This window comes from Geomonas anaerohicana, from assembly GCF_016458305.1.
In the GTDB taxonomy this organism is placed as follows: Bacteria; Desulfobacterota; Desulfuromonadia; order Geobacterales; family Geobacteraceae; genus Geomonas; species Geomonas anaerohicana.
Window position 1 is genome coordinate 1 of the sequence record NZ_JAEMHL010000007.1, and the last position, 56189, is coordinate 56189.

At 58.8% G+C, this 56189-nt stretch carries 59 protein-coding genes, 2 pseudogenes, 2 riboswitches and 1 other annotated feature (1 of these 64 running past the window's edge); of the genes and pseudogenes, 39 read left to right on the plus strand and 22 right to left on the minus strand.

Going from position 1 to position 56189, the window contains the following annotated elements:
* Positions 1-133: 133 nt before the first annotated feature.
* The 6 genes and pseudogenes from JFN91_RS13505 to JFN91_RS13530 all read right to left on the minus strand — a co-directional run bounded on the left by JFN91_RS13505 (position 134) and on the right by JFN91_RS13530 (position 6303).
* The gene (locus JFN91_RS13505; RefSeq protein ID WP_199389721.1) at positions 134-511 is read right to left on the minus strand and encodes a response regulator; all 378 of its coding nucleotides are present in this window, start codon (positions 509-511) and stop codon (positions 134-136) included.
* 970 nt (positions 512-1481) lie between these two features.
* Positions 1482-3134: a sensor histidine kinase gene (locus JFN91_RS13510; RefSeq protein ID WP_199389722.1), complete on the minus strand. Its 1653-nt coding sequence runs from the start codon at positions 3132-3134 to the stop codon at positions 1482-1484.
* On the minus strand, positions 3124-4596 hold the full coding sequence (locus tag JFN91_RS13515) for an ATPase domain-containing protein (protein WP_199389723.1): 1473 nt from the start codon (positions 4594-4596) through the stop codon (positions 3124-3126). The genes JFN91_RS13510 and JFN91_RS13515 overlap by 11 nt, the downstream gene beginning before the upstream one ends.
* Before the next feature lie 490 nt (positions 4597-5086).
* The gene (locus JFN91_RS13520; RefSeq protein ID WP_199389724.1) at positions 5087-5461 is read right to left on the minus strand and encodes a response regulator; all 375 of its coding nucleotides are present in this window, start codon (positions 5459-5461) and stop codon (positions 5087-5089) included.
* A gap of 171 nt (positions 5462-5632) precedes the next feature.
* A pseudogene (locus tag JFN91_RS13525) lies at positions 5633-5824 on the minus strand (sensor histidine kinase); the annotation flags it as partial.
* Positions 5825-6003: 179 nt separating this feature from the next.
* A complete protein-coding gene (locus tag JFN91_RS13530; protein ID WP_199389726.1) occupies positions 6004-6303 on the minus strand; it encodes a hypothetical protein in 300 nt (99 codons plus the stop codon).
* Between the two features lie 255 nt (positions 6304-6558).
* On the opposite strand from JFN91_RS13530, the gene JFN91_RS13535 reads away from it, so the two are divergent.
* Positions 6559-6852, plus strand: a complete 294-nt coding sequence (locus tag JFN91_RS13535; RefSeq protein ID WP_328747033.1) for a hypothetical protein — start codon at positions 6559-6561, stop codon at positions 6850-6852.
* Here JFN91_RS13535 and JFN91_RS13540 read toward each other — a convergent pair.
* On the minus strand, positions 6840-7238 hold the full coding sequence (locus JFN91_RS13540; RefSeq protein WP_199389727.1) for a response regulator: 399 nt from the start codon (positions 7236-7238) through the stop codon (positions 6840-6842). The two genes, JFN91_RS13535 and JFN91_RS13540, sit on opposite strands and share 13 nt — an antisense overlap.
* Before the next feature lie 590 nt (positions 7239-7828).
* Positions 7829-8008: pseudogene (locus JFN91_RS22495) on the minus strand (integrase core domain-containing protein); the annotation flags it as partial.
* 195 nt (positions 8009-8203) lie between these two features.
* On the opposite strand from JFN91_RS22495, the gene JFN91_RS13550 reads away from it, so the two are divergent.
* Positions 8204-8902, plus strand: coding sequence for a carbonic anhydrase (locus tag JFN91_RS13550; RefSeq protein ID WP_236015145.1), 699 nt, complete (start codon positions 8204-8206; stop codon positions 8900-8902).
* An 84-nt stretch (positions 8903-8986) separates the two neighbouring features.
* Here the strand turns inward: JFN91_RS13550 and JFN91_RS13555 are convergent, their stop codons facing one another.
* The 7 genes from JFN91_RS13555 to JFN91_RS13585 form a co-directional block, all read right to left on the minus strand.
* A complete protein-coding gene (locus JFN91_RS13555) occupies positions 8987-9187 on the minus strand; it encodes a hypothetical protein (RefSeq protein ID WP_199389728.1) in 201 nt (66 codons plus the stop codon).
* A 133-nt stretch (positions 9188-9320) separates the two neighbouring features.
* Positions 9321-9782, minus strand: coding sequence for a hypothetical protein (locus JFN91_RS13560; protein WP_199389729.1), 462 nt, complete (start codon positions 9780-9782; stop codon positions 9321-9323).
* A 189-nt stretch (positions 9783-9971) separates the two neighbouring features.
* Positions 9972-10340: a hypothetical protein gene (locus JFN91_RS13565; protein WP_199389730.1), complete on the minus strand. Its 369-nt coding sequence runs from the start codon at positions 10338-10340 to the stop codon at positions 9972-9974.
* A gap of 279 nt (positions 10341-10619) precedes the next feature.
* Positions 10620-11285: a lipid-binding SYLF domain-containing protein gene (locus JFN91_RS13570; RefSeq protein WP_199389731.1), complete on the minus strand. Its 666-nt coding sequence runs from the start codon at positions 11283-11285 to the stop codon at positions 10620-10622.
* 195 nt (positions 11286-11480) lie between these two features.
* Positions 11481-11557: riboswitch (cyclic di-GMP riboswitch) on the minus strand.
* A gap of 8 nt (positions 11558-11565) precedes the next feature.
* Positions 11566-11967, minus strand: a complete 402-nt coding sequence (locus JFN91_RS13575; RefSeq protein WP_199389732.1) for a bacteriohemerythrin — start codon at positions 11965-11967, stop codon at positions 11566-11568.
* Between the two features lie 82 nt (positions 11968-12049).
* Positions 12050-12991 (minus strand): DUF4382 domain-containing protein, encoded by a 942-nt coding sequence (locus tag JFN91_RS13580; RefSeq protein ID WP_328747038.1) that lies wholly within the window; start codon positions 12989-12991, stop codon positions 12050-12052.
* 33 nt (positions 12992-13024) lie between these two features.
* Complete coding sequence (locus JFN91_RS13585) at positions 13025-13309, minus strand: hypothetical protein (protein ID WP_236015146.1); 285 nt, start codon at positions 13307-13309, stop codon at positions 13025-13027.
* 111 nt (positions 13310-13420) lie between these two features.
* Positions 13421-13497: riboswitch (cyclic di-GMP riboswitch) on the minus strand.
* Positions 13498-13714: 217 nt separating this feature from the next.
* Between JFN91_RS13585 and JFN91_RS13590 the strand changes: the two genes are divergently transcribed.
* Entirely contained in the window at positions 13715-14083 is a 369-nt protein-coding gene (locus JFN91_RS13590) for a hypothetical protein (RefSeq protein WP_199389733.1), read from the plus strand.
* Between the two features lie 22 nt (positions 14084-14105).
* Here JFN91_RS13590 and JFN91_RS13595 read toward each other — a convergent pair whose 3' ends face one another.
* Positions 14106-14519 carry a PilZ domain-containing protein gene (locus JFN91_RS13595; protein WP_199389734.1) on the minus strand — a complete coding sequence of 138 codons (414 nt, stop codon included), beginning with the start codon at positions 14517-14519 and terminating at the stop codon, positions 14106-14108.
* 325 nt (positions 14520-14844) lie between these two features.
* On the opposite strand from JFN91_RS13595, the gene JFN91_RS13600 reads away from it, so the two are divergent.
* The 9 genes from JFN91_RS13600 (at position 14845) to JFN91_RS13640 (ending at position 21098) form a co-directional block, all read left to right on the plus strand.
* Positions 14845-15795, plus strand: coding sequence for a ribose-phosphate pyrophosphokinase (locus JFN91_RS13600; RefSeq protein ID WP_199389735.1), 951 nt, complete (start codon positions 14845-14847; stop codon positions 15793-15795).
* A 57-nt stretch (positions 15796-15852) separates the two neighbouring features.
* Entirely contained in the window at positions 15853-16440 is a 588-nt protein-coding gene (locus JFN91_RS13605; RefSeq protein WP_199389736.1) for a 50S ribosomal protein L25, read from the plus strand.
* 12 nt (positions 16441-16452) lie between these two features.
* Complete coding sequence (gene pth / locus JFN91_RS13610; protein ID WP_199389737.1) at positions 16453-17019, plus strand: aminoacyl-tRNA hydrolase; 567 nt, start codon at positions 16453-16455, stop codon at positions 17017-17019.
* 151 nt (positions 17020-17170) lie between these two features.
* Positions 17171-18265 (plus strand): redox-regulated ATPase YchF, encoded by a 1095-nt coding sequence (gene ychF, locus JFN91_RS13615; protein ID WP_199389738.1) that lies wholly within the window; start codon positions 17171-17173, stop codon positions 18263-18265.
* Between the two features lie 235 nt (positions 18266-18500).
* The gene (gene rpsF / locus JFN91_RS13620) at positions 18501-18902 is read left to right on the plus strand and encodes a 30S ribosomal protein S6 (protein WP_183350615.1); all 402 of its coding nucleotides are present in this window, start codon (positions 18501-18503) and stop codon (positions 18900-18902) included.
* A 3-nt stretch (positions 18903-18905) separates the two neighbouring features.
* Positions 18906-19184 carry a 30S ribosomal protein S18 gene (rpsR, locus tag JFN91_RS13625; protein ID WP_183350613.1) on the plus strand — a complete coding sequence of 93 codons (279 nt, stop codon included), beginning with the start codon at positions 18906-18908 and terminating at the stop codon, positions 19182-19184.
* A 12-nt stretch (positions 19185-19196) separates the two neighbouring features.
* The gene (locus tag JFN91_RS13630) at positions 19197-20138 is read left to right on the plus strand and encodes a YybS family protein (protein WP_328747045.1); all 942 of its coding nucleotides are present in this window, start codon (positions 19197-19199) and stop codon (positions 20136-20138) included.
* Positions 20139-20161: 23 nt separating this feature from the next.
* On the plus strand, positions 20162-20605 hold the full coding sequence (gene rplI, locus JFN91_RS13635; protein WP_183350610.1) for a 50S ribosomal protein L9: 444 nt from the start codon (positions 20162-20164) through the stop codon (positions 20603-20605).
* Between the two features lie 103 nt (positions 20606-20708).
* Positions 20709-21098 (plus strand): hypothetical protein, encoded by a 390-nt coding sequence (locus tag JFN91_RS13640; protein WP_199389740.1) that lies wholly within the window; start codon positions 20709-20711, stop codon positions 21096-21098.
* Between the two features lie 172 nt (positions 21099-21270).
* Here the strand turns inward: JFN91_RS13640 and JFN91_RS13645 are convergent, their stop codons facing one another.
* Positions 21271-22056 (minus strand): DNA-binding protein, encoded by a 786-nt coding sequence (locus tag JFN91_RS13645; protein WP_199389741.1) that lies wholly within the window; start codon positions 22054-22056, stop codon positions 21271-21273.
* Positions 22057-22465: 409 nt separating this feature from the next.
* Here JFN91_RS13645 and JFN91_RS13650 point away from each other — a divergent pair, with 409 nt between their 5' ends.
* Entirely contained in the window at positions 22466-23338 is an 873-nt protein-coding gene (locus tag JFN91_RS13650; RefSeq protein WP_199389742.1) for a hypothetical protein, read from the plus strand.
* 193 nt (positions 23339-23531) lie between these two features.
* On the opposite strand, the gene ilvC is transcribed toward JFN91_RS13650, so the two are convergent.
* On the minus strand, positions 23532-25004 hold the full coding sequence (gene ilvC / locus JFN91_RS13655) for a ketol-acid reductoisomerase (RefSeq protein ID WP_199389743.1): 1473 nt from the start codon (positions 25002-25004) through the stop codon (positions 23532-23534).
* A 192-nt stretch (positions 25005-25196) separates the two neighbouring features.
* Between ilvC and ilvY the strand changes: the two genes are divergently transcribed.
* The 18 genes from ilvY (at position 25197) to JFN91_RS13745 (ending at position 44734) form a co-directional block, all read left to right on the plus strand.
* A complete protein-coding gene (gene ilvY, locus JFN91_RS13660) occupies positions 25197-26087 on the plus strand; it encodes an HTH-type transcriptional activator IlvY (protein ID WP_199389744.1) in 891 nt (296 codons plus the stop codon).
* A gap of 341 nt (positions 26088-26428) precedes the next feature.
* Positions 26429-27196 (plus strand): 30S ribosomal protein S2, encoded by a 768-nt coding sequence (rpsB, locus tag JFN91_RS13665; protein ID WP_199389745.1) that lies wholly within the window; start codon positions 26429-26431, stop codon positions 27194-27196.
* A 92-nt stretch (positions 27197-27288) separates the two neighbouring features.
* Positions 27289-27939, plus strand: a complete 651-nt coding sequence (gene tsf / locus JFN91_RS13670) for a translation elongation factor Ts (RefSeq protein ID WP_199389746.1) — start codon at positions 27289-27291, stop codon at positions 27937-27939.
* A gap of 176 nt (positions 27940-28115) precedes the next feature.
* The gene (pyrH, locus tag JFN91_RS13675; protein ID WP_199389747.1) at positions 28116-28838 is read left to right on the plus strand and encodes a UMP kinase; all 723 of its coding nucleotides are present in this window, start codon (positions 28116-28118) and stop codon (positions 28836-28838) included.
* Position 28839: 1 nt separating this feature from the next.
* Entirely contained in the window at positions 28840-29397 is a 558-nt protein-coding gene (gene frr / locus JFN91_RS13680; RefSeq protein WP_199389748.1) for a ribosome recycling factor, read from the plus strand.
* A gap of 117 nt (positions 29398-29514) precedes the next feature.
* A complete protein-coding gene (locus JFN91_RS13685; protein ID WP_199389749.1) occupies positions 29515-30261 on the plus strand; it encodes an isoprenyl transferase in 747 nt (248 codons plus the stop codon).
* 34 nt (positions 30262-30295) lie between these two features.
* Positions 30296-31084: a phosphatidate cytidylyltransferase gene (locus JFN91_RS13690; RefSeq protein WP_199389943.1), complete on the plus strand. Its 789-nt coding sequence runs from the start codon at positions 30296-30298 to the stop codon at positions 31082-31084.
* A 111-nt stretch (positions 31085-31195) separates the two neighbouring features.
* Positions 31196-32353, plus strand: a complete 1158-nt coding sequence (locus tag JFN91_RS13695) for a 1-deoxy-D-xylulose-5-phosphate reductoisomerase (protein ID WP_199389750.1) — start codon at positions 31196-31198, stop codon at positions 32351-32353.
* A gap of 81 nt (positions 32354-32434) precedes the next feature.
* A complete protein-coding gene (gene rseP, locus JFN91_RS13700; RefSeq protein ID WP_199389751.1) occupies positions 32435-33508 on the plus strand; it encodes an RIP metalloprotease RseP in 1074 nt (357 codons plus the stop codon).
* Positions 33509-33512: 4 nt separating this feature from the next.
* A complete protein-coding gene (tsaB, locus tag JFN91_RS13705) occupies positions 33513-34205 on the plus strand; it encodes a tRNA (adenosine(37)-N6)-threonylcarbamoyltransferase complex dimerization subunit type 1 TsaB (RefSeq protein ID WP_199389752.1) in 693 nt (230 codons plus the stop codon).
* Between the two features lie 154 nt (positions 34206-34359).
* Positions 34360-36021 (plus strand): dihydroxy-acid dehydratase, encoded by a 1662-nt coding sequence (ilvD, locus tag JFN91_RS13710; RefSeq protein ID WP_199389753.1) that lies wholly within the window; start codon positions 34360-34362, stop codon positions 36019-36021.
* Between the two features lie 156 nt (positions 36022-36177).
* Positions 36178-37878 (plus strand): biosynthetic-type acetolactate synthase large subunit, encoded by a 1701-nt coding sequence (gene ilvB / locus JFN91_RS13715; RefSeq protein ID WP_199389754.1) that lies wholly within the window; start codon positions 36178-36180, stop codon positions 37876-37878.
* A 27-nt stretch (positions 37879-37905) separates the two neighbouring features.
* On the plus strand, positions 37906-38397 hold the full coding sequence (ilvN, locus tag JFN91_RS13720) for an acetolactate synthase small subunit (RefSeq protein ID WP_199389755.1): 492 nt from the start codon (positions 37906-37908) through the stop codon (positions 38395-38397).
* A 140-nt stretch (positions 38398-38537) separates the two neighbouring features.
* Entirely contained in the window at positions 38538-39197 is a 660-nt protein-coding gene (locus JFN91_RS13725; protein WP_199389756.1) for a phosphatidylserine decarboxylase family protein, read from the plus strand.
* Positions 39198-39229: 32 nt separating this feature from the next.
* Positions 39230-39979, plus strand: a complete 750-nt coding sequence (gene pssA / locus JFN91_RS13730; protein ID WP_199389944.1) for a CDP-diacylglycerol--serine O-phosphatidyltransferase — start codon at positions 39230-39232, stop codon at positions 39977-39979.
* 194 nt (positions 39980-40173) lie between these two features.
* Positions 40174-40423 (plus strand) — a binding site (T-box leader).
* 118 nt (positions 40424-40541) lie between these two features.
* Positions 40542-42089, plus strand: a complete 1548-nt coding sequence (locus JFN91_RS13735) for a 2-isopropylmalate synthase (RefSeq protein ID WP_199389757.1) — start codon at positions 40542-40544, stop codon at positions 42087-42089.
* A gap of 300 nt (positions 42090-42389) precedes the next feature.
* Positions 42390-42902 (plus strand): hypothetical protein, encoded by a 513-nt coding sequence (locus tag JFN91_RS13740; RefSeq protein WP_199389758.1) that lies wholly within the window; start codon positions 42390-42392, stop codon positions 42900-42902.
* Positions 42902-44734: an MXAN_6640 family putative metalloprotease gene (locus tag JFN91_RS13745; RefSeq protein WP_199389759.1), complete on the plus strand. Its 1833-nt coding sequence runs from the start codon at positions 42902-42904 to the stop codon at positions 44732-44734. The genes JFN91_RS13740 and JFN91_RS13745 overlap by 1 nt, the downstream gene beginning before the upstream one ends.
* Positions 44735-44992: 258 nt before the next feature.
* Here JFN91_RS13745 and JFN91_RS13750 read toward each other — a convergent pair whose 3' ends face one another.
* On the minus strand, positions 44993-45196 hold the full coding sequence (locus tag JFN91_RS13750) for a cold-shock protein (protein ID WP_183350568.1): 204 nt from the start codon (positions 45194-45196) through the stop codon (positions 44993-44995).
* Positions 45197-45417: 221 nt separating this feature from the next.
* Positions 45418-46446: an LOG family protein gene (locus JFN91_RS13755; RefSeq protein WP_199389760.1), complete on the minus strand. Its 1029-nt coding sequence runs from the start codon at positions 46444-46446 to the stop codon at positions 45418-45420.
* A gap of 161 nt (positions 46447-46607) precedes the next feature.
* Here JFN91_RS13755 and JFN91_RS13760 point away from each other — a divergent pair, with 161 nt between their 5' ends.
* The 8 genes from JFN91_RS13760 (at position 46608) to JFN91_RS13795 (ending at position 55300) form a co-directional block, all read left to right on the plus strand.
* Positions 46608-47891 (plus strand): 3-isopropylmalate dehydratase large subunit, encoded by a 1284-nt coding sequence (locus JFN91_RS13760; RefSeq protein WP_199389761.1) that lies wholly within the window; start codon positions 46608-46610, stop codon positions 47889-47891.
* A gap of 116 nt (positions 47892-48007) precedes the next feature.
* Positions 48008-48535: a 3-isopropylmalate dehydratase small subunit gene (locus JFN91_RS13765; protein ID WP_199389762.1), complete on the plus strand. Its 528-nt coding sequence runs from the start codon at positions 48008-48010 to the stop codon at positions 48533-48535.
* Between the two features lie 276 nt (positions 48536-48811).
* The gene (locus JFN91_RS13770) at positions 48812-50383 is read left to right on the plus strand and encodes a hypothetical protein (protein WP_236015148.1); all 1572 of its coding nucleotides are present in this window, start codon (positions 48812-48814) and stop codon (positions 50381-50383) included.
* Positions 50380-51156, plus strand: a complete 777-nt coding sequence (locus tag JFN91_RS13775) for an MlaE family ABC transporter permease (RefSeq protein ID WP_199389763.1) — start codon at positions 50380-50382, stop codon at positions 51154-51156. The genes JFN91_RS13770 and JFN91_RS13775 overlap by 4 nt, the downstream gene beginning before the upstream one ends.
* Before the next feature lie 36 nt (positions 51157-51192).
* On the plus strand, positions 51193-52263 hold the full coding sequence (locus tag JFN91_RS13780) for an MlaD family protein (protein ID WP_199389764.1): 1071 nt from the start codon (positions 51193-51195) through the stop codon (positions 52261-52263).
* Positions 52264-52353: 90 nt separating this feature from the next.
* The gene (locus JFN91_RS13785; RefSeq protein WP_199389765.1) at positions 52354-53235 is read left to right on the plus strand and encodes a carotenoid biosynthesis protein; all 882 of its coding nucleotides are present in this window, start codon (positions 52354-52356) and stop codon (positions 53233-53235) included.
* A 117-nt stretch (positions 53236-53352) separates the two neighbouring features.
* Positions 53353-53823, plus strand: coding sequence for a cytochrome P460 family protein (locus JFN91_RS13790; RefSeq protein WP_199389766.1), 471 nt, complete (start codon positions 53353-53355; stop codon positions 53821-53823).
* Between the two features lie 202 nt (positions 53824-54025).
* The gene (locus JFN91_RS13795) at positions 54026-55300 is read left to right on the plus strand and encodes a M16 family metallopeptidase (RefSeq protein ID WP_199389767.1); all 1275 of its coding nucleotides are present in this window, start codon (positions 54026-54028) and stop codon (positions 55298-55300) included.
* A 241-nt stretch (positions 55301-55541) separates the two neighbouring features.
* Here the strand turns inward: JFN91_RS13795 and JFN91_RS13800 are convergent, their stop codons facing one another.
* A complete protein-coding gene (locus tag JFN91_RS13800; RefSeq protein ID WP_199389768.1) occupies positions 55542-55751 on the minus strand; it encodes a hypothetical protein in 210 nt (69 codons plus the stop codon).
* Between the two features lie 22 nt (positions 55752-55773).
* Positions 55774-56189 carry the end of a phospholipase D-like domain-containing protein gene (locus JFN91_RS13805; RefSeq protein ID WP_199389769.1) on the minus strand. It continues 1114 nt past the right edge of the window, so only the last 416 of its 1530 coding nucleotides appear in the window; the start codon falls outside the window, past its right edge; its stop codon occupies positions 55774-55776.

The following is a 56189-nucleotide window of genomic DNA, read 5'->3' on the forward strand; positions in this document are numbered from 1 at the left end:
GGGGTACATGACACCACTGGAGTATGAACAGAAAACAGCCTAAACTTAGTTGTGTCTATTTTATCGGGGGAAGATTCTTGTGAGGAGGACGTGTATAAGACTAGGACGGGGAGGGCGGGAGGGAGACCTGAAATTATTGATCCGCAGGCTCAGTGCCCAGAACCGATCTGACCAGTTGCAGCAGTTGTAGCGGGTGGAAAGGCTTCCGGAGTGCGTGGACAGCCGGTGGGATTCTTTCATGGAACCCGGTCATGTAGATGACCTTGATGCCGGGTTTGAACTTCTTCATTTCGTGGTAGCTTGATATGCCGTCTCTTTCGGGCATTACGATGTCTGTCACCAACAACTCGATGGCATCTGTATTTTCGATGAACTTTACCAAGGCATCCTGACCATTGCTTGCTGTAATCACTTCGTAGCCGTTGCTGATCAGGAGGTCTCGAAGCACCTCCCTTATTTCCGGTTCATCATCGGCAAGCAGAATGGTCTCACGCGTTTCACTACATCTCATGCAGGCCTCATAGTTCGTTAAAAAATAATTACCACAGCCACCTTTATACTAGCAGATGGTCAATGAGTGTCTATGGACGATAAACCTCATCCGTTGCAATGAGTTGTTCGCAACGCCGACCTTCATGGCAGTTTTTAAGCTTAACCCGCCGGCGGAATAGGTCCTTTAATCGCCGACTGTTGTCTGTCCCCATCCCGGTCCTGTCGACACCTATGGCGGGGCGCACTTCTTCATTTCTTACCGGTGACAAGGCAAAGCATTACCTCACTCGCGAAATCCACCCTTTCATAAGGTGCTTCTGTGCAAGTATCAGTTGCAGCTAAATAGAGCCTGCACTTGGTGGACCTGTCGTTGCAGAAATGGCCAAGCATGAAGTCAATCACTTCAGGCGACTCACTTCGCTTTTCTTCAGAGATTGGGCATGAGCTAAAAAGTGTGCACCGGGCCATGTAGAGACCTCCACGTAAGTAGGTGCCATTATAGTTAGTGAATTGGGTTTGTAAATATACTTTGATGTGACAGTTTTTAAGAAGCCGACCAGGGTGACCTGGCTGGAATGTGAGGAGGAATTGTAGAATCCCAGGAAGGGGAGGGTGGGAGACTTAAAACCATTGATTGTCCAAAACCGTCCTGATCATGTGGAGCAACTGTATCGGATGGAAGGGTTTCAGAATGATATTGGCATAAGTTGGTAAGTTTTGTGGGAAGCCGGACATGAAAATTGCCTTGAGGGCTGGGTTGAAACACATACTGGGCCTCATGCTTGGTCTGATGCTTAAATTACCGCCGCCTGTATACCCGTAAATTAGTCAAAAAGCTATGGACGATTGACCTCCAACCGCCGCGAGGAGTTTTGATATAGCTATATAGGCGCTGCGATTGCGAGGCGTGGGGGGGCGGAATGCTTGTTCTGGTGCCCGACTAGCGGGGGGGAAGGGTGAGGTACAGAATTGGCGGAGAGATGGCCCAGTCACACCTCGATCCTGAATTCGGCACCGCCTCCGACGTTGCGGACGGAGAGGCGCCCGCCCATGTGTTTCTCGATGATGGCTTTGGCCATGTAAAGGCCGATGCCCGTCCCTTTGTCGGGCCCCTTGGTGGTGAAGTACGGGTCGAAGATCCTCTCCATCAGGTCCTCGGGAATGCCGCCTGCATTGTCGGTTATGGTTGTCACGGCCTTGCCGTTTTCCCTGAAGATGCGGATGGCGATCGCCGGCTCTCTCACGTTTCGCTCCAAGAGAGCGTCCTTGGCATTCATGAGGAGGTTGAGCAGCACCTGGGAAAACTCGTTGGGGAAACCTTCGACAGCGGTATCATCCTGCGGGATGACCGATACGGCCACATTGGCGTGCCGGAAACTCGCGTCGACAAGCTTGATGGTTTTGGCAAGTATGTCCTGTACCGAGAAGGGGACCTTTTGCTTGTCGGGCTTGAAGAAGCTGGTGAAGTCGTCGATGGTGTGCGACATCTGCCTGATCACCCGCATCGCCTGCGCAGTGCTGGTGTTGAAGACCTCGTCGTGGAGCTGGCCCATTTTGTAGAGCGTGTAGGTTTCCTGAACGATCAGAGCCAGCGCATTCAATGGCTGCCGCCATTGGTGCGCGATGTAGCCGATCATCTCGCCCATGGCCGCCATCCGGCTTTGCTGCATGAGCTGCTGCTCCTTGGCGCGCAGCTCTTCGGCACCGCGCAAACGCTCCTCGGTTTCGCTGCGCAGGCTCTGCAGCGCCCGAGTCAGCTCCTCCGTCCTTTCCTGGACCCGCACCTCGAGTTCGTCCTTCGCTTGGCGTAGTTCCGATTCGGTACGTTTCCGATCGGTTATGTCGTTGCAAAGGATGGCAACCTGCCGGTTTTCCGGCGGGCCGAAACGAAAGGCGTACACATCGAACCAGCGGTCCTGCTTTTGGGCCGGTCGCTCGAAACGCAGGGGCTCGCCGGTCTCGATTATGCGTCCGTATATTTCGAACCAGTACTCTTCCTGCCCTGGGGCCAACTCCCGGATGGTTTTGCCTTCGACATGCCTGAGCCCGGTCTGCTTTTCGAAGGAGGGACTGGTTTCCAGGAAACGGTAGTCGAGCGGTTTGCCGGTTTCATCATAGAGCATTTCGATGATGCAGAACCCCTCGTCGATGGAGACGAACAGCGTGTGGTAGCGCGTCTTTGCTTCCTCCAGAGCCTGCAACTGGTCCCGCACCAGGTACTGCCGCCGACGGCTGCGCAGTGCGGAACGGATGATTGCCACCAGGGTGTTCACCCGCACCGGCCGTTCTACGAGGGTCACGTCGCCTGGCAGCAGCAGCGCATCACGGGCCGTCTGGGTTTCGGGGCCCGGGCGCAAGAGCACGATGATCGGCAGCTCAGACCAGGCCGGGGGTGCTCCCCCGCTCAGGGCGCCTACCAGGCACTGCTTCGTGGCGGAGGAGAGGGCTTCCTCCTCGATCAGCAGCGCTCCGGCCCCCTTGCCGATTTCCGCGCAGAGCTCTGCCTGGGTCGCGCACATCTTGTAGGCCACATTTATCCGCTCCAGCACCCGGGGCATCGACCAGGCATCCCGTCCCTCCGGCAGGAGCATGAGCACCCGCTCTTCCAGGAGGCCGTGTGTCCCTTCCTCGCTAGACGGCAAGGATGGGGACCCCCGTCAGCACCCCCTGCATCTCCACCAGCGGCTCACCAATGGAAAGCCCTTTGCCACTGATGCTGAGTTCCCGTATGGTTTTCTCGTGGTCGTATCCCCTCTTCTTGACCACCGAGATGGCTCGCCTGACCTCTCCCCGGTGCTCGAAGAAGCGCAGCAGCAAGATGGTATCGGCGAGATAGCTGACACCCTTCAACTCGGGCGGCTCCTTGCCGAAGAACCCCTCCTGTTCCACGATCAGTAGCGTAGTGACTCCCATGTGCGACAGGTAGGTCAATAGCTCGTGAAGATGGATCGCCAGGTATCCCTGGTCGGGCATGGAGTTGGCGTAGCCGCTCAGCGTGTCAATCACCAGAATGCGGGCATCCCGCTCCTCTACCTCCTGGCGCAGTTTCGCGGAGAACTCCCCAATGGAGAATTCGGCAATGTCGACATGGCTGAGCGCAATGACACCTTTGTCGACCAGTTCCCCCACGGCAAGCTCATTTTCATCGGCCCGTTCCCGATACGACTCCGCCGTCTCGTCGAAGAGGTACACTGCAACGTGCTCGGAGTTTTTCGCGGCGGCAACTACATACTGGCTTGCCACAGTCGTTTTCCCTGTGCCGGAAGACCCTATGATGGCAACGACGCTCCCCCTGTTCACCCCTCCGCCGAAGAGGAGGTCCAGCTGTGCGTTGCCGCTGGAAATGAGTCCTTGTTGCGGAGGCCTTCTGTGCTCGCCGGCGATCAGGGTGGGGAAAACGCGGATCCCACCTGTCACGATCCGGAAGTCGTGCCAGCCGCTGCGGTAGGCTCTGCCCCGTATTTTCAGCACGAGAAGCCTGCGGCGTGTAGGGCCGAATCCCAGCACCAACTGTTCGAGGTAGATGACCCCGTGGCAGATGGTCTCCAGGTGCATATCGACGTCTGTCCGCTCCACAGTGACGTTGTAGGTAAGAAGGACGGTGGAACCACCCCCCTCCAATTCCTGCCGCAGGGACAGGACCAGCCGGCGGTACATGATGTAGTCTTCGGTGAGAAGGCGCAGGTCCGACAGCGAATCGATTACCAGTCGCTTTGGCTTCACGCGCTGGATTTCGGTCACTAAATCCTTCAGCACTGCTGCCGGCTCCGTTTCGGCCGAATGGAAAATCCTCTGCTCCGGACCCTGGAGGATATCCTCCGTTATTTTTGCGGCATACATGGCGAAAAATGCCGGATCGAGATTTATGTCCCCCACCTTCGCCAAGGCGACCAGTTCCTCTCCGGCGCCTCCGACCGTGATATAGAGGCACTGTTCCCCCCTCCTGATACCTTCGGCAATGAATTGGAGAGAGAAGGTGGTCTTCCCGGTGCCGGGAGCACCAGAAAGGAGGTGCATCTTGCCGGCGGTTAGCCCCCCGTGCAGAATATCGTCGAAGCCCGCGACGCCGGTTGAGACCACCTCAGAGGAGGTTTTTTCTTCCATGCTGTGCTCCTCGTGCTGCACCCGATAAAGTTCGAAGGACAAAGCCAGGTGTCACTGCGGCATGCCAGTGAATCCAACGCAGGTCACAGTCGGTTGTCATTATAAAAAATTAAATTAAATTGGCAACTCCCCTCGTGGCGCACTCTCCGGCGGCGATCTCATTTTTGGGTACAGTTGCGCTGAAGGAAGTAACCCTAAAGCGGACAGATTTCGCGCTCTACAACACCGCTACTTTGCGAGCGGGAACCATTCGAGCGGATCAGGCAGGCGTCGCGTATGGTCGTAGCTAGAGGGGGGGCTGCCTGATTTCATCGGGGATTCTTCGCGTTTGATGTGGTGACAGAGAGTAGCCCGTCACCTGCTCCCGGTGCCGCCGGCAGTTGACGGATGGCGAGCGGTACATCCTAGACGAGGATTACCAGGACATCTGCCCGGAATGTGAGGAGGAGGTGTATAGGACTGGTGAAGGGGTAGGGCGGAAGACGTGAAACTATAGATCCAAAAGCTTGTTGTCCAAAACCGTCCTGATCATGTGGAGTAACTGTACTGGAGGGAAGGGTTTTAAAAGAATGTGGACATAGGGGGGGAGGTTTTCAACCATGCCGGTCATGAAAATGACCTTGATCGGGGTGATCTTCTTCATTTCCTTGTAGGTTTCAACGCCGCTCATGCCGGGCATGACGATGTCGGTCAGAAATAAATCAAATACAGTAGGATTCTCCGTGAACGTTTCCAGCGCCTCCTGACCATCGGCTGCCGTAATGACTTTATAGCCTTGGCTAGTAAGAATAGTATGTAGTGTATCCCTAACCAGTTGCTCGTCGTCAGCAAGTAAAATAGTTTCTACTTTTTCTGCACCGCTCATACAGGGGCCTCGTGGCTGAGTGAAAACTCAAATCCTTCTTGGCCTGTATACCAGTAAATCAGTCAAAAAGATATGGATGATTGACCTCATGACTTTCGGTGCCTGAGCATGCCGGCACTTTTACCGGGCGACGAACTGCGGCAGCGCATCGAGCAGCCGGGCGAGTTCATGCTACGGCAAGGTGAAGTAGAAGGCAGCTCCTTGGTCTTTCTTCGATTCCGCCCAGATCCTGCCGCCGTGACGGTCGATGATCCGCTTGACGGTGGCAAGCCCGATGCCGTTGCCCTGGTACTCCTGACCGAACAGGCGCTGAAAGGGATTGAACAACTGGTCGCTGTATTGCATCTCGAACCGGACGCCGTTGGAGGTCATCTATCAGATTCCCCATGTGGCTACTGGCCAACCTGGTCTCCAACAAAGCATGCTACACGCAGCATCTCGGGGTCAAAAAGCAGCAGACTATATCCTCAACATGAAGGAAGTTGGAAAGGATCAAATAGCTGATGACTCTGCAGAGTTGTAATTCCCACCCTTAACTCACATCAATTGACTATTTCCCCTAATATCTCCACCAGCTTAGTTGCCCTTTCTATCATTCTATCTGCAAATAATTTCTCATGACTTATTCTGTATGTAAATTCCTTCGAAGACATAGCAATACCATTATTCAATAAAAAATCATAATAGCTATTCTCGTCTTCCTCTGGAATGACTATCACTATTCTTTGTGCAGTGTCGTAATCACTAAAGTGTGGGTTAAGTATAAGGCAATTAGGGTACTTGATATGGACAACCCCAATATCTCTTGGCCGTATGTTTAAAATGTCAACGATAGTCCCCATGCAGTTCACCTCCGTTAGATGGACAAATTAACTACTGGGAGATAGGGCGGAATGTGCTGTGTAGATCAGGTCAGGGAGGAAGAAGGGGGCTTGTGCTACGATGATTCCCAGTGGTGGCAGGTACAGGCCCGCTAAATGACCTGACAGAGCAGCGTGATCCCTGCTCCATGGTGGCAGCTATATGTCGTATATGTATATCGAGTGCAGGCAATGGAAAGGTAGCACAGCTGCGTTGTTATTTAACCACAAGTTTATGTGAAGGCAAGGGGCCAGACCATCAAGAGGAAGCACAAGGGGAACAACTACCACCTGTACGCCGGGACCAAGGACACCCTCTACATCTACAGTGAGAGCGTTGCCCTGTATGTCCTGGCTATCAACAGAGAGCAAGGGCGCATCGGCCTCAACGCCTACATGTCGCCAGGGCCCTTCCCTATCAACAGCTTTTACATGCATTCCTCCAAGGAGATCAAGGACCTATTCGGCCCGCACTGGGAGCACGAACCATCTATAGACAATATGATGAAACTAATGGACTACCTGATGTGAAAAGAGGGTGGTTTCTCGCCTAGGATTGAGCGAATTGCTTGAAGGATATCAATAGGAGAGAAGGGCTTTATGAGGATACTAACGCCTTCGGGAAGCGGGCGCTCTGGGACATATCCGCTCATGTAGAGGACTTTAATAGAAGGGTCTATGGTGCTTATGATCTTATAGCTTGAGATACCGTCCATTCGAGGCATGACGATGTCAGTTACAACCAAACTGATACTCTGCTGATTTTGCTTAAACTTTTCTAGTGCATCCTGTCCATCAATCGCCTGTATCACATTGTAGCCTTGACGAACCAGGAGGTCATGAAGCATCGCCCGTAATTGGGCCTCGTCATCAACAAGAAGTATTGTTGTAGAGCAAGCAGGTTCGTCCTGTCTCATAATAACCTCATTGTTGAGTTGAAGGATGCTCAGATTGTCCGCCGTAGGTAAGTTAGTAACACGGGGTAAAAAGCGGTAGGCAGTCCCCCCCATCACCTCCCATTCATAACATTCACTTGCTAGAAATCAGTTTGCAGTCTGCTCATAGGCCGCAGTTTGTAAACTGTTGTCACTGCTTTAATTATTGCATTTTAAATCTATAGGTGTCAACACCTTTCCACTGCGCCTGTGGATAATCCTCTAAAAACTGTGGATAAATGTTTTAGTTGTAACGTAAGAATAGGCACTTTTACAGCTTGCACATTTTCTGTACATCTTTCTAAGTGGGTGTAATTGCATGTCAATATTTATCTACTGTAGAAGCAGCTGGGGACGCTGTATGCGGTTTCTATTATTAATCAGTAACAAATGCAAGGAGGTGGATAAGTGACTAGAATCATACAGTGAAAGGATGAGAAGCTAAGGGCAGTATTTCAAGTTGTTAGCATTGAACATTAAAACTATTGGAGGAACGATAATGACCATCGATACCCTGTTTGGCCCAGAAGAAATTCCAGCACCCAAGCCACGTACCATCAAGCTCAAGATCATCAAGGCCGTCCAGACAACCTGTCCGCTGGCGCGATGTAGACGATGGCGCTGTGCAAATGGGCGTCGTTGTAGTGCTCGATGTATTCGCCAGCGACCCTACGCGCATCCTCCAGAGAAAGTGGCGTCTTGGGAAGGATGCACTCCCCTTTGATGGTCTGATGGAAACGCTCCGGCTTTCCATTCGACTGTGGGGGCTACCCTTGTTTCGTACCAACCTCGTAACCTGATCGCAAGCTACCTCGACTTCTTGGTTTAATTTTAACAACAATCACATTAAAATAATTGCATTGTTGTTGGGCGTTGTTTACAGTGTGCGCCCATTTAGCGGCGGTTATGCTGCGACTACAGGCCCTTCGGGCAAAAAAGGAGGATCAATGTTCAAAAGATTGGCTGTGTACATGGCACTGGCAGGAAGTTTGCTCTCGGTTGCGCCGACCTGGGCTTCGTCCACCACGACAACAGTAACACCGGACCAGGCACTGGGCATGCTGATGGCGGGGAACAGGGAATTCGTGAAAGGGGAAATTGACCACCTGGAGAAGATGTCGACTCCGGCGCGTAGGACCGAGCTCGTAGCTGGGCAGCACCCCTACGCGATCATCCTGACCTGCTCCGACTCCCGCGTTCCGCCTGAGATCCTCTTCGACAAGGGACTGGGTGAAATTTTCGTTGCCCGCGTGGCCGGCAACATTGCGTCGGCCAGTGAATTGCTCGGGAGCATCGAGTACGGCGTCGAGCACCTGGGTGCCTCGCTGATCATGGTCCTTGGTCACTCCAAGTGCGGCGCTGTCACCGCCACCTACGATTCCCACGTTGCGGGCACCATGCCGCCGAAGAATATCGACAGCTTGGTCAAAGCCATTGATCCTGCGGTAACCGAAGTACTGGCCACCAACCCGACCGGGACCAAGGCGGAGGTCGTCGAAGAGTGCATCGTCGAGAACGTCAAGAAGGTCGCCGAGTCCATCGAGGTCAACTCCCCGATCGTGAAAGAGTACCTGGAACTGGGCAAGGTCAAGCTGGTGAAGGCGAAATACGACCTCGCCACCGGTGTCGTTACCGTTCTCCCGTAGTCCGCGTTCTGAGATGAGGCAATAAAAAAAGGGGATTGGCCTTCCGGCCAATCCCCTCTTCACGCTTTCCGCCTTGGTGCGTTTTTAGATCCTGTGCTTCAGCAGGTCTTTGCCTTTTTGCACCAGGTTCGAGTTGGAGTCGATTACGTCGTTGAAGAACCTTTCCACTTCCTGATCGCCTTCGGCGTCTTTAATGTACTGGCTGCAGGTTTCGGCCGCCTGCGATGCGTTGTAGATTACGCTGACCAGGTCGAATTCTTTATTTTTAAGCAGATCTTTTGTCATGGCAAACCTCCACTGCGGTTACTCACCTTTATGCATTTCCCATTCTACGGAGTCTTCACCGACCCTCTCGCCAGCCGGTGTTGGTTTCGATGCCGATTCCGGCATCGCATCCGTTCATGACCTAAGGCTTATCTTACTCTTTCTCGTCCTGGCTTTCCAGATCGAAGACACCCAAAGGTAGATCGCTTACCTTCACCTTTGCGGTGATGACCTTCACCTTTGGGGTGATGACCTTCACCTTTTCGGTGATGACCTTCACCCTTTTGGTGATGACCATTACCTTTTCGGTGATGACCTTCACCTTTTCGGTGATGACCTTCACCTTTTCGGTGATGATTTTAACCTTTTTGGTGATGACCTTCAACTTTTCGGTGATGACCTTCACCTTTTCGGTGATGACCTTCACCCTTTTGGTGATGGCCTTCACCCTTTTGGTGATGGCCTTCACCCTTTTGGTGATGACCTTCACCCTTTTGGTGATGACCTTCACCTTTTTGGTGATGACCTTCACCCTTTTGGTGATGACCTTCACCTTTTTGGTGATGACCTTCACCTTTTTGGTGATGACCTTCACCTTTTTGGTGATGACCTTCACCCTTTTGGGCCGGGTCGAGATTTATGATAAGCACCGCTAGAGAGGTCAATGGGACACTTGAACATTAGGGGGAGAAGGAGTTGAGCGTAGTCTTTAGCAGGAAAAAGTCCCCGAGACCGATGGTTGGGTCCCGGGGAATGATTGCGCCTAAATCAGCTGTCTGGCAACCTGTCTGGTTCTTATGCCTGGTCAACTTGCCGCAGGTGCTACCACCGTTTTCCTCCGAAACTTAGGGACGTAAGCGTTGAATCCAGCTTGTACCAGAGATGGTATGTCCTCCTCCGTCGCTACCGATTGCAGGAACGAAACGATCTTCCTCAACATCTCGGTGGCAACTTTGCGAGCGCTGTTGCGTTTTAAGATCTCAGCGCGATTACCCGTTTTGCCCCCTTCGTACGCAGCATGGTAAACATCAATGGCTTGTTGGTAGTTTTCTACGGGGAAAGGGCCATTCTTGTACAGCGCCAAACATGCCAAACTTCGGGCCGTGCGAGAAAGGTAGCTAAGGTATTCTGAGTCTCTTCCTTTTATCTCGACTGCGATTTTTATGTAGGACATGGGTGGTCTCCTCTCTCGACAGGTTTCAGCCAGCAAATACCGTCCAGTCTAGGACCTTCCTGCGGGGATGCAACTGTCGGAATTTCCGTCAAAAAAAGCAATTTACCGCTTCATTAACCTAGACGGAGATGGGAGAGGAAATAACAGGTTGATATGTGTCGTGAAGGGGGCTCATTAATGCGTTAAAAAAAATCACAAATGAGAGGTTTTTGGGGGGGCAGCACCCAAAAGGCCGCCAGCCCCAGAGGGGAGGGCGGCCTTCACAGCAGGTGGGAGTGATTACAGCAGGTCGAGCAGTTTCTTTACTTCCGGAGTGCGCTTGCCGGCCTCGCCGGCGGCGATGGTCCTCGGATCGAGGTTGCCGTAGTAGGCGCCGTTGGCATCGTCGTCGATCATGAGCGCTGCGCCGTTGAGGGCGATCCCGGCGAAGAGACCGCGGCTACGGGAGTAGGAAAGTATCTCGCTCTTCAAGGTAATGTCGGTGGCACCTTCGGCGCTGCGGCCGACCGGGCCGGCGGCTACCGAAGCGTCGGCTCCGAGTGTGAACTTGCCCCTGAGCACGCCGTCTACGCCTTTTTTCGTCTTAAATACCAGGATCAGGTCGGTCGATTCGGCGCCGATCTGCCAGCCCAGGCTGCCGCCCGCGATCTTCACGAAGACCGGATCGCTCCAGTTTCCTTTCTCATCGCGTACGGTCAGGATCCCTGTGCCGTACCTGCCACCCACGACGAAGCCAACCTTCAGCACTTCGGGGATGATCATGATGCCTTGGGCGTTCTTCAATAGCATCGGGGGAATGCCTTCCTCGGGGATCGACTTGATCGCCTTGACGACCTCGATGCAGTCCTCGATCTTCCTCGATTCCTTTCCGGCATAGGCCGGGGTCACTGAAATGACCATCATCACAGCCGCCACGGCGGCTAGCAAAAGTTTCATTGCTTTCATATCCTTTATCCTCCTTTCAGTTGATGCAGTTTTGGATAACCAGAGCAAATCCCCTCGGTCTCCCCTTCGCAAAGAGGAGGACACGAGTTCTCGTGCAACGCCCAGTCGGGGAACTATACCGCTCGAATCCTTCTATATAATATTCCATATCTTTGGCGGAGGAATCAAAAAAGCCGGGGCCGAGTATCTGGTGTCTTCGGCAACCCGGCTGTCTCGGTGAGACCCTGTAGGCTTTCCGCCCCATCCTCGCGGATGGTTGAGTATTGTCGTTATGTTGTTGTCACCCGTTTCGGGACTTGGTGTTCAGATACCTGCCGAACTCGGCATCGGTTTCGCGTATGTGGTGCGTGACCCAGTTGCAGAGAAACCAGAGGAGTTCGACGGACGCCTTGGTATCAAGCGCCTGTTTTTTCTTCAGTTGTGCGATCTTGGCCCGGAATTGCCGGTGTTCGTCCTTGTGAGTGCCAAGCTTAGGGTAGGAGGAGTTCTCCATCCACCGCTCTTCACAGCCGAAGTGCTGCATGGAATAGTCGATGAGAATCTCCAGCACCGAAGGGTCCAACTGGTGTCCCTCCCGGAAGTGGTCATACGTCTGGTTGAGATACTGCACCAGGCTTTGGTGGTGTTGATCGATCTCTTGTATGCCGATCACATAACAGTCCTTCCATTCAATTATAGGCATACACTTCCATCTCCCTCTTCTTTAAATGCACCCGGCTCTCCCCCGGGGCGGGGAGGGCCGGGTTATGACATGACGGCCGCGGCTATTGCGGGACGAGGACGATCTGCCCGAGATCTCTGGCCTGCCCTTGGACTACCGGCACTATCGCCGATGAGTAGAGTGTGAAGCCGTTGGAACTTATGAAGGTCTTATAGCCCCAACTCGGGTCGTTGGGATCGCTAGCCGGTACGAAGGCGGAGAAGGGCGCTTGCCACTTGCCGCTGGTATAGGCGGCGAAGATCTGGCCGGAGGCGATGGGCGCGGCGTCGTTGATGGTCCCGCGCCGCTTGATGGAAACGGTCGCGCTGCTCCAATTCTGGAGCGTATTGCTGACGTTGCCGATGATGGAGCCGAACTGGTTCAGGACGTTGGCCATCTGGATCATCCTGATGCCGGTCGGCTTGAAGTTGTACTCGCCGCTGTTGCCGCGCTTCACCACCGCGGTATTCGGGTCGAAGTCGATCATGACCGCGTTGATCACGCCAGGTTTCACCTCGATGGGGCCGAGGATCTTGAGGCCGGAGGTCTGGCCGCTTGGAGTGGTCAGGGGGATCTTGTTGTTCGGGTCGCTCTTCAGGGTAAGGTAGTTGACCGGGGCCTGGTTACCGTTCGGGTTTGGGTACAGAACCAAGCGGATCTGGCGGTAGGTTCCGGCCGGCAGCACGATCTCACCCAGGGCCTGCTGGACGAACTGCAGGGTCATAATGTCAATGACCTTTTCCTGCGGGTTGAACCGGGCCAGGACGGGCAGGGCCGGGTCGTTGTCAGCGGCGTTTTCGTGGCCGGCCGGCACCACACGGATCTCCTTGATGGAGATGACCAGGTTCTGGTAGGCGTCGCTTGGCTTGTCGGTGATGGCGAGCTTGAAGGTTCCGGTGCTGGCGCCGCCGCCACCGCCACCGCAGCCTCCGAGGTAGACCATCGTGGCGATGATGGCGCAAATGGCGATAATGACGGATCTAAAGGCAACAGACGTGTTTCGCACAATGCTAACCTCCCTTTACCCTTTGAACAGCTATTAGTCCTTGTGGTGTTTTTTGTGCCCTTTCTTTTTGCCGTTGTCGTGATGCTCCTTTTCGTGGTGCTCCTTTTCCTTCTTCAGGTAGACCCTCTGGTGGTTTTCCACGTAATAGGGGCGGCCGGAGTCGTAATAGATGTGCACTCCCGGAGGAGCGGGCAGGTAGCCGTTCAGGTTGATGTTGACGCCGACGGATCCCGCCTGCGCCGTCGGGGCGGTTGCAGCAGTGAGGATGCATACAGCTGCTCCGGCAGCCAAGGTGTTCAGTAACGATCTCATGCTCATAGGTGATTCCTCCTGGTGTACCAGCCTTCGTGTCGACACAACCGGTTGCGACACAAGCGGTGGCTGGATTCTGGGCAATAAAAAAGCCGGGGCCGAATATCTCTGTGATATTTCGGCGACCCGGCTGTCTCGGTGAGACCCTGTAGGCTTTCCGTCCCATCCTCGCGGATGGTTTAGTATTATCGTGTATCGTATGGGGTGGAAAATTTGGTGGAACGATAGCTCAAGGCAGGAACCCTGTCAAGGAAGCTTTTTAAACCTGAGACCATTTCCGATTCGTTGCCAATACGTACCAATAGCAAAAACACTAAAGTTTCCCGTGCAGTTGCCGAAATAGTGAAACATGGACGCGGTGGCTGCGCCATCTATGTTTTAATGCATTTTTGAGCAGTATCGGGAGAGGGCATGGTTAGAAGCATCCTGGAAATCGGTAATGCCAAATACAAAATCGACAAAATTGCACTAGGCCGCTTCAAAGAAGAGGTGCGTCAAAACTGGGGCAAGGAGAGTGCCGAGGCGGCACCGGAAACCGGTCGCGACCTCACGCTGGACGAATCGCTGGATGCGGTATTCCTGGAAGTGATGCAGTTGTACAACGAATACGCCAAAAGCGAGAGCATCGATGTCCTGCTGCGATTGAAGGATAAGTTGGAACAGGTTTCCCTGCGCTACAAGAGCCTCGCGCTGGCCGAAGAGGTGCTCAACATCAACAGTTGCCTTCCCTACGAAAGGCGTATCCCCAAGGACTCCGACATCAGCCCCACCAAGCATTGAGCGGGACGAGGTGCGCGGGCGGTCAGAAGATGGCCAGCGCAGGTTCCCGGATGCCGTTTCTTTCTTCCTCGGTAATGGAACGCTCCTCCCTGAGGCTCTCCCACTCCTGCATGAGCTTGTCCGGTTCCGATGTCTGCTTCTTCAGCAATTCCAGTAGCCTCAGTTCTGAGTCCCCCGTAAATCCGATAAACTTCACCCCGACCATCGAGAAGAAACAGTGCACGACGCTCACCGTGATGGTCAAAGGTTCCTTCCCCGGCTCGAGGGGGATGGTGAGCCTGCAGGTCTCGTGGAGTGGCACCATCAGGCATTCGTTGGCGCTGATGAGGGCGCCGCGAAGACTGACGTTTTCCAAGCGGCAACGATATTTGATGTCATGATGATCCAATTCCCCTGGGGCACTGTATGTGACCCGGTGAAAGCGCCGCTGTTCCATCTTCGTATCCTCCTCGCACACATCCGTTTTGATCGGCAGGGTTCTTATCGTCTGGGATGGATACTAACTGTAGCTGTTTTTGTCAACAACCCTTGTGGTGCAGGTATTTTTGGGGGAGGGAAACAGCGTGGGGGGCATAAGGCCGGCAGAGGATGTCCCGTGTGGGGCGGAGGGGCTCTCATGGTAGCTTTTCGATTGACTTCGCGGGGCAACTATTGTATTAAGTAGCGTTTCCTGGGTTTTGGATGCAGGCTGCCCCGCCGTCGCGACCGGTGCACGCGCAGCCAATATATAAAAGAAAAAAACAAAGAGGGCCGGTGCATTGATGGAAAACAAGATCAGGGTGTTCAGCGGTAACTCCAATCCGGTTCTGGCAGAGAAGATCTGTGACTGCCTCAGGGTTCCCTTGGGCAAGGCCAAGGTGAGGACCTTCTCCGACGGCGAGATCATGGTCGAAATCGGCGAGAACGTGCGCGGTCGTGACATCTACGTGGTTCAGTCCACCTGCTGCCCGACCAACAACAATCTGATGGAACTGCTCATCATGATCGATGCCCTGAAGAGGGCGTCCGCAGCGACCATCACCACCGTGATCCCCTACTACGGCTACGCACGCCAGGACCGCAAGGCTGCTCCCAGGACCCCGATCACCTCCAAGCTGGTGGCCGACCTGATCACCGCCGCCGGCGCCGACCGCGTAGTTACCATCGACCTGCACGCAGGCCAGATCCAGGGTTTCTTCAACATCCCGGTCGACAACCTCTACGCTGCGCCGGTGCTCCTGGCCCACCTGAAGAGCCGCTTCGCCGACGACCTCGACAACCTGGTCATGGTTTCCCCGGACGCAGGCGGCACCGAGCGCGCCCGTGCCTTCGCCAAGAGGCTCGGCTGCACCCTGGCCGTCATCGACAAGCGCCGCACCGGGCCCAACGTGGCGGAGGTCATGCACCTGATCGGTGACGTGAAGGGCAAGAACGCCATCATCCTGGACGACATGATCGACACCGCCGGCACCCTGACCCATGCTGCCCAGGCTCTGAAAGATCACGGCGCAGCCAACGTCTATGCCTGTGCCACCCACGGCGTCCTTTCCGGCCCGGCCATCGAGAGGATCAACAACTCGGTCATCGAGAAGGTGGTCATCACCGATACCATTCCGCTGGGCGAGAAGGCAGAACAGACCGACAAGCTCAGGGTGCTTTCCGTAGCAGACCTTCTGGCCGAGGCGATCCGCCGCATCCACGAGGACGAATCCGTCAGCTCCCTTTTCGTGTAGTACTTAAATAAAACTGTCATTGGAAGATCAAATACCAAGATTGACATCGGAGGATGTATGAGTAAGCAGGTGCTGAATGTTGAACTGAGGGAAAAAACCGGCAAGGGTATCTGCCGTCGTCTGCGCGCCGCTGGCCGCGTTCCGGCCGTCGTGTACGGCAAGGGCATTGAGCCGGTCTGCATCTCGCTGGGCCTTAAGGAGCTGACCGAAGCCATCGCCGGCGAAGGCGGCCGTAACCACATCCTGACCCTGCAGGGCGTAGCCGCACTGGAAGGCGCCAACGTCATCGTTGCCGACCTGCTGCGCGACTCCCTGAAGAACCACGCGCGTCACGTCGACCTGCACAAGATCAACCTCGCCGACAAGGTGAAGGTACAGGTCAAGCTGAACCTGGTCGGCACCCCGGCCGGCGTCAAAGCTGGCGGCTTCCTCGACTTCGCCATGCACACCGTTGAAGTCGAGTGCCTCCCGGTTCACATCCCGGCGCACATCAACGTCGACGTCACTGAGCTCGTCATCGGCCACTCCATCCACGTGGGCGACATCAACGCCCCGGTGGGCACCGCCATCCTGAGCGATCCGAAGGCTCCGGTGGTCAGCATCCTCGGCCGCAAGGCTGCAACCGAGGAAGAGGCCGCCGCCTAGTCCAGGACCGTTATGGCAGCAAAACTGATCGTAGGGCTCGGCAACCCCGGGCCCAAGTACACATGGACCCGCCACAACGCGGGTTTCATGGTTTTAGACCGCTTGGCAAGCCTGTCCAACATCGCCGTCACCAGGAAGGCCTTTTCCGGCCTTGCCGGTGACGGCAACTGGGCGGGCGAGCGGGTCTATCTCCTCAAGCCGCAGACCTTCATGAACCTGTCCGGCCGCTCGGTGGCCGAGGCGCTCCGCTTCTACAAGCTGTCCCTGTCTGATCTCATCGTGATCCACGACGACCTCGATATCCCCTTCGGCAAGGTGCGACTCAAGGAAGGGGGCGGTCACGGAGGCCACAACGGCCTGCGCTCGCTGGGGCAGGAGCTGGGCTCCAACGCCTTCGCCCGGGTGCGTGTCGGCATCGGCCGGCCGCTGCACGGCGACGTGGTGAACTTCGTTCTGACCAACTTCGCCAAAGAGGAGATGAACGAGCTGCTGGAAGTGCTGGATACATCCCTGGACGCCATGGAGATGGCGGTCAAGGAAGGGATGCCCAAGGCGATGAGCATCTTCAACGCGAAGTAGGATTATTCATTTACACTCGCATCCACTCTCCCTCTCCCTTGACGGGAGGGGGCAGGGGGTGGGTGAAGATGCCATCGCAGCCGAGGTGGCAAGCTCCCCCACCCCTTGATTCACTCCCGCCAGGGGAGGGGAAACATAAAGGAAACGCACAATGGGTTTCAACTGCGGCATAGTCGGTCTCCCCAACGTGGGAAAGTCCACCATCTTCAACGCGCTCACCTCGGCCGGTGCCGAGTCCGCCAACTACCCCTTCTGCACCATCGATCCCAACGTAGGCATCGTATCGGTGCCCGATCCGCGCATGGACAAGCTTGCCGAGATCGTTCATCCGGAACGGATGCAGCCGACCACCATAGAGTTCCTGGACATCGCCGGCCTCGTGAAGGGGGCGAGCCAGGGTGAGGGGCTTGGCAACAAGTTTCTCGGGCACATCCGCTCTGTCGACGCCATCTTGCACGTTGTGCGCTGCTTCGATAATGAGAACGTGGTTCACGTGAGCGGCAGCGTCTCACCGGTGCGCGACATAGAGGTCATCCAGACCGAATTGGCGCTAGCTGACCTCGACACTGTGGAGAAGCGTATCCTGCGCACCGAGAAGCAGGCGAGAAGCGGCGACAAGAAGGCGAAGGAAGATGTCGAGTTCTGCCAGAAGGTAAAGTCGACCCTGGAAAAGGGGCTCTCGCCGCGCGACCTGGCCGAGAACGAGGACGAGCGCCTGATCCTGCGCGACATGCATCTCATGACCGCTAAGCCTGTTCTCTACGTCGCCAACGTGGCCGAGGACGACCTGGAGGGGAAACACCCCTACGTCGAGGAAGTGCGCCAGTTGGCCGCCAGGGAAGGTAACGGCGTGGTCTTCATCTGTGGCTCCATCGAGGCGGAGATTTCCGAGCTCGCCGGTGAGGAGAAGCAGGCTTTCCTCGAGGAGATGGGGCTTGCCGAGTCGGGCCTGGACCGTCTGATCCGTTCCGGTTACGAACTGCTCGGGCTCATCACGTACTTCACCGCGGGCGTCAAGGAAGTACGCGCCTGGACCATCACCAAGGGGACCAAGGCCCCCGGCGCCGCCGGCGTGATCCACTCCGACTTCGAGAAGGGGTTCATCCGCGCCGAGGTGATCGCCTACAATGATTACATTGCGTCCGGCGGTGAGAGCGGCGCCAAGGAGAAGGGCCTGATGCGCCTGGAAGGAAAAGAGTACGTGGTGCAGGACGGCGACGTGATGCATTTCCGGTTTAATGTTTAAAGGCAGGTCAAGATTGAGATTAAGATTAAGCGAAAACCTCTAAAGTGCGTTTTGGCGGGTCATGCCATGACGACTCTAGCCTCTACTTAATCTTAATCTTTGTCTCAATCTGTTTTTTGCCTTGTCAAAGCTTAATATCTGTAGTAATAAACAGCGTTCACCAGAACGGCCTAAGGGCCGTATCTCCTTGCTCCGGGTTGGACCGGGGCTAAATAAACCGTGAGGAGGCTTAACAATGAGCAGGATGTACGAGACGATTTACATCGTCCAGCCGGACCTCGGTGACGAAGAGATCAAGGCTCTTTCCACCAAGGTGCAGGACGTAATCGCCAGCATGAACGGCGATTTCAAGAGGCTTGAAGACTGGGGCACCAGGAAGCTGGCTTACCCGATCAACAAGAACCCCCGTGGCCGTTACTTTTACCTCCGTTTCGACGCAGATGCCCCGCTGATCGCTGAGCTGGAGCGTCGTCTGCGCCTTGATGACAAGGTGATCAGGTACCAGAGCGTGAAGCTCGAGCAGGAAGTGGTTGCTCCGGCAGCCGCTCCGGCCAAGAGTGCCGAGGAAGGGACCGAGGAAGTGGCTGCTGCTGCTACCGAGGCTCCGGCCGAAACGACTACTACGGTGGAGGAATAAGAGATGGCAGACGAAAGAGCACCCCAGAGAACCAGCAGCGGCCCGAGGAAGAAGCGTCCGTTCCAGCGTCGTAAAGTCTGCCGTTTCTGTGCAGACAAGCAGGTAACCATCGATTACAAAGATCCCCGTACCCTCCGTTACTTCGTTTCGGAGCGCGGCAAGATCATTCCGCGCCGTATTTCCGGCAACTGCTCCAAGCACCAGAGGGAAATCACCGAGGCGATCAAGCGCGCCAGGAACATCGCGCTGCTTCCGATTGCCGGCAGCCACGCAACCGCCTAGGTGCCGCTGACGGTGACTCCGTTGCAGGGGAAGATCTTAGATGTGATCAAGGGGAGCGTCGCTACGGTGACGCTCTTCCTTGCTTTCGTCTATCTCCCCGTGATCGGCACCATCCCCGGGCTGTTCGCCTCGGCCCCGGCCGCATTCTACGCGGTCAAGCGGGGCAGGGGGACCGGACTGGCGGTAGTTCTGGCCAGTTGCGCCATTTTACTTGGCGTCGGTGATCCGGCCGCGACGGCCATCTACTTATTACAGGCCGGCGTGCTGTCGCTGGCCCTTCCCGAGTTCCTGCTCAGGAACAAGGGGGGAGCCCGTTCCGTCATCTACTCGGTGGCGGTTACCATCACGGTCCTTTTGATCGCCGCGGTGGTCTACGGCATGTCCACTGGCGCCGACCTGCACGCGAAGATCAGCAAGGGCGTGCAGACGAGCATCAACCAGACCTCGCAGATCTATCAGAAGGCGGGCGTCAAGGGGGACGAGCTCAAGGCGCTGCAGGATTCGATGCATCAGGCCGGACAGTTGGTGGTTACCATCTACCCGGCGCTGGTCACCGTGGCCTACGGGATGATCGCCTGCATGAACCTGATGCTCCTCGCCGGTATAGCGACGCGCCTGCGCATGCCGCTGTACGTCGGGGATTTCAGGAAGTACAAGAACCCGGAACCTTTGATCTGGCTCCTGATCGTGGCCGGTTTCGGCACCCTGGTGCCGGAAACTATCGTGCACCTGGCGTCCTTGAACGTGCTCATAGTTTTGGGTGCGGTGTACTCGGCGCAGGGCTTCGCGATCATCAGCTTCTTCTTCAAAAAGCTCCAGGTTCCGGTCTTTATCAGACTTTTGGCAAGCCTGCTCCTGATCTTCCAGCCCATGATGGTGCTGGCGGTGGCGGCGCTGGGCGTATTTGATCTCTGGGCGGACTTCAGGTCGCCCAATAAACAGGAAAACCTGTAACTAACCAGGCTAGGAGGCAACACATGAAGGTCATTCTCAAAGAAAACGTTGAGCACCTCGGCAACATCGGCGACATCGTCAAAGTAGCACCGGGCTACGCCAGGAACTACCTGCTCCCGAAAGGCTTCGCCATCGAGGCCACCGAGAAGAACGCCAAGGCTCTCGAGCACGCCAAGCGTCACCTCGAGTACAAGAAAAACAAGGTCCTCGAAGCTGCCAAGCTGATCGCAGCCAAGATCGAGGGCATCACCCTTTCCATCGCTCACCAGGCTGGTGCTGACGACAAGCTCTTCGGCGCTGTCACCAACATGGAACTGGCCGAGCAGTTGAAAGCCGCCGGCGTGGAAGTCGATCGCAAGCGCATCGTGCTTGACGAGCCGATCAAGCACCTGGGCGAGTTCACCGCTGCCGTGAAACTCCACCCGGAAGTTGCCGCTACCCTGAAGGTCGTGGTTACCAAGGCTTAGGTCTTGCTGCAAAATCCGCAGTTTCTGTAATAATGAAGGGCCGCCTCTCCAGGGAGTGCGGCCCTTTTACGTTTGGCGGCATGGTTGCCGCCCTGGGGGAGCCGTGAACATCGAGAAACACCACAAGCAGGAAATCGCCACGAGGCAGGTGGAGACGGCGCTCTTGCTATACTTCGCGCAGAAGGACCTCTTCAGCGTCATCACGTTGGCCGGGGCCGCCGAGGAGATCTTTGGGGAGCTGCTGCGGCTGCGTGAGCCCGGCGAGAGGCAAAGCCTGTTCAGGTCGGTGTTGGAACTGCTGCGTCCAGCCAAGGCACGAGTGCAGGGGGAGGTTGTAGCGGCGCACGAGACCGAACTGTACGTGCACATGGACGTGAGGCATGAGGCGGAGTTCCTGCTGGGACGGGCGATTGACGACTACTTTGCGCTCACCGGCGAGGTGAGCGGCAACATGCGGAAGTTCAACGAGGAAGTGAGGAGCAGGAGAGGGTAGCGGTATTACTTTGCCTGGTTAGCGACCATCTTCTGCTGGACCCCTCTCCCCTTGGGAGAGGGTGCCCGAAGGGCGGGTGAGGGGAGGCCGTCTCGCACCAGATCCCTCACCCTAGCCCTCTCCCAGAGGGAGAGGGGATTGTGGACGCCTCCACCCGAAGATCAGATCTCATTTACTTCTTGAACTTGGCGTCCTGGACCAGGACGTTGTAGCGGTAGCCGGAGCCGAAGTCGAGATTGTTGTAAAGGGTGCCGGAAACGGTCACCACGTCCCCTTCCTTGGGCAGGTCCTTCGAAGTGACCACCAGGTCGTCGGTCTTCTTGGCGCTCGATCCGGTGCCATCCGCCAAATGGATCCAGTTCCTCTTCATGATTTTCTGCGATACCCTCACCACGCGCCCACGGACGACAACCGGCTTTTTCTCAAGCTTCTTGCTCTTGGCGTAGATCTCGGCGATGGTGTAGGCGTTGGCGCCCTTGGCCTTGGTGACCTTCTGATTCTTGGCGACCGCTGCGGGAGCTGCTGCCGCCGGTGCAGCGGTAGCGGCCGGTGCCGCTTTGGCTGCCGGAGCACCTTTCTGCGCTCCCGGGACTCCCTGGTGAACCGCCTTGATGGCAGCGGGACTCATCTCGATCTTATCGGCGTTGGCGAGTCCGCCCGAGAAGATTACCCTGTCGAACTTGCGGTTCAAACCTTTGCTGGTGAAGTTCTTCATCTCGAAGCCGGGCATGAGAGACAACTGCTGCCCCACTTTTACCTTCGTGAGCGGGATGGCAACCCACACCTTTTCCGCGCCGTTCTGCAGGTTGACGTAGGTATAACCGCCGCCGTCCATGGTCTCCAGCACCTTGCCCGAAAGCGGGATCTCTTTGGGCTTGGCGTCCGCAGCACCAACCTGGTGCGCCGTCAGCAGGGCGAAGACGAAGAACAGCGAAAGAAGATTTACGAGATGTTTCATGTAGTAACTCCTTGAAGGGATCCTTTTGCTTCGCGCAGACTACTTTTTTCCCGTCAGAATGACAAGGTTTTTCTAGAAATGTAGCAGGATGCCGTGTGGTACCTCGGTCAAGCAGTAAAACCTTCAACCCAAAGGCGCCAAGGCGCCATGACGCAAAGGTAAAGCACGAAACGTGTAACACGAGGCCCGGCTTCAGAAGCCTTTCGCGCCTCCGCGCCTGCGTTGAGTCTTTGCCCCCCCATGTGCGGGGCATGGTTGCGCCCTCGAATTATCTCGTTATATTTGTGTAATCACATTAAAGACTGGGTGGTGCGCCTTGCTGCGGGCGGTTCCGCAGGGGCGGAAGCAACCACTGGCGCGGCGTTACGTGGGGCGCCTGTCCAATGGATGGGCGCGAAAGGGGGCACACATGAACAAGAAAGTTGGGGTGCTGCTTGTGCATGGTATGGGGACTTTGGCCGACGATTTCGCTCATGACATGGTCTACGAACTGCGTGAGAGGATCTCGGGGCGCGGCTTGAACCGCGATGAGATTGCCTGGCAGGGGGTCTACTGGGCTCCGCTACTGTCGGCCAGGGAGCACCAGATCTGGGTCGACCTGGCGGCGAACAATGACCTCAATTGGGCCAAGCTGCGCAAGTTCTTCCTGAACGCCTTCGGCACCATGAGCTCATACCATGCTTCCGGCAACCGGCCCGACAGCCTCTATCAGAGGATCCACGGCATTGTACACCAGGGCATCCAGCAACTGCGGGCTAAGCTAGGCGATCAGGACAAGCCTCTGATCGTCGTGGCGCATTCGGTGGGGTCGGTATTCATGTCCAACTACATCTGGGACCGTCAGAAGGGCTACGACCAGGAGCGCTACGGGGGCACGCCCTTTGAGCGCATGGAAACGCTGACCGGCCTGGTGACGCTGGGTAGCAATATTCCGCTTTTCTGCGTGGACAAGGAAAATCTCGCCTGCATCGAGTTCCCGCCGCCAACGCTTGCCGAACCGCTCAGGAAAAAGGCGAGGTGGCTGAACCTCTACGATTCCGACGACGTGCTGGGGTGGCCCCTGAAGCCGCTCAGTACCAGCTATTCCGCGACGGTGTCCGAGGATATCGAGGTCAGCGTCGGTAACATCCTTACCTCGTGGAATCCTGCCAACCACTCCGCCTATTGGAGTGACGAAACGGTGATCAAGCCGATGGTTTATCTGCTGAGCACCATACTGGAGGCGACCCATGCTCCGACGGCGTCGACATCGGAGGCGCAGTCGGTTCCCATTGGGCAGTAGGTGGATAGGAACTATTAAGTAGAAGCAAATCCCCCCTGTCCCCCCTTCGTGAAAGGGGGGGACGTGATTTACTCTTTCATTCCTTCGTAGACCATATGTGCTTGGGGCAAGGGTTTAAAAAAACAATCATCTGGCATAAAAAAAGGCGCTCGTGAGAGCGCCTTTTCTATTTCCTGCTTTTCCTTCAGAGGTCTTACACGATCTTCTGCATGCCTTTCATGGCGGCGCGCAGTTCGGCGCCTACTTCTTCGACCAGGTGGCTGCGGATCTCGGCGTTCACGGCGACCAGCAGCTGGTTGTCAACGCTGTTGTCCTTGACGTCGAGTCCTTTGCCGATTACGTCGGTGCCGACCTTGCTCATGAAATCAGCGAGCAGCGGTACGCAGGCGTGGGAGAAGAGGTAGCAGCCGTACTCGGCGGTGTCGGAGATGACGCGGTTCATCTCGTACAGCTTCTTCCTTGCGATGGTGTTGGCGATGAGCGGGGTCTCGTGCAGCGACTCGTAGTAGGCGCTCTCCGGCTCGATGCCGGTCTGCACCATGGTCTCGAAAGCGAGCTCGACGCCGGCCTTCACCATGGCGACCATGAGAATGGCCTTGTCGAAGTACTCCTGCTCGGAGATCTCGCCGGCACCCTCGGTCTTCTCGAACGCGGTCTGGCCGGTCTGCTCGCGCCAGGTGAGGAGTTTCACGTCGTCGTTGGCCCAGTCCTCCATCATGGTGCGGGAGAACTCGCCGCTCATGATGTCGTCCATGTGCTTCTGGAACAGGGGACGCATGATGTCCTTCAGCTCGGAGGCCAGCTTGAAGGCGACCAGCTTGGCCGGGTTGGAAAGGCGATCCATCATGTTGGTGATGCCGCCGTGCTTGAGGGCTTCGGTGATGGTCTCCCAGCCGTACTGGATCAGCTTGACCGCGTAGGGAGCGGCGATGCCGTTCTGGGTCATCTTGTCGAAGCAGAGGAGAGCGCCAGCCTGCAGCATGCCGCAGAGGATGGTCTGCTCACCCATGAGGTCGGATTTCACCTCGGCGACGAAGGAGGACTCGAGCACGCCGGCGCGGTCACCGCCTTGGGCGGAGGCAATGGCCTTGGCAATCTCGAGGCCGTCGCCGTTGGGGTCGTTCTCGCCGTGGACGGCGATGAGGGTCGGAACGCCGAAGCCGCGCTTGTACTCGGCGCGCACCTCGGAACCCGGGCACTTCGGGGCCACCATGATGACGGTCAGGTCCTTGCGGATCTGGGTCCCTTCTTCCACGATGTTGAAGCCGTGGGCGTAGCTGAATACGGCGCCCTGCTTCATGAACGGGATGACCGTTGCCACGACGTTGCTGTGCTGCTTGTCCGGGGCGAGGTTCATGACGATGTCGGCGCTGGGGAGCAGTTCCTCGTAGGAGCCGACTTTGAAGCCGTTGTCCACTGCGTTCTGGTAGGACTGGCGCTTCTGCTCGATGGCCTCTTTACGGAGGGTGTAGGAGACGTCGAGACCGCTGTCACGCATGTTGAGGCCCTGGTTGAGGCCCTGTGCGCCGCAGCCCACGATGACGATTTTCTTGCCTTTGACGTACTCGCAGCCGTTGGCGAACTCGGAAGCGTCCATGAAGCGGCAGGTGCCCAGTTCCTGAAGCTGGCGGCGCAGCGGCAGGGTGTTGAAGTAGTTCTGTCCCATTGTTCCCTCCTGAATATATGGTGTGATGTCGTTGCTGGCGGTTGGCGGTGTGAAAGTGTGGCGAATGTATACTAAATTTCACATTGCGTAAATTGATTTGTTGTGCATATTGTGTTGCGTGTGGCGCAATGTGGAGGCGGTGGTACTGGAGTCGTGGGAGACCTGGGAATCATGGGAGTTATGGGGGGCTGAATGGATTTGCGGGAGCTGGAAATTTTTCTTACGGTGGCAGAGCTTAAGCATTTCGGACGGGCGAGCCAGGCGTGCAACTTGAGCCCGTCGGCGCTGACACGCACCATCCAGCGCATGGAGGAGGAGTTGGAACAACCGCTTTTTCTGCGCGACAACCGGACAGTTACCTTGTCTCCGGCGGGAGAGCGCTTGAAGGCCTACGCACGCCTTTGCCTGAACGAGTGGCAAGGGCTGCGCTCCTCGATGAGGAACGAGCAGACCGTGGCTGGCTCCTTATCTATATACGCTTCCATCACGGCGGTCTACAGCCTCCTGCCGGAACTGCTGGAGGCCTACCGGGTGAAGTACCCGGAGGTGCAACTGGAATTGAGAACCGGTGCGGCGGAACAGGCGGTGGCACAGGTGCAAAGCGGGGAGATCGATCTGGCCGTGGCGGCCTTCCCGGACGGGCCGCGCTCGAACATACAGTTCCTTCCCATCGTGACCATCCCCCTTATCTTTATAGCGCCCCGGCAGTCGGGTGCGGTCGAGGTCCCGGTCAAGGGGCAACTCCTGGATCTCTCCCGCGCGCCGCTGGTGCTGCCGCAGACGGGTCTTTCACGCAGGCGCCTGGACCAGTGGCTCAAGGAGCATCGCATCACTCCCAACATCACTTCGGAGGTGTCCGGTAACGAGGCAATCATCGCCATGGTGCGCCTTGGCTGCGGCGTCGGCATCGTGCCGCAACTGGTGCTGGAGCGCAGTCCGTTCAGGGACGAGGTGGTTGTGCTGGGGAACGCCCCCGTGTTGAAACCTTACGAGGTCGGGCTTTGCACCAGCAAGAGAAACCTGCAGCGCCCAAGTGTGAAGGCTTTCTGGCAACTGGCAGAGGAAAGATCGACTGTGGGTTAGACTGGAGGGTGAAGGGAAGAATGGGAAGAATGGGAAGAATGGGAAGAATGGGAAGAATGGGAAGAATGGGAAGAATGGGAAGAATGGGAAGAATGGGATCCGCAGTGTGAAGGCTTGATTTGCTGTATCCCTGTTATCCGCTTTTATCCCTGTTAGAGTGATTTGCTTTGCGCCTTTGCGTCTTTGCGTGAGGCGGTTTTCGCCTTGCCTTCGTTTCTCCCCTGTGCTATATAAGTTTGCTGTTTAAAATTCGCACGTCACTGCAGCTATGCCGGTGGTGCCCGCAATGCGGGTTCCGGCATCGATGGGTGGCGGAGGGAAAACCAAAAGGAGAAGCAAAAATGTCGAACATCACCATGAAAGAACTGCTGGAAGCCGGCGTCCACTTCGGACACCAGACCAAGAGATGGAACCCGAAAATGAAGCCGTACATCTTCGGCGCTCGTAACGGGATCTACATCATCGACCTGCAGAAGACCGTAAGGCTCTTCAAAAACGCCTACAGCTTCGTCACCGACGCGGCCCAGGCTGGCGAGACCATCCTCTTCGTCGGCACCAAGAAGCAGGCCCAGGATTCCGTGGCTGAAGAGGCACAGCGCTGCGGGCAGTTCTACGTCAACGACCGTTGGCTGGGCGGCATGCTCACCAACTTCGCTACCGTAAAGCAGAGCATCGACCGCCTCAAGCGTCTCGACGCCATGATCGCTGACGGCACCATCGAGGCTTACACCAAGAAAGAGCAGCTCAAACTCGCTAAAGAGCGCGAGAAGCTCGAGAAGACCCTGGGCGGCATCAAGGGCATGGGCAAGGTCCCGGGCGTGCTGTTCGTGGTTGACCCGAAGAACGAAGAAATCGCCGTCAGCGAAGCCAAGAAACTCGGCATCCCGGTCGTCGCCATCGTGGACACCAACTGCGATCCGGACGACATCAACTACGTCATCCCGGGCAACGACGACGCTATCCGCGCCATCCGCCTCTTGACCAGCAAGATGGCTGACGCAGTACTCGAGGGTGGCCAGGCTCGCAACGCCCGTCTCCAGACCGGCGCCGAGGAAGAGTTCTCCACCGAGGGCGAGGAAGTCACTGAAGAGGTTACCGCAGAGGCCTAAACCTCCCCATCCGCGGCAACCGCACCACCTTTCAATAACACAATGACTAAGAAACCCGCGCCGCCAAGGCGCGGGTGACTGTGGAGGATAACGTGAGCATTACAGCTGCACAGGTAAACGAACTCAGGAAAGCAACCGGCGCCGGCCTCATGGACTGCAAGAAGGCCCTGACCGAAACCAACGGTGATCACGAGAAGGCGATCGACTACCTGCGTACCAAGGGTCTGGCTGCCGCCTCCAAGAAGGCTGGCCGCGCCGCCACCGAGGGCCTGGTTGGCTCTTACATCCACGCCGGCGGCAAGATCGGCGTCCTGGTCGAAGTCAACTGCGAGACCGACTTCGTTGCCAAGAACGAGAACTTCCAGGCTTTCGTGAAGGACATCGCGATGCACATCGCCGCAGCCTCCCCGCTGTACGTCCGCCGCGAGGAAGTGCCTGAAGAGCTCATCGAGCGCGAGAAGGCCATCTACCGCGAGAAGGCCAAGGAGAGCGGCAAGCCGGCGGCCATCATCGAGAAGATCCTCGACGGCCAGATCAACAAGTTCTTCGGCGACATCTGCCTCCTCGAGCAGGCCTACGTGAAGGACCCGGACAAGACCATCCAGACCGTCCTCAACGAGACCATCGCTTCCATCGGCGAGAACATGAGCATCCGTCGCTTCGCCAAGTTCGTACTGGGCGAAGGCCTCGCCAAGAAGGAGAACGATTTCGCGGCAGAGGTCGCCGCGGCGGCCGGCGTGTAACACGTTCCAAACGGAGCCGGCCATGAAAATGGGCGGCTCTTTTTTTATCTGCAGCAAGGCAAAAGGCGCTGCGCGGGAGAGTCTCGCCCCGGCGGGCGCACCGCACGCGGTTCGCCGCTGCGGAACCTGTTCTGCGTAAAGGCTTTTTGCCGTCAAGAAAAGGCAAGGTGACTACGATGGCAGAACCGTATTACAAAAGAGTACTTCTGAAGCTTTCCGGCGAGGCCCTGGGCGGCGAGCAGGGGTACGGCATCGACCCCAACACCATTACCGCGATCGCCCGCGAGGTGAAGCAGGTGGTGGATCTGGGCGTCGAGCTGTGCCTGGTGATCGGCGGCGGCAACATCTTCCGCGGTGTCGCTGCCTCCTCCAAGGGGATGGATCGCGCCAGCGCCGACTACATGGGCATGCTGGCCACCATGATCAACTCCCTCGCCATGCAGGACGCCCTGGAGAAGGTCGGCGTCGACACCCGCGTCCAGTCCGCCATCGGCATGGCCGAGGTGGCCGAGCCCTACATCCGCCGGCGTGCCATCAGGCACCTGGAGAAGGGGAGGGTGGTCATCTTCGGTGCCGGCACCGGCAACCCCTACTTCACCACCGACACCGCGGCGAGCCTCAGGGCCATGGAGATCGGCGCCGACGTCATCCTCAAGGGGACCAAGGTGGACGGCGTCTACTCGGCCGACCCCAACAAGGACAAAAACGCCACCAAGTACGACACGCTCAGCTACCTGGAAGTGCTCAGGAAGGGGCTCCAGGTGATGGACGCCACCGCGATCTCGCTGTGCATGGACAACAGCCTTCCGATCATCGTGTTCGACGTGACGACCGACGGCAATGTCGTGCGGGTTGTCAACGGCGAGCCGATCGGCACCCTCGTCAAAGAAGGAGAATAGCATGATCAAGGATGTCATTGCCGATATGAACGTCCATATGGACAAGACCATAGATTCTCTGAGGAAGGACTACCAGAAGGTCCGTACCGGACGCGCCAGTACCGCGCTCCTGGACGAGATCAAGGTCGATTCCTACGGGACGCCGTCGCCGCTGAACCAGGTGGCCTCCCTTGCCGTCCCGGAGGCGCGCACCATCACCATCTCGCCCTGGGACAACAAGATGATCGGCCCCATCGAGAAGGCGATCATGAACTCCAACCTGGGGCTCACCCCGGCCAACGACGGCAAGGTGATCCGCCTGATCCTCCCGCCGCTTACCGAGGAGCGCCGCAAGGACATCGTGAAGCAGCTGAAGCGCGACGCCGAGGAGGCCAAGGTCGCCTTGAGGAACATCCGCCGCGACGCCATCGACAAGCTGAAGAAGCTCGAAAAGGACAAGCAGATCTCCGAGGACGAGCTGAAGCGCGCCGAGAAGGACGTCCAGGACTCCACCAACAAGTACGTCGCCAAGTGCGACGAGGTGCTGGCCCACAAGGAAAAAGAGGTAATGGAGGTCTGACGGACCGACAGCTCAGGGGGGAGCTCGACTCCCCCCCGAGCCTTTCCCGTCCGTCCGCCGCCGCTCCCTCAAGTGAAACCCCCGATCCAAAGGGGATTTTTTGTTTTCAGGATGCTCATGGACCACAGCTTAGACCCCAAGAAACTCCCGAAGCACCTCGCCGTGATCATGGACGGCAACGGCCGCTGGGCCAAGCAGCGCATGCTGCGCAGGATCGTTGGGCATCAAAAAGGTGTTGAAACCGTACGAGTCATCGTCGAGGAGTGTTCGCGCCTGGGGATCGGCTACCTGACCCTGTTTGCCTTCTCTGCGGAGAACTGGCTGAGGCCGAAGACCGAGGTCAAGGCGCTCATGGCGCTGTTGAAGCAGTACATCCGCAGCGAAACCGCACGGATGATGCAGAACAACATCCGCTTCAACGTGATCGGCAACCGGGCCGACCTCCCCGAGGACGTGAACCGGGAGATCCAGGCCACCATCGACAAGACCGCGGGCAACGACGGCATGCTGCTCACCCTGGCGCTCTCCTACGGCAGCCGCCAGGAGATCGTCGCGGCTGCCAAGCGTCTGGCCGGCGAGGTGGCTGCGGGGAAGCTCTCCCTCGATGACATAGACGAGAAGGCATTCACCGGAAAGCTCTTCACTACCGGGATTCCAGACCCGGACCTCCTGATCAGGACCAGCGGGGAGATGCGCATCAGCAACTTCCTGCTCTGGCAGCTTGCCTACGCCGAGCTTTACTTCACCGAGGTCAACTGGCCCGATTTCGACAAACACGAGCTGGCGCGGGCTTTCCGCGACTACCAGTCCAGAGAGCGCAGGTTCGGCATGACCAGCGAGCAGCTGGTAGATACGCCGTCCTAGACCATTCCCGGGGCTCGCCCCGAAGGAGTCCGCCATCAAACGACTAGCCACCGCAGCGGTCCTGCTGCCCCTCGTGATTGTTTTCATCCTGAAGGCGTCGGTATTCCAGTTCTCCCTGCTGGTGTCCCTGCTCGCCCTCCTGGGGCTGGACGAGTTTTACCGCATGGCGCTGCCGCAGCGCCGCGGCGAAGGGAGGGCGGCCGCCCTTGCCGGCGCCGGCGCGGTCTTCGCGGTCTTCTCCGCCTCGCCGGTGCTGCCGCTTTTTACCCTGACCGCCCTGGTGCTTGGCTTCACCCTGGTCGCCCTGTTCCGGCTCAAGGACATCAAGCAGGCCGCCCCCGACGTCGCCCTGGTACTGATGGGCTTTCTCTACGTGCCGCTGCTTTTGGCGCACCTGGTACTGGTCAGGTCGCTCCCCAACGGGGTTTCCTGGCTGTTCCTGATCATGGTGATCGTCATGGCCGGCGACAGCGCCGCCTACTACGTCGGCTCCACGCTGGGCAAGCACCGCCTCTATCCGGCGGTAAGCCCCAAGAAGAGCGTCGAGGGGGCGCTGGGTGGCCTCTGCGGCAGCGTCATCGGCGCCATCATCGTGAAGTTCACCTTCTTCCCGGAACTCTCCATCGGCGACTGCTTCGCTGCCGCCCTCCTTTTGGGGGTGCTGGGGCAGTTGGGCGACCTGTTCGAGTCGCTCATCAAGCGCAGTTGCGGCGTGAAGGACTCCGGCTCCATCATCCCCGGCCACGGCGGCATCCTGGACCGGCTCGATTCCATTTTGTTTGCGGCGCCGGCAGCTTACTACTACGCCTTTTATTTGTTCTAGGGACGAGTGCCGCGCCGGCCGGTTGCATCGGCGTATTTGGGCGCGAACTCGACAAAAAAATCCGCTAGTTAGCCTGCCGCGCCACTTGACTTGAGACATCTGCGAGGGAAAATGAAAAATCTTACCATTTTGGGCTCGACAGGATCGATCGGGGTAAGCACTCTCGAGGTCGTTGCCGCGCACCCGGACAAGTTCCGGGTAGTGGCGCTCACCGCGGGGTCCAACCTGGAACTTCTGAAGCAGCAGATCGAAACCTTCAAGCCCGACCTCGTCTCGGTACTTTGCGCCGACAAGGCCAAGGAGCTGAGCCGCTCCCTGGGCGGAAAAAAACCCCAGATCATGCACGGCGTAGAAGGGTTGATCGCGGCAGCCACCGCCGCCGACACCACGATGGTGGTAGCGGCCATCGTCGGTGCCGCAGGGCTCGTGCCGACCGCGGCGGCCATCATGGCCGGCAAGGATGTGGCGCTGGCCAACAAGGAGACCCTGGTCACCGCCGGGCACCTGATCATGAAGATGGTGCGCGAAAAGAACGTGCGCCTGTACCCGGTGGACAGCGAACACTGCGCCGTGTTCCAGTCCATGGCCGGGCATCGCGCCGAGGACATCGCCCGGGTCATCCTGACCGCCTCGGGCGGCCCCTTTCTGCACTGGGGCAAGGAGAAGCTCTCCAGCGCCACCGTGGCTGACGCGCTGAACCACCCCAACTGGAGCATGGGGAAAAAGATCACCGTGGACTCGGCCAGCATGATGAACAAGGGGCTGGAGGTGATCGAAGCACGCTGGCTCTTCGACATCCCGGTGGAACGGATCGCGGTCAACATCCACCCCCAGAGCATCGTGCACTCCATGGTCGAGTACATCGATGGCAGCGTCATGGCGCAGCTCGGCGTACCCGACATGAAGGGGCCCATTGCCTACGCGCTCACCTATCCCGGGCGCGTCGCCTCCGGGGTCAAGCCGCTCGATCTCACCGCGCTGTCGGGGCTCACCTTCTTAAAGCCCGACACCGACCGCTTCCCGGCGCTGAAGCTTGCCTATGGCGCGGTGCAGGCCGGGGAGAGCATGCCGGCGGTGATGAACGCCGCCAACGAGATCGCCGTGGAGAGTTTTCTGGCCGGCAAAATCGGCTTCATGGCCATCTCGGAGACCATCGCCAAAGTGATGGACCTGCACACCCCCCACGACCTGCACTCCATCGAGGAAGTGCTGGAAGCCGACCGCTGGGGGAGAAGGACCGCGAAGGAAGTTCTCGGCTGCACCAATTAACCTTTTACCGCCTCGTCCGTCGCCTTATGCCGCTGGGCCGAGGCGCCGGGGTCTACCCGGCCATACCGACAGAGGGACCACATGAGCATATTCTGGGCCATCATCGCCCTCGGGGCGCTGATCTTCATACATGAGCTGGGTCACTTCCTGTTCGCCAAGGCCTTCAAGGTCGGCGTCGAGAAATTCTCCCTGGGGTTCGGCCCCAAGGTGATCAGCAAGCAGGTCGGCGAGACCGAGTACCTGCTCTCGGCGCTCCCCCTGGGCGGTTACGTGAAGATGGTGGGGGAGGGTGAGAGCGAGGAGGTCGAACTCTCCGAGGAGGACCGCAAGCGCTCCTTCGCCGACAAGCCGGTGCTGCAGCGCATCTTCATCGTGGCGGCCGGTCCGGTCTTCAACCTGCTCTTCGCCTACGTCATCTTCATCGTCATCTACATGTTCCTGGGCGTGCCCGCCGTCACCACCAAGGTGGGCGAGGTGCTCCCGGACAAGCCGGCGGCACGGGCCGGCATCAAGACCGGCGACGCCATCAGGAGCGTGAACGGCAGGCCGGTGACCCGCTGGGACGAGTTCGCCAAGATCATCTTCGACGGCAAGGCGGTGCCGGTGCAGCTCGAGGTGCAGCGCGGCAGTTCGCTTTTGAAGTTCACCATGGTGCCGGAAACGACCACCAGCAAGAACCTCTTGGGTGAAAAGGTGACGCGGCCGGTGATCGGCGTGGTTGCCGCAGGCGAGACCGTCACAGACCACTTCCCTCCGGGCGAAGCGATCGTTAAGGGGAGCGCCCAGTGCTGGAACGTGATCGAGTTGACCGTGCTCTCTTTAGTGCGCCTGGTGGAGCGTGCCATCCCGCTGGACAACATCGGCGGCCCGATCATGATCGTCAAGATGGCCGGTGAGCAGGCCGCTGCGGGAGGGGTCAGCTTCCTTGCCTTCGTGGCGCTTTTGTCGGTGAACCTGGGCGTCTTGAACCTGTTGCCGGTGCCGATCCTGGACGGCGGACACCTGGCCTTCTTCTTCATCGAGCTCGTGACCGGGAAGCCGCTCTCCAAGAGAACCCGCGAGATCGCGCAGCAGGTGGGGCTGGTGCTCCTGATCAGCCTGATGATGCTGGCCTTCTACAACGACATCGCGCGCATGATCGCGAGCAAGGCGTAATCTCGTGAAGATACTCACCGTCGATACCTCCAGCAACTGCTCCTCGGTCTCCCTGAGCGACGACGCGACCCTCCTGGGCGAGTGCCTCTTGGGTGAAGACCGCAGCAACTCCGGGCGCCTGATGGACTCCATCGCGAGCCTCCTGCAGGCGGCTCGGCTCACCCCCGACGGCCTCGACTGCTTCGCCGTTTCCCTGGGACCCGGTTCCTTCACCGGGGTGCGCGTCGGCATCGCCACCGTCAAGGGGCTCGCCCTTGCCACCGGCAAGCCGGTGGTCGGCTTCTCCTCCCTGGCCATGCTGGCCATGAACCTTCCCTACAGTTCGGAGCAGGTGGCCCCCCTGTTCGACGCCAGGAAGGGTGAGGTGTACGGCGCCCTGTACCGCTGCGGCGCCCTTCCCGACGCCGTCGTGCCCGACACGGTGCTCTCCCCGCAGGACTTCCTCGCCCTGGTGAAGCATCCCACCATCTTCGTCGGCGATGGCGCTGTCCGCTACCGCGAAGTGATCCGGGACTCCCTGGGTGACCTCGCCATCTTCCCTCCCTGGCATGCCAACCTGCCCCGCGCCTGCGCCGGTGCCGTCATCGCACGCGAAGCCGCCCGCGAAGGGAAGTTCACCCCGCTCGCCCAGTTGAACCCCACCTACCTGCGCGCCTCCGAGGCCGAGATCGCCAAGAGAAAGCGCGAGTCTCTTTAACGCCGTTTTAGCCGGTTGACAGCTTGGTTTTAATGTATTATCGTGTCCCTTCCTACCGTTTCTGGTAACTGCTCTCAACTACTAAGCTTTTGGTAAGACCAACAGCCGGTTTGGCGATCCTGAACAAGGTTAGCACCGGCGCAGGGAGAACTGCATGCGTAGCGACATGATCACCCAAGGGCTGGAGCGCACCCCGCACCGCGCCCTTTTGAAAGGAACCGGCCTGCCGCAAAGCGAGATGGGGAAACCCTTCATCGGCATCGCCACCAGCTTCACCGATCTCATCCCCGGCCACGTCGGGATGCGTGACCTCGAGCGTTTCATCGAGAAGGGGGTCCACACCGGCGGCGGCTACTCCTTCTTCTTCGGTATTCCCGGCGTTTGCGACGGCATCTCCATGGGGCACAAGGGGATGCACTACTCCCTCCCCACCCGTGAGCTGATCGCGGACATGGTCGAGTCCGTGGCCGAGGCGCATCGCCTGGACGGCCTGGTGCTCTTGACCAACTGCGACAAGATCACCCCGGGTATGCTCATGGCTGCGGCACGCCTGGACATCCCCTGCATCGTGGTCACCGCAGGCCCTATGATGAGCGGCCGCGGCGACGCCGGCAGGAAATACTCCTTCGTCACCGACACCTTCGAGGCCATGGCCCGTTACAAGGCCGGCGTCATCGACGACGCGGAGTTGGCTCGTTGCGAGGAGAACGCCTGCCCGGGCATGGGCTCCTGCCAGGGACTCTTCACCGCCAACACCATGGCCATCCTCACCGAGACCATGGGCATGAGCCTGCCGCGCTGCGGCACAGCACTCGCCGTTTCCGCGCTCAAGCGCCGCATCGCCTTCGCCTCCGGCGAGCGCATCGTGGACCTGGTGCGCGAGAACGTCACCCCGCGCTCCATCATGACCCGCGAGGCGTTCGAGAACGCCATCCGCGTCGACCTGGCGCTGGGCGGCTCCTCCAACACCGTGCTGCACCTCCTTGCCATCGCCCACGAGGCCGGCGTGGAGCTGCCGCTGAACACCTTCGACATCCTTTCCAAGACGACCCCGCAGATCGCCTCGATGAACCCGGCGGGCGAGCACTTCATGGAGGACCTGGACGCCGCCGGCGGCGTGGCCGGCGTCATGAAGCAGCTGGGGGACAAGATCCACGACTGCCCGACCCTCATGGGCCTTTCCACCAAGGAGATCGTGGCCAGCCTGAAAGGGGTGGACGACTCCGTGATCCGCCCGGTCGACGCGCCGGTCAAGAAGGAAGGGGGCATCGCCGTCCTCTTCGGCAACATCGCTCCCCAGGGTGCCGTGGTCAAACAGTCCGGCGTCGGCGAGAAGATGATGCAGTTCACCGGTTCCGCGCGCTGCTTCGACTCCGAGGACATCGCCATGGCCGCCATCATGAACGGCCAGATCAAGAGCGGCGACGTGGTGGTGATCCGCTACGAAGGTCCCAAGGGCGGCCCGGGCATGAGGGAGATGTTGGCACCGACCGCCGCAATCATGGGCCTGGGCCTGGGCGACTCGGTTGCCCTCATCACCGACGGCCGCTTCTCCGGCGGCACCCGCGGTCCCTGCATCGGCCACATCTCGCCCGAGGCGGCCGTGGGCGGTCCCATCGCCCTGGTCGAGGACGGCGACAAGATCGAACTCGACATTCCGTCCCGTTCCCTGAAGCTGCTCGTCAGCGACGAGGAACTGGCCAACCGGCGTGCCCGCTGGGTCGCGCCCGAGCCGAAGATCAAGAAGGGTTGGCTCGCCCGCTATGCTAAGGTGGTCACTTCCGCCCACACCGGCGCCATTACCACCGCTGAATAAAACCCCGACCCCCTTTACCAAGGGGCAGAGGGAGGCCCTCCTTTCACCGGGGAGGGTCGGCCTCAGGGGAAGTCTTCATTACTAGTGATCCGGCGTTTACCAAGCGCGGGATCGATCAATAGCGGCAGCCTTTCTGCCGCGGCATGGGGGTACTACATGAAGCTGAACGGAGCACGCATCCTGCTGGAGTGTCTCAAACGGGAGGGGGTCGACACGATCTTCGGTTATCCCGGCGGGACCGTCATCAACCTCTACGATGAGCTTTTCTCGTTCAAGGAGATCAGGCACATCCTGCCCAGGCACGAGCAGGCCGGCGTCCACGCCGCCGACGGCTATGCCCGCGCCACCGGCAAGGTCGGCGTCGCCATCGCCACCTCGGGGCCCGGCGCCACCAACACCATCACCGGCATCGCCACCGCCTACATGGACTCCATCCCGATGGTGATCATCACCGGCCAGGTGCCCACCGCGCTGATCGGCAACGACGCCTTCCAGGAAGCCGACATCATCGGCATCACCCGTCCCTGCACCAAGCACAACTTCCTGGTCAAGGACGTCAAAGACCTCGCCACCATCATGAAGAAGGCGTTCTACATCGCCCGCACCGGCCGTCCCGGCCCGGTCGTGGTCGACCTTCCCAAGGACGTCCAGATCGCCCAGACCGAGTTCCACTATCCCGAAAGCGTCGAGATCCGCGGCTACAAGCCGACGGTCGAGGGGCACCCGAAGCAGATCGAGAAAGCGGTTGCCTCCATCGTGCAGGCCAAGAAGCCGGTGATCTACGTGGGGGGCGGCGTCATCCTGGCCAACGCGGCGGCGGAACTGGTCGCGGTGGCCAAGCGCCTGGGCATCCCGGTCACCACTACCCTCATGGGCCTTGGCGCCTATCCTGAGAACGACCCGCAGTCCCTTGGGCTTTTGGGCATGCACGGCACCTACTACGCCAACATGGCGGTCTCCCACTGCGACATGCTGATCGCCATCGGCGCCCGGTTCGATGACCGCGTCACCGGCAAGATCGCCTCGTTTGCGCCGCACGCGAAGATCGTCCACGTCGACGTCGACCCGACCTCGATCAAGAAGAACGTCCGCGTCGACCTCCCCATCGTGGGCGACGTGAAGGACGTGCTCGTCAAGATGCTCAAGGTGGCGGACGAGATAGGGCCGGACGCGAAGGCCTGCCAGACGGCACTCGCCCCCTGGATCGCCGAGATCGACGAGTGGAAGAAGAAGCACCCGATGACCTACAAGCAGTCCACCTCCGTGATCAAGCCGCAGTACGTGATCCAGAGGCTGCGCGCCCTGTCCGACCCGGACGCCATCGTGGCCACCGACGTCGGCCAGCACCAGATGTGGACCGCGCAGTTCTTCGGCTTCACCGCGCCGAGGACGCTGCTTTCCTCCGGTGGCCTGGGCACCATGGGCTTCGGCCTCCCCGCGGCCATGGGGGCGCAGGCGGGCTTCCCCGAGCGCCAGGTCATGGTGGTCTGCGGCGACGGCGGCTTCCAGATGAACATGCAGGAACTCGCCACCATCGTGCAGAACCGTCTCAACGTAAAGATCGTCATTCTCAACAACAACTTCCTGGGCATGGTACGCCAGTGGCAGGAGCTCTTCTTCGACAAGCGCTACTCCTCGACCTGCATGGAACTTCCCATCGACTTCATCAAGCTCGCCGAGGCCTTCGGCGCCACCGGCCTGCAGGCCACCAAGGTGGAAGAGGTCGACGAGGTCATCAAGAAAGGGTTCGCCACCAACGGCCCCGTACTGATGGAGTTCAAGGTCGCACGCGAGGAGAAGGTGCTGCCGATGGTCCCGGCCGGCGCTTCGCTGACCGAGATGGTGCTTGCCAGCTAATTTGCCAACTGCCTTAGGAGGGTAAACATGAGACATACCATTGCTGTTCTGGTCGAGAACGAGTTCGGCGTTCTCTCCCGCGTGGTCGGACTTTTTTCCGGGCGCGGCTTCAACATAGATTCGCTCACCGTGGCTCCCACCAACGACGAGGCGCTCTCCCGCATCACCCTGGTGACCCGCGGCGACGAGCAGATCATCGAGCAGATCACCAAGCAGCTCAACAAGCTGATCGACGTGATCAAGGTGATCGACTTCGAACCGGAGCACGCCATAGAGCGCGAGATGGTGCTGGTCAAGGTTTCCGCTGAGGAACAAAGCCGCGCCGAGGTGCTCCGGATCGCGGATATCTTCCGCGCCAAGGTTATCGACGTGACGCCGAAGTCTTACACCCTGGAGGCGACCGGTGCCCCGGCCAAGGTAAGCGCCATGGTCGAGCTGCTGCGCCCCCTGGGGCTTAAGGAACTGGTCAGCACCGGCCCCGTGGTCATCGGCCGCGGCGCCAAGGCCTGGAAGGGGTAGCAGCTTCTTTTCATTGCATGAAAGGCCGTTTTCGGGCTATACTCCCGCTTTGGTGCGCAGGGGTCCGGAAACGGCCTTTTTCTGTCCAGGTTCCGTCGGTTCCCACAGTTCCCGCACGACTACTTAACAAGAGGTACTAGATGCGCAACACAAATACCCCCGTCGCAGTCGAGGGGTACCCGTTCATCGCCGGTTTCGCCGCAGTTGCGGCCCTGCTGGCGCTGCTTGGCCAGTTCCTGCATTTCGGCTTTTTCATCCCCGCAGCGCTGTTCCTGCTGCTCGCCCTGTTCTCCCTCTTCTTCTTCAGAAACCCCGAGCGCACCACACCCGCTGGTGAGAACATGGTGGTGGCACCCGCCGACGGCGAGGTGATCTTCCTCGGCAAGGTGACCGAGCCGCATACCGGCGCCGAGATGGAGAAGATCAGCATCTTCATGTCCGTCTTCAGCGTGCACATTAACCGCGCGCCCATTACCAGCAAGGTCGTCGATTCCTTTTACAACAAGGGAAAGTTCTATGACGTGCGTGACGAGCGCGCGACCTTCGAGAACGAGCAGCAGGGGCTGGTGCTGGAATCCGCAACCGGTTCGCGGATGGTGGTGGTGCAGGTTGCCGGGTTGATCGCGCGCCGCATCATCTGCTACGCCAAGGTGGGGGACCAGCTGACCCGCGGGCGCCGCTACGGACTGATCCGTTTCGGCTCCCGGCTGGACGTGTACCTGCCGCTGGGGACGCGGATTGACGTTGCCATGAATCAGATGACCGTTGCCGGGGAAACCGTGCTGGGGATACTGCCGTGAGCGAAGAGAGACCGAAAGTAGAAAGGGAAGGGATGCGCAAGGGGATCTACATCCTCCCCAACCTGTTCACCGCCGGGAGTCTGTTCGCCGGCTTTTACTGCATGGTGTCCACCGTGAACGGTGACTACCGGACCGCCGCGCTGTGGATACTGGCCTCCTCCATCTTCGACGGGCTCGACGGCAAGGTGGCGCGCCTGACCGGTACCGCGAGCAAGTTCGGCGTCGAGTTCGACTCGCTGGCCGACGTGGTCTCCTTCGGGGCCGCGCCGGGGCTCTTGATGTACTGCTGGGCGCTCAGGCCTTTCGGGCGGCTGGGGTGGCTGGCCGGCTTCCTGTTCCTGGCTTGTGCGGCGCTCAGGCTGGCGCGCTTCAACGTTCAGGTGGAAACGGTGGAAAGCAAGCGCTTCGTCGGCCTGCCGACGCCGGCCGCGGCCAGCATGGTCTCGGCCACGGTGCTCTTCTTCTACCACATGGGGTGGCCCGCCTCGTACAACAAGCTCGCCATCCTGGTGCTGATCTATTTCCTGGCCCTGCTCATGGTGTCCAACGTGAAGTACTACTCCTTCAAGGACCCGAGCCTGATCAAGCGGCAACCGTTCGCCATCCTGGTGCTGGCGGTGCTCCTTTTGATCGTCATCGCCGCCGAGCCGGTGATCATGCTCTTCACCATCTTCATCTGCTACATCCTGTCCGGTCCCATAGGCTTCCTTATCACCTATCCGCGTCGCCGGCGCCTGGAGCGCGTCATGCATCGCGGCCACGAGGTGAAGAAGAACCACTGAACCTGGAAACCGTTCAACGTTCTATGTTCTACGTTAAAAAAACTCACCGAGTGCCGCGACATCAAATTGAGGTTTGGCAGGGTTAAAAGATGACGGCGTTGTCCTTGCGGCAACGCCGTTTTAGTTCCTGCTGCGCCAAAATAAAACAAAAAGCGCTTGACAGCGGTCGGCGCCTTTTCTATTATCTCCCGAAACTAAAGGCAGTGATGAGGAGTAGTAGCCTTTCCCTTCCCCTACAGAGAGCCGGTGGTTGGTGCAAACCGGTGAGGAAGCAGGTGAACTCGCCTCGGAGCCGTCGCGGTGAACAACGGTCGTTCTATTTCCGAAAGGGGAGCTGCCGTGCTAGCCGTGGTCGTTAGCCCGCGTAAAGGGCGCAAGAGGTCCGTCGTTGACGGATGAATGAGGGTGGTACCGCGGAAGCTTTCAAAAGCCTTCGCCCCTTACTGGGGCGGAGGCTTTTTTTATTTCGGCCTGCTGGTTTTTGCCACCCCGTCTGTTTTAATTAGCAGGCGGGGGAGGGCAGGCTAACGAGGCAGCATAACCACACAAGGGGGAAGCGCAAGTGAACAACACGGAACCGAAGACCATCAAGATCTTTGACACCACACTCAGAGACGGGGAGCAGTCCCCGGGCGCCAGCATGAACATCGAGGAGAAACTCCGCCTTGCCAAGCAGCTCCAGAAACTGAACGTGGACGTCATCGAGGCGGGTTTCCCGATCGCCTCCGAAGGGGATTTTGAGGCGGTGAAAAAGGTGGCCCAGACCATCAAGGGGCCGGAGATCGCCGGCCTTTGCCGCGCCGGTTTCAAGGACATCGATCGCGCCTGGGAGGCCCTCAAGTTCGCCGAGGACAAGGGGCGCATCCACACGTTCATCGCCACCTCCGACATCCACATGAAGTACAAGCTGCAGATGACCCCGGCCCAGGTGCTCGAGGCGGCGGTGAAAGGGGTAAAGCGGGCGCGCTCCTACACCGGCAACGTCGAGTTCTCCTGCGAGGACGCGGTCCGCACCGATCTGAAGTTCCTGGCCGAGGTGGTGGGCGCCGTCATCGACGCCGGTGCAACGGTGGTCAACATCCCCGATACCGTCGGCTACACCATCCCCTTCGAGTACTTCAACATCATCAAGTACCTGAAGGACAACGTGAAGAACATCGACGACGCCGTCATCTCGGTGCACTGCCACAACGACCTCGGCCTCTCGGTGGCCAACTCCATCGCCGCCGTGCAGGCGGGCGCCGGCCAGGTCGAGTGCACCATCAACGGCATCGGCGAGCGTGCCGGCAACTGCTCCCTGGAAGAGTTCGTCATGGCCATCAGGACCCGCGGCGACATCCTCCCCTTCAGGACCAACGTGGTCACCGAACAGCTCACCCCGGCCAGCCGCCTGTTGACCCAGGTGACCGGTATCGCCGTGCAGCAGAACAAGGCCATCGTCGGCGCCAACGCCTTCGCCCACGAGGCGGGCATCCACCAGCACGGCATGCTGATGGACAAGTCGACCTACGAGATCATGACCCCCGAGTCGGTGGGCTTGAAAGCCAGCGCCCTGGTGCTCGGCAAGCACTCCGGCCGTCACGCCTTCAAGAAGCGGCTGGAGGAGTTGGGGCACGACCTGGACGAGGAAGCGCTGAACAAGGCGTTCACCCGCTTCAAGGCCCTCGCCGACCTGAAAAAGGAGGTCTACGACGAGGATCTCGACGCCATCGTCGCCGACCAGACCAAGAAGATCGACGAGAAGTACAAGCTCTCACACATCACCGTCACCTGCGGCTCCTTCGCCGTTGCCACCGCCACCGTGCAGATGGAGATCGACGGCATGCAGGTGCGCACCGCGGAACTGGGCGACGGCCCGGTCGACGCGACCTTGAAAGCGATCAAGAAGCTCGCCAAGCGCGACGCGCAGCTTTTGCAGTACAACGTCGGCTCCATCACCGGCGGCACCGACGCGCTCGGTGAGGTGACCGTCCGCATCACCGAAGGTGAGCGCACCCCGGTGGTCGGCCGCGGTTCCTCCACCGACATCATCGAGGCATCCGCCAAGGCCTACATCGACGCCCTGAACCGGCTCTACTTCGCCACCGACCGCGACGTCGAGTCGCTTTAAAACCTAACTGCGGAACACAGAGGACACAGAGGCGCACTGAGGGCACAGAGGTAAAACCTTCTTTCGTTTTTCCTCTGTGCCCTCTGTGGACCTCCGAGACCTCTGTGGTAGGGCTTTTGCCCCGCACTTGCAGTTGAAACTGTGAGTGCGGGGCTTTTTATTGCCCTTTCCCGTGGGATCTGTCTGCTCTTCGTTTTTCTTTACATTTTTTTACTGTATTTGTTTTTAGTACTGTGTAATCTTAAGACTCATTTCTCTAAATGTTTCCCCACACCATCCGATCCATTACAGGTGACAACCATGTCCAGCGGTCTCCGTTTCTGCCTAGTCGCTTTGACTGTAGCCCTGACCTGTCTGACTGCTCATGCCTTTGCGAAGAAGCCTCTTGAGCTCTGGTCGTTCTTTTATTACGACGGCACGGCCTTCGTTGCCGGTAGGCCCGCGCCGTTGACGCCCTTCGTCGCGGTGAGGGACGGCTTCCTCCCGGTGGTCGAGACCAGGGAGGAGCGGATCACTGAAGTGAAGATGCCCGAGGGGACCGGTGCCCTGGTAGGAATCTGTTACGTCCAGTCCCATGGCGGGAAGCTGCAAGCGTCCGGAGGGTACGATCCGGTGCCCATGCTGCCTGTGCAGGTCCTAAGCGGAGACAAGGCGGTCGCCGCGGCGCAGAGTGACAGTAACGGCTATTTTGTCGTCAACCTGCCGCCAGGGACCTACAGGATCAGCGGCAACAACCGGTTCACGGAAGTCACAGTTGCAAAAGGTAAGGTAATATTCGCCCCGCTGCGGGTGGGGAAAAGGATGGTGGATTGATGGGTAAGTGCTGCAAACTGCTGGTCGCTCTGGCAATTCTCGTTCTGACGTCCTCTCAATGTGTTGCTGCCAGTCTGGACGACTATTACCTCGAGGCTTTCGGCCTGAAAACCGACACCATTTTGGCCAAGGCTCTGCTCGATGTCCAATTTGTCGAAGCCAAACCGGTCAAGTGCAATACGGACCTGAAGCATTCCTTGAGAAGGGACTGGAATAACCTCGAAAGCAGCACCCAGGCAGCTTTGAAGACCGTACTCGATACGCCGCCGGTGCTCGCTGCTCCCGCCATCGTCATCTCCTCTGGTGGCCATTTCAGAATTCACTATTCAACCACGGTAGACGGAGCCCCTGACCTCGCTGCGATCAACAAGTACACCGGCCTCAACCTGGCCAGTTACGACGCTTGGGCTTCCATGGTCGGAGATATATTCGAAACGGTCTACAACTACTACGTGCAGCACGGCTACCATATGCCGCCTGCTCTGCCCTATGATGTCTACATGCATACACCGATCAGGTCCGGCCGCTTGGTGTATGGACTGACCTCCGACCTGAACCCTGTCCCCTCGGCATCCTACCCGCATGCTTTCAGCAGTTTCATCGAGGTCAATAAAGACTTTACCGCTGACGTCTTTCAGCCCACGATTTACACACCTTTGCAAAATATGGAAGTAACAGCAGCGCATGAGTTCCATCACGCTGTCCAGTTTGGCTACAACGGCTTCTTTGACTACTGGTATGCCGAGATGACATCGACCTGGTTCGAAGACGAGGTTTATGACGATGTCAACCAGTCGTACGAGTATCTGGATAGCTACTTGCTGTACCAGACCAATGCGGTTTCACTTACTGCTCCAAGAGACGGGGCCACAGAATATGGAAGGTGGATCTTCAACCGTTCACTCGCTGAGGAGCATAACACTGTAGACGTAGTGCGCAGCATCTGGGAGAGACTTGCCAAGGTTTCACCTTTAAACTCAGCAGACATCAACATGGTTCCCGTGATCGAGGCCAGCCTTCACGCCGCGCCCTACAACAGCTCCCTTGCCACGGACTTTTGGACCTTCCTGAAAAAGCTGTATACGCGTGACTGGACGACACACCCTGCCGATCTGGCACGGATAATCCCCCCCACCATGTTGGGGAATTACAATGCGTATCCAGTTCCATCCCACACAGTCATTCTGCCATCCTACAGCTTTGCCTTTTACCGCTTCATACCGTCCTCACAGCCCCTAACTGTGACGTTGAACAAGACGAGCGGGATACAGGCAACACTGTTTAAGAAGGTAAATGGTGCGTTTAGCGAAGTCCCCCCGGATGCAGGAGGGAACAGCTTCACGGTGAGCGACTTTGCCACTATGAACGCTTTGACTGACGAAGTGGTGCTGCTGGTCGCCAACACGACCACCCTTGACGGTCACCAGGTGAGTTTCAGTACTGACGGCAGCCCATCTGCAGTCAGCAGCCCCGTCGTGAGCAGCGGCGGAGGCGGCGGCGGGGGAGGGTGCTTCATCGCGACAGCGGCCTACGGCAGCTACCTGCACCCGAAGGTTGCCGAGCTGCGCGCCTTCCGCGACCACTATCTCTTGACCAACGCACCGGGCCGGCTCTTCGTGGCGGCCTACTACAGGCTGAGTCCGCCGATCGCCGACGTGATCGCGCGGCACGAGTGGATGAAAAGCGGAGTGCGGTGCCTGCTGTTGCCGCTGATCCTGGCGGTCGAACACCCGGCGGCTGCGTTGGGGGTGCTGCTGTTAGTGGTGGTGTTGGGGCTGCGCCAGGGCGTGGTTTTCCTGAAAGGGAGGGCGCGGGAGGCGGCTGCGGCTTGAGAAAGAGTCGCCCTCACCCCTGCCCCTCTCCCGAAGGGCGAGGGGGTGGACGGAACGTGCGGTGTTATTGAAGAGGCGGGCGAATGATTATTCGCCCCTGCAGGTCTTGCGAGGGCAGGAGAACACCGGACAGGGACAACACCGGACAGGGACGATACCGGGCAGGGACAACAAAGTTTACAGAGGTGTCGGGTTCGACGACAAAAAAAGGCCCCGCCGGGATTCCGGCGGGGCCTTTTGACGCTCGAGGCTAAACTATTAGCCCAGCTTCTTGACGTTGGCGGCCTGCAGACCTTTCGGACCGTTGGTCACGTCAAAGGAGACAGACTCCCCTTCAGCCAGGGACTTGAAGCCTTCCCCGGTGATCGCGGAGAAGTGCACGAACACGTCCTCGCCGTTCTCCTGCTCGATGAAGCCGAATCCTTTCGCGTCGTTGAACCATTTAACTTTGCCCTGTGCCATTGTCCTGCCTCCTTTTTCTAACCTCCGGAACTCTGCCGGATCTACGTTTGATGCTGCAATTTCCGGAAGGTTCTTGGGCTGGAAATGGCTCAAAGTGGTGGGAACCCTTTGGCTTTTCGGCGCGGCAAACTTCCAGAATCAGCTGCTGGAATAAAAATTAACATCGTGTAATAACCTTGTCAAGAAAATATTTACAAAACGTTTTTTTCAAAGCAGCTCTACTAAAAGGTGTTTAACCTCCTAATGAAGGCTATGAGCAGGCCATAGTGCTGGTGGTGGAAGCGGAAGGCGATGCGCGGCAGCTCAAGCAGATCCGGCTCGTCGGCCTCCTCGGGGCGTGCACTAATGAGCTCGATCCGGCTTCCTTCTAACCTCAATTCGGGGAATTCGTTCTCCAACATTTCGATCTGCTCCGGCGTGAGAACCTTGGTGAGCCGGATGATGAGCTCGCCGTTGACGAAGCGAATAGAATGGTAGTTGGTGTAGAAGTCGTCGATGACCTGGACCGCCTCTTCGTAGCTCTTGGTGATGGTGAAGATGGAGAAGTCCTCGGCGGAAATGAACCCCATAACCAGCAGCCGTTCCTTGATGAACCGAAAGAAGTGCTCCCAGTAGCCTTCCTCGTCGTCCACCAGAACCAGCGGTTTGGGGCTGGTCTTGCCGGTTTGGACCAGGGTGAACACCTCCATGGCCTCGTCCAGCGTTCCGAAACCGCCCGGGAACACGGCGATGGCGTCGGATTCCTTTACGAAAGCGACCTTGCGGTTGAAGAAGTATTTGTAGGTGATCAGCCTCGGGTTCTTCAGCATGACGGGGTTGGCGCTTTGCTCGAAGGGGAGCTTGATGTTGGCGGCAAAGGACGCCTCGCTGCCGGCCCCTTCGTTGCCCGCCTGCATGATCCCGCCACCGCCGCCGGTGATGATCATGTACCCTTTGTCCGCCAACAGCCGGCTGAACTGGATGCACTTCTGGTACATCTCCTCTTCCGGGCGCGTCCGGGCCGAGCCGAAGATGGTGACCTTCTTCTTCTGCCGGTAGGGTGCGAAGACCATGGTGGTGTAGCGCATTTCCTTCATCGTGTTGCTCAAAAGCTTCAGATCTGCCAGGTAACTCGTGTCCTGTCCCGCCTTGAGGGCCGCGATGATCATCTCGCGCGTCTGGTCGGGGTGGTGCACCCCGCCGGCCTTCTGCATCAGCTCGTCGATCATCTGGTCGATTTCATTGTTTGTTCTGTTGAAACGAAGTTGCATACGGGGCTCCCTGTTGGATTGAGGCGGCCATTATAGCACGGGTATATCTACAGGCAAATGTTTAATAACATTGAACAATTATTAGTTTGATTTGTTGCTGTTATTTTATTATCTTGGCTGCTGTGAAAAACCATTCCAACCTTTAAAAGGAAGCGCAATTTATGGGTATGACTACGGCTCAAAAGATATTCGCGGCCCATCTGGTTGATGAGCCTTTTGCAGGAACCAAAGTGCTCGGTATCGACGTGGTGATGTGCCACGAAATCACCACCCCCATTGCCATCGCGGACCTCATGGCGCGCGGCAAGGACCGGGTCTTCGACAACGCCAAGATCAAGGCGGTCATCGACCATGTGACCCCGAGCAAGGACTCCAAGACCGCTACCCAGGCCAAGATGCTCAGGGACTGGGCGCGTCGTCACGATATCAAGGACTTCTTCGACATCGGCGCCAACGGCGTCTGCCATGCGCTGTTCCCGGAGAAGGGGTTTATCCGTCCCGGCAACACCGTGATCATGGGTGACTCGCACACCTGCACCCACGGCGCTTTCGGCGCCTTCGCCGCGGGCGTGGGCACCACCGACCTCGAGGTGGGTATCCTGAAGGGGGTCTGCGCCTTCCGCGAGCCCAAGACCATCAGGATCAACCTGAACGGCACCCTCCCCAAAGGGGTCTTTGCCAAGGACGCCATCCTGCGCGTCATCGGCGAGTTGACCGTGAACGGGGCCACCGACCGCGTCATCGAGTTCGGCGGCCCGATCGTCGACGGCATGACCATGGAGTCCAGGATGACCCTGTGCAACATGGCCATCGAGGCGGGTGGCACCTCCGGCATCTGCGCCCCGGACCGCGTCACCGTGGACTACCTCTGGCCCTTCATCTCCGACTCCTTCGCCTCCAAGGAAGCGGCGGTCGCCGAGTACAGCAAGTGGGCCTCCGACGCCGATGCCGAGTACGACAAGGTGATCGATCTCGACCTCTCCAATCTGACCCCGCTCTGCACCTTCGGCTACAAGCCGGACCAGGTGAAGAGTATCGACGAGATGGCCGGCCAGCCGGTGGACCAGGTCTACCTTGGTTCCTGCACCAACGGCCGTCTCGAGGACCTGCGGGTCGCCGCCCAGATCCTCAAGGGGAAGAAGATCGCCCCCACCGTGCGCGGCATCCTCTCCCCGGCAACGCCGCAGATCTACAAGGACGCGGTGGCCGAGGGGCTGATCCAGATCTTCATGGACGCCGGCTTCTGCGTCACCAACCCGACCTGCGGCGCCTGCCTTGGGATGAGCAACGGTGTCCTCGCCGAGGGCGAGGTCTGCGCCTCCACCACCAACCGCAACTTCATGGGCCGGATGGGCAAGGGGGGCATGGTGCACCTGCTCTCGCCGGCGACCGCCGCCGCCTCCGCCATCGAAGGCAAACTTGCCGACCCGCGCAAGTACTTGTAAGCAATTGACAATGGACCATTGACGATCGACAGTGACGAACCGTCATTGCCTTTGTCCCAGACCATTGACACACTGACAACGAAAATGCGGGAGCTCCCGCTAGACAGGAGACAGATATGAAAAAATTTGGCGGCCCGGCCCTTTTCCTGGACCGTAGCGACATAAACACCGACGAGATCATCCCGGCCAAGTACCTCACCGAGATCACCAAGGAAGACCTGAAGCCGTACCTGCTCGAGGATCTCAAACTCCCGGGTTTCGACCCCAAGAGCGAGAAGACCTACGGCGCCGGCGCCGTGGTAACCCGCGCCAACTTCGGCTGCGGCTCCTCCCGCGAGCACGCCCCCTGGGTCTTCGAGGTGAACGGCATCAACGTGGTCATCGCCCAGTCCTTTGCCAGGATCTTCCGCCAGAACATGTTCAACTGCGGCATGGCGGCCATCGAACTATCCCCGGAGAAGATCGACCAGCTCTTCAGCTACGCCGGCGCTGCCGACGCCGCGATCGAGGTGGACGTGGCCAACTCCACCCTTACCATCAGAGGGGGAGGACGGGAGGAGTCGATGCAGTTCGAAATCTCTCCGTTTGACAAGGCGCTGGTTCTTGCCGGCGGCTGGGTCGACTACGCAGACAGTAAATACTGATCGACCCGCACACCAAAGCAGATCATCATTCAACGAGGCAGGAGACAGACGTTTCCTGCCTCGCTGTTTTTCGCTTCAATGCTGGACATTTCCCGAAGTAGTGGCATAACTTTCGCGTGGAGTTTTAGATCGAGGCTCCTTGAGCAAAGATTGTCTTGAGACTGCTCCTCTAGATTCATTCGTGACTGCCGTCCAGACTATATTTTGATTGACTATGCCTGATTGCAGCAGTTACTATCCGTAATCCAACACAATATCTGAGTTTGTAAGAGGTACATGGCACGTTCCACGTCGTCCATAACTGCGTTGTCCGCTTTGCTATTCCTGGCAACCGTTGCTTGCGCCCAAGCGCAGCCCGAGTCGCAGCCGGTATCGAGTCCTGAGTCTCCAGCCGAGCAGAAAGCCGAGCAAAAGGCCGAGCAGAAGGCCGAGCAGAAGGCCGAGCAGCAGCCAGCGCAGGTGCCCGAGGCGAAAGGGACCATTTTCACCCTGTGGCCCCTGATCGACTACCGCGAGAGCCCCAAGGAGCGCTTCAGCAATCTCGCCATCCTCGGTCCGCTGTTCAAATACCAGAAAAACGGGGATGACAAGGACATCGCCCTGCGTCCGCTGTTCTACACGACCAGCCACGCCAAGGAGCAGGCTTCCTCTTCCTACTACCTCTACCCGGTGGCCACCCGGGACAAGACCCCCGAGGCCGACAACTTCGAGGTGCTGCAGCTGTTCAGAACCTCCAGCTACCGCAAACAGGAGTCGGAGCCGGAACGGGAAAAGTCGACCATGCTCTTTCCGTTCTACATCTCGGGTGACTCGAAGCAGCACGGCCACTACCGGGCTTTCTTCCCGGTCTACGGCAACATCTACGAGCGCTTCTGGCGCGACGAGTACCACTTCGTCATGTTCCCGCTGTACGGCAGCACGGTGAAGAAAGGGACCACCACCAGACACTACCTCTGGCCCATCTTCTCCACCACCTCCGGCGAGAACGAATCGGGTTTCGGCGTCTTTCCGCTCTACGGCGAGTCCCACAAAGACGGGGTCTACCAGAAGCGCTTCGTGCTCTGGCCGTTCTACACCTCGGAGAGCACCGGGCTCAACACGGACAACCCGACCAGTAAGAAGTTCATCTTCCCGCTCTACGCGTCGACCGATTCACCCAAGAAGACCTCGCGCAGCTACCTGTGGCCTTTCTTCGGCTACACCGACGACCGCGGCAAGAAGCAGGAGGAGGTGGACTACTTCTGGCCCTTCTTCACCAAGGTGCGCGGCGAGAAGAAGAACAGTGACAGCTACCTGCCGTTCTACTCCCACGAGACCTTCTCCGGCGGCGAGAAGAGCTGGTATCTGTGGCCCTTGTACAAGCACGAGGAAATCAAATCGGAAAGCTTCGGACAGGAACAGGACCGGATACTCTTCTTCCTGTACCGCGATAACCGCGAGTTCTGGCCCAAAGACGGCAACGAACGGCGCCGCACCACCATGTGGCCGCTGTTTTTGTACCGCAAAAGCCCCGAGGGAGTCTCTTCCATCTCGCTCCCTGCTCCTGTGGAGCCGATCCTGGACAAGGAAGGGATAGAGAAGGATTGGGCGCCCTTGTGGCGCATCTACCAGAGACGCTGGGACCAGGCGGGCAACTCCACCTCCACGCTGCTCTGGAACCTGTTCTGGCATGAACGGCGCGGCGACGACCTCGCCTACGAGTTCTTCCCGTTCATCTCCTACCGTGACACGGCCAAGGAGAGGGAACTGAAATTCCTGAAGGGGCTGGTAAGCCTGAAGCGCGATGGCGGGCAAGAGGAGTTGAGCCTCTTCTGGCTCCCCTTCGGACTGAAATGGGGGGATAAGTGACCCAAGTTTTCGAACCGCTAGGCAAGAGGGTGCTCTACTTCTACCAGGTGCTGGGGGAGATGACCATCCTCATGGGGAAGGTCGTGTATTTCATACGCGAGGCGCCCCGCAACATCCCGAGCATCCTGACCCAGATGGCCATCGTCGGCTGGGATACCCTTCCCGTCGCCTCGGTCATGGCCTTCTTCGTGGGGATGGTGCTCGCCCTGCAGACCGGTGTGGAGTTGCAGAAGTACGGGGGGCAGAACATCATCGGCGCCATCGTCGGCCACTCCATGGTGCGTGAGCTGGGGCCGGTCATGACCAGCTTCCTGGTGGCCGGGCGCTGCGGTTCGGCCATGGCGGCGGAACTGGGCGTCATGACCGTGTACGAGGAGATCGACGCACTGAAGACGCTGGACATCGACCCGGTGCGCTATCTCGCCATGCCGCGCTTCATCGCCTGCATCATCTGTGTCCCGGCCCTGGTGCTCTACTCGGACCTGATCGGCATCATCGGCGGCGCGCTGATCAGCAACCTGCACCCGCAGATCTTCGTCTCGTACGCGACCTACTACGACAGCCTCACCGCCGCCCTGAAGATGAAGGAGATCGGCATCGGCCTCACCAAGTCCATGTGCTTTGGCGGCATCATCGCCCTGGTCTGCTGCTACGTCGGCTTCGCCACCTCGGGGGGCGCCCGGGGGATCGGTCAGTCCACCACCAGGTCCGTCGTGCTCTCGTTCATGCTGATCCTGGTCGCCGACTACGTCCTGACCAGGCTGCTCATGTAGCACTTTTACGTTTTCCGTTTTCGGAGGAAGAGATATATGGCTCTATCAGTTGAGAAAAAGGTCGGCATGTTCTTCGTGTTCGGTCTCATCATCCTGGGCGTTCTGCTCGAGGTGGGGGAGAAGTGGAACCCCTTTGAAAAGAAGATCATGTACCGGACCTATCTCACCAGCATCACCGGCCTCAAGGTGGGCGACCCCGTCCGCCTGGCGGGTGTCGACGTCGGGCGCATCACCAAGATCATCGTCCTGAACGACAAGATCGAGATCGACTTCGAGGTGAAACCCGGCACCCGCATCAAGGTCGACACCGTGGCAGGTCTCAGGCTCACCAACCTCCTGGGCGGGCAGTTTCTCGGGCTTTCCTTCGGTTCGCCCAACGCTGCGCTGCTCCCCGAGGGGGGCACGGTGCGCGGCAAGGATGTCGCCAACATAGACATCATCGTGGACAACCTCTCCGACGTGGTTAAGGACACCAAGGTCCTCATCAACAGCCTGAACAAGAACCAGGAGGACGTGCTCAAGAAGGTGTCGGGGATGCTGGACGAGAACCGCGGCAACCTGAGGGATGCCATCACCAACATCAGCAGCATCACCGGGAAGATGGACCGCGGCGAAGGCTCGCTGGCCATGCTCCTGAACGACAAGAAGCTCTACGACGACGCCTCCAGCGCGGTGAACAGCCTCAAGGTGGTCTCTACCAAGATCGAGAAGGGCGAGGGGACGCTGGGCAAGCTGGTCAACGACGAGACCGTCTACAACGACGCCTCCGCGCTCATCAAGGACCTGAGGAGCGGGGTGAAGGACCTGAACGCGGGCATGAAAGACGTGAAGGACATCACCGCCAAGATCAACAAGGGTGAAGGCACACTGGGCAAGCTGGTGTACGACGAAAGCCTCTACACCGAGCTGCGCGACGCCTCCAAGAACGTGAAGGAAATCACCCAGAAGATCAACTCCGGCCAGGGGACCATCGGCAAGCTGGTCAACGAGGACCAGCTCTACCGCGACACCACAGCCACCCTCAAGAAGGCCGAGCGTGCCATGGAGGGGCTCGGTGACACCGGCCCGATCTCGGTGCTCGGCTCCATTGTCGGGACCCTGTTCTAACAAGAAAACACACTTGCTGGCGGCGTGGGGGCGGAACAATCCGCCCCCACGTTTGCGTGACGCCGCCTTTTTTATAAGGAGTGCTCCGGCATGACCCACATCCTCGATATCGCCGTGGGGACCTTCACCATGCGTCCCTACGTCTTCGCCTTTTTCGCCGTGTACCTGGTGGCGGCGGTACTGCACCTGGGGTGGAAGAAAACCATCTGGTTCACCGTGTGCGGCTACCTGGTCGCCTTCGCCTCGGAATTTTCCTCGATCAATACCGGTTTCCCCTACGGCTGGTATTACTACGTCGACGTAACCCGCGACCGCGAACTCTGGATCGCCGGCGTCCCCTTCTTCGACTCGCTTTCCTACGTCTTTTTGACCTACTGCAGCTACGCCACTGCCCTGCTGGTGCTGGCGCCGGCCAAGCGGGTCAAAGGAGACGTGGTCCTTTTGGAGACCGGCCGCATCAGGCGCTCCTTCGCCGTGCTGCTCTTGGGCTCGCTGTTCCAGGTTTTCATCGACATCGTCACCGACCCGGTGGCGCTGCAGGGGAGCCGGTGGTTTTTGGGGCGGATCTACGGCTACCGCGAGGTCGGCACCCATTTCGGCATCCCCATGTCCAACTACTTCGGGTGGTGGCTGGTGAGCGCTCTCCTGGTCCTGGTGCTGCAGGTGATCGATCGCATGGGTTCCGGCAAGGAGCGTCCCGCCGGGGTCGGCGCGGCACCCTACCGCTCACTGTACGGCCCCTTTCTCTACCTCTGCGTGATCGCCTTCAACCTCGGCGTCACCTTCTACATCGGCGAAAACCTGATGGGGCTCACCGGCATTTTCATCTTCACGCTGCCGGTGGTGATGACCCTGGTGCTGTTCCGTCAGAAACTGGACCGCTACCACAAGGACGAGCTGGCTGCCCACCTGGCCGACTACCCCTGGTCGCCGGCCGCTTCGGGTAGCGGCGGCAGGGGTGCGGAGAAATGAAATAAATCTCATATCAGCTTTGAACGGAATATAGGGCTGTGGTATCCCTGTAGGGGCGAATAATCATTCGCCCGCCCGTCGCGCAACGACCGACCACTCTTCATATGGAGGCATGACATGAAAAAAGCGATTTCCATCCTCACCCTCGCCACCGTCCTCGGTGCTGCCGGCGCCGCCTGCGCCGCCGACTCGCTCCCCAAAAACTACGAGAAGTGGGAGAAAAGCAAGGCCCGGGTCATCACCGACAAGAAATCGATGTTCTACGGCATCCACTACATCTACGTGAACAAGAAGGCGATGCCCACCTACAAGTCCGGCGGCGCCAACTACCCGGACGGGAGCAACTTTGTCGCCGTCAACTACTCCATCAAGGAGGAAGGGGGCAAGCAGGTGCCGGGCAAGAAGAGCATGATCGTCATGATGCAGCGCGACAAGAAGGCGCAGGAGACCGGCGGCTGGCGTTTCGTCGGCTTCACCCCGGACGGCAAGCCCTCCGGCCTGGACGGCAAGCGCGACTGCTTTAGCTGCCACGAAAAGGATGCCAAGGACCGCGGCTTCGTTCTTTCCCGCTACGCCGATTTCAAGTAGCCAACTTTCCCCACCCCCTGCCCCCTCCCGCAAGGGGAGGGGGGACCGGCGGCTGCCGGTAATTTCAGTGGACCCTTCCACAGCAATAGCGCCTGCCGGACCACCGGCAGGCGTATTTTTTCCCTGACTGTTTTCCTTAAAGCGCCGTGTTATAATTCCTGACATTGAAACCGAAACGATTCCACAGCTTTAAGGAGCTTATATGTTTACTTCGTCGACTCCACCAAAACTTCGCCTCACCACGCTCCCCAACGGGGTGCGGGTGGTCAGCCAGCAGATCCCGGGGATGCAGAGCGCCGCCATCGGCATCCGCATCGACAGCAGCACCCGGAACGAACAACCCGATACCGGCGGCGCCTCCCATTTCATCGAGCACCTTCTCTTCAAGGGGACCCCAACCCGCACCGCCGATCAGATCACGGATGAATTCAACAGCATCGGCGCCCGGGCCAACGCCTACACCAGCCAGGAGGAGGTCTTCTACTACGCGGTCTCCCTGGCCTCCATCATCCCGGTCACCTTCGACATCCTGGCCGACATGTTCGTGCACTCATCCCTCCCGGAAGAGGAGGTGGAAAAGGAGCGCGGCGTGGTGCTGCAGGAAATCCTGATGAACCAGGACAACCCGAGCCGGTTCATCTACAACCAGTTTCACCAGGGGTTCTGGCAGGGGCACCCGCTGGGGACGCCCATTCTCGGCACCGCTGAAACCATCAGCGCCATCTCGCGGGAGCGTCTGATGGAGCACAAGCTGTCCAACTACCTGACCAACGCCACCATCGTCTCGGTGGCGGGCAACGTGGACCACGACCAGATCGCCGAGCAGGCGGCCCGCCTGCTTGGAGAGCTCCCGACCGGGACGCCGACAGGAAAGAAAGCGACTTCAGGCTACCAGGTCGCCATCGGACAGCACGTACACTACACCCGCCCTATGGAGCAGACCCATTTCTACATGGGCTACCCGCTTCCCCCCGCGGGGAACGAACACCGTCACAAACTCGCCGTCTTCAACCAGATCCTGGGCAGCGGCATGAACTCGCGCCTGTTCCGCGAGGTGCGCGAGCGCAGAAGCCTCGCCTACACGGTCTACTCGATGATGTCCTCCTACACCGATTCCGCCGGGCTCATGATTTACGCCGGGACCGGTCCGGAGCGGGCCCAGGAGGCGGTGGACGTCTGCCACGCGGAGGTGCTCCGGTTCTGCGATGAAATGGTGACCGATGACGTCCTGGCGGCCGCCAAGGAGCAGATCCGCTGCGCGAGACTGATGGCCCTGGACGACTGCGAGACCCAGGTGCGCAGGATATCCAATACCACCTCGCTTCTGGGCGCGCCGGAGCCGATCGAATCCTCCTTGGAGGCCATCGCCGCGGTGAGCGCCGACGAGGTGCGGGAGGTGGCACAGTTGCTGTTTAAGGATGTGGTGCCGCGCGTCGAATCGGTGGGGCCGGGAGAGGGGCCGGGACTGCCCCGCTAGGCGGGCGTGCCCGAGGACCCGGAAGGACTAGTAACTATCGGCCGCCGGTAACGGTAAAAGTCCCCCTTTGACAAAGGGGATTTAGGGGGATTTGCTTTTGGTTGTGGAGAGGCAAATCCCCCCGCCCCCCTTTGCAAAGGGGGGAGCGACAGGCGACAGGCGGCAGAAGATTGTCGCTAATCAGAAATGGTAAGGGGCGAGATGACTCGCCCCTTTTTTTGCGTCTGCCTGAAACCGATCGTTAACTCATCTCGTCGCTGTCCCCGCACAGGTGCGGGAAGTGCTCGTGGTGCATCTCGTGTTTCAGCCCCTGTATGGTGCCGCAGGTGGCGCAGAGATATTTCTCGCTTTGATCGCTGTACACGTTGCGTTCGCAGGACGAGCTCCAAACCCTGACGTCGCAGGAATGATCATCCATCTCGACTCCCGTCTGCTTCCTTTCGTCTGTCATGTCCGTCGCCTCCCTTCTCTTATTAAAGCCCGATGATCATCTGGCTTAATTTAAATATACCCCTTGCGAAGGAACCAAGCTCCGATTTTGTGAGGCTCTCGAAGATGAGTTCGTTGCCCACCGGGTGCTCCGGGTCCACCACACGCTGGATCGGCTCCAGGACGTCGGGAAGATCACTGTTTTCAAAGGTCGTGTCGGGCTGGTAGCGGCAAAGGCGCGCATCGTGGTCATCGGCCAGGCACTCCAGGTGGCGGGTCAGGTTTTCCACGTTTTCGAAGCGCCAGTCTTCACCGCATCCCAAGAGGCCGGCGTGCTCGGCGAGGAGCGATGCGCGCAAGCCGCGGATTGCCGCCGTCATCTCTCCCTCTCGGCCCGGTTCCGTTTCCCAGGCCACGTTGAGTTCCGTGTCCAGCCCCATGCTGCGGTTGGTGGCGTTGG

Coding starts and splice junctions, on each gene's coding strand:
- JFN91_RS13605 (WP_199389736.1), top strand. CDS start 15,853: ATGAGTAAGCAGGTGCTGAATGTTGAACTGAGGGAAAAAACCGGCAAG.
- JFN91_RS13695 (WP_199389750.1), top strand. CDS start 31,196: ATGAAAAATCTTACCATTTTGGGCTCGACAGGATCGATCGGGGTAAGC.
- JFN91_RS13760 (WP_199389761.1), top strand. CDS start 46,608: ATGGGTATGACTACGGCTCAAAAGATATTCGCGGCCCATCTGGTTGAT.
- JFN91_RS13790 (WP_199389766.1), top strand. CDS start 53,353: ATGAAAAAAGCGATTTCCATCCTCACCCTCGCCACCGTCCTCGGTGCT.
- pssA (WP_199389944.1), top strand. CDS start 39,230: ATGCGCAAGGGGATCTACATCCTCCCCAACCTGTTCACCGCCGGGAGT.
- rpsF (WP_183350615.1), top strand. CDS start 18,501: ATGAGCAGGATGTACGAGACGATTTACATCGTCCAGCCGGACCTCGGT.
- JFN91_RS13650 (WP_199389742.1), top strand. CDS start 22,466: ATGAACAAGAAAGTTGGGGTGCTGCTTGTGCATGGTATGGGGACTTTG.
- JFN91_RS13795 (WP_199389767.1), top strand. CDS start 54,026: ATGTTTACTTCGTCGACTCCACCAAAACTTCGCCTCACCACGCTCCCC.
- ilvY (WP_199389744.1), top strand. CDS start 25,197: ATGGATTTGCGGGAGCTGGAAATTTTTCTTACGGTGGCAGAGCTTAAG.
- JFN91_RS13540 (WP_199389727.1), bottom strand. CDS start 7,238: ATGAGACAGGACGAACCTGCTTGCTCTACAACAATACTTCTTGTTGAT.
- JFN91_RS13590 (WP_199389733.1), top strand. CDS start 13,715: ATGGTTAGAAGCATCCTGGAAATCGGTAATGCCAAATACAAAATCGAC.
- JFN91_RS13745 (WP_199389759.1), top strand. CDS start 42,902: ATGGGTAAGTGCTGCAAACTGCTGGTCGCTCTGGCAATTCTCGTTCTG.
- JFN91_RS13600 (WP_199389735.1), top strand. CDS start 14,845: ATGGAAAACAAGATCAGGGTGTTCAGCGGTAACTCCAATCCGGTTCTG.
- JFN91_RS13570 (WP_199389731.1), bottom strand. CDS start 11,285: ATGAAAGCAATGAAACTTTTGCTAGCCGCCGTGGCGGCTGTGATGATG.
- ilvB (WP_199389754.1), top strand. CDS start 36,178: ATGAAGCTGAACGGAGCACGCATCCTGCTGGAGTGTCTCAAACGGGAG.
- JFN91_RS13595 (WP_199389734.1), bottom strand. CDS start 14,519: ATGGAACAGCGGCGCTTTCACCGGGTCACATACAGTGCCCCAGGGGAA.
- JFN91_RS13725 (WP_199389756.1), top strand. CDS start 38,538: ATGCGCAACACAAATACCCCCGTCGCAGTCGAGGGGTACCCGTTCATC.
- JFN91_RS13505 (WP_199389721.1), bottom strand. CDS start 511: ATGAGATGTAGTGAAACGCGTGAGACCATTCTGCTTGCCGATGATGAA.
- JFN91_RS13770 (WP_236015148.1), top strand. CDS start 48,812: ATGGCACGTTCCACGTCGTCCATAACTGCGTTGTCCGCTTTGCTATTC.
- ilvN (WP_199389755.1), top strand. CDS start 37,906: ATGAGACATACCATTGCTGTTCTGGTCGAGAACGAGTTCGGCGTTCTC.
- frr (WP_199389748.1), top strand. CDS start 28,840: ATGATCAAGGATGTCATTGCCGATATGAACGTCCATATGGACAAGACC.
- JFN91_RS13515 (WP_199389723.1), bottom strand. CDS start 4,596: ATGGAAGAAAAAACCTCCTCTGAGGTGGTCTCAACCGGCGTCGCGGGC.
- JFN91_RS13565 (WP_199389730.1), bottom strand. CDS start 10,340: ATGTCCTACATAAAAATCGCAGTCGAGATAAAAGGAAGAGACTCAGAA.
- JFN91_RS13740 (WP_199389758.1), top strand. CDS start 42,390: ATGTCCAGCGGTCTCCGTTTCTGCCTAGTCGCTTTGACTGTAGCCCTG.
- rplI (WP_183350610.1), top strand. CDS start 20,162: ATGAAGGTCATTCTCAAAGAAAACGTTGAGCACCTCGGCAACATCGGC.
- JFN91_RS13750 (WP_183350568.1), bottom strand. CDS start 45,196: ATGGCACAGGGCAAAGTTAAATGGTTCAACGACGCGAAAGGATTCGGC.
- JFN91_RS13800 (WP_199389768.1), bottom strand. CDS start 55,751: ATGACAGACGAAAGGAAGCAGACGGGAGTCGAGATGGATGATCATTCC.
- ychF (WP_199389738.1), top strand. CDS start 17,171: ATGGGTTTCAACTGCGGCATAGTCGGTCTCCCCAACGTGGGAAAGTCC.
- rpsR (WP_183350613.1), top strand. CDS start 18,906: ATGGCAGACGAAAGAGCACCCCAGAGAACCAGCAGCGGCCCGAGGAAG.
- rseP (WP_199389751.1), top strand. CDS start 32,435: ATGAGCATATTCTGGGCCATCATCGCCCTCGGGGCGCTGATCTTCATA.
- JFN91_RS13685 (WP_199389749.1), top strand. CDS start 29,515: ATGGACCACAGCTTAGACCCCAAGAAACTCCCGAAGCACCTCGCCGTG.
- JFN91_RS13520 (WP_199389724.1), bottom strand. CDS start 5,461: ATGAGCGGTGCAGAAAAAGTAGAAACTATTTTACTTGCTGACGACGAG.
- JFN91_RS13785 (WP_199389765.1), top strand. CDS start 52,354: ATGACCCACATCCTCGATATCGCCGTGGGGACCTTCACCATGCGTCCC.
- JFN91_RS13550 (WP_236015145.1), top strand. CDS start 8,204: ATGTTCAAAAGATTGGCTGTGTACATGGCACTGGCAGGAAGTTTGCTC.
- ilvC (WP_199389743.1), bottom strand. CDS start 25,004: ATGGGACAGAACTACTTCAACACCCTGCCGCTGCGCCGCCAGCTTCAG.
- ilvD (WP_199389753.1), top strand. CDS start 34,360: ATGCGTAGCGACATGATCACCCAAGGGCTGGAGCGCACCCCGCACCGC.
- JFN91_RS13575 (WP_199389732.1), bottom strand. CDS start 11,967: ATGCCTATAATTGAATGGAAGGACTGTTATGTGATCGGCATACAAGAG.
- JFN91_RS13780 (WP_199389764.1), top strand. CDS start 51,193: ATGGCTCTATCAGTTGAGAAAAAGGTCGGCATGTTCTTCGTGTTCGGT.
- pyrH (WP_199389747.1), top strand. CDS start 28,116: ATGGCAGAACCGTATTACAAAAGAGTACTTCTGAAGCTTTCCGGCGAG.
- JFN91_RS13585 (WP_236015146.1), bottom strand. CDS start 13,309: ATGAGCATGAGATCGTTACTGAACACCTTGGCTGCCGGAGCAGCTGTA.
- JFN91_RS13755 (WP_199389760.1), bottom strand. CDS start 46,446: ATGCAACTTCGTTTCAACAGAACAAACAATGAAATCGACCAGATGATC.
- JFN91_RS13555 (WP_199389728.1), bottom strand. CDS start 9,187: ATGACAAAAGATCTGCTTAAAAATAAAGAATTCGACCTGGTCAGCGTA.
- JFN91_RS13765 (WP_199389762.1), top strand. CDS start 48,008: ATGAAAAAATTTGGCGGCCCGGCCCTTTTCCTGGACCGTAGCGACATA.
- pth (WP_199389737.1), top strand. CDS start 16,453: ATGGCAGCAAAACTGATCGTAGGGCTCGGCAACCCCGGGCCCAAGTAC.
- rpsB (WP_199389745.1), top strand. CDS start 26,429: ATGTCGAACATCACCATGAAAGAACTGCTGGAAGCCGGCGTCCACTTC.
- JFN91_RS13645 (WP_199389741.1), bottom strand. CDS start 22,056: ATGAAACATCTCGTAAATCTTCTTTCGCTGTTCTTCGTCTTCGCCCTG.
- JFN91_RS13530 (WP_199389726.1), bottom strand. CDS start 6,303: ATGGGGACTATCGTTGACATTTTAAACATACGGCCAAGAGATATTGGG.